The 40,851-nt window shown below is 30.1% G+C and carries 39 protein-coding genes and 1 pseudogene; 5 read left to right on the top strand and 35 right to left on the bottom strand.

The window, feature by feature from the left end; genetic code table 11:
• From Q5O29_RS01290 to Q5O29_RS01230, 13 genes and pseudogenes are all read right to left on the bottom strand, one after another.
• Positions 1-310 (bottom strand): helix-turn-helix domain-containing protein (locus tag Q5O29_RS01290; protein ID WP_302631551.1); only part of this gene is annotated, 310 nt, incomplete at its 3' end.
• Positions 243-707, bottom strand: a pseudogene (locus tag Q5O29_RS01285) (IS607 family transposase); the annotation flags it as partial. The gene Q5O29_RS01290 and the pseudogene Q5O29_RS01285, both read right to left, overlap by 68 nt.
• Positions 708-977: 270 nt before the next feature.
• The gene (locus tag Q5O29_RS01280) at positions 978-1,619 is read right to left on the bottom strand and encodes a V-type ATP synthase subunit D (protein ID WP_022211221.1); all 642 of its coding nucleotides are present in this window, start codon (positions 1,617-1,619) and stop codon (positions 978-980) included.
• Positions 1,620-1,622: 3 nt separating this feature from the next.
• On the bottom strand, positions 1,623-3,005 hold the full coding sequence (locus tag Q5O29_RS01275; RefSeq protein WP_022211220.1) for a V-type ATP synthase subunit B: 1,383 nt from the start codon (positions 3,003-3,005) through the stop codon (positions 1,623-1,625).
• Positions 2,998-4,773, bottom strand: coding sequence for a V-type ATP synthase subunit A (locus tag Q5O29_RS01270; protein ID WP_022211219.1), 1,776 nt, complete (start codon positions 4,771-4,773; stop codon positions 2,998-3,000). Before Q5O29_RS01270 ends, Q5O29_RS01275 begins: the two co-directional genes overlap by 8 nt.
• A gap of 17 nt (positions 4,774-4,790) precedes the next feature.
• The gene (locus Q5O29_RS01265) at positions 4,791-5,102 is read right to left on the bottom strand and encodes a V-type ATP synthase subunit F (RefSeq protein WP_186835193.1); all 312 of its coding nucleotides are present in this window, start codon (positions 5,100-5,102) and stop codon (positions 4,791-4,793) included.
• On the bottom strand, positions 5,095-6,096 hold the full coding sequence (locus tag Q5O29_RS01260; RefSeq protein ID WP_022211217.1) for a V-type ATP synthase subunit C: 1,002 nt from the start codon (positions 6,094-6,096) through the stop codon (positions 5,095-5,097). The genes Q5O29_RS01265 and Q5O29_RS01260 overlap by 8 nt, the downstream gene beginning before the upstream one ends.
• An 11-nt stretch (positions 6,097-6,107) precedes the next feature.
• Positions 6,108-6,704, bottom strand: a complete 597-nt coding sequence (locus tag Q5O29_RS01255; protein ID WP_022211216.1) for a V-type ATP synthase subunit E — start codon at positions 6,702-6,704, stop codon at positions 6,108-6,110.
• A gap of 17 nt (positions 6,705-6,721) precedes the next feature.
• Positions 6,722-7,210, bottom strand: coding sequence for a V-type ATP synthase subunit K (locus Q5O29_RS01250; protein ID WP_022211215.1), 489 nt, complete (start codon positions 7,208-7,210; stop codon positions 6,722-6,724).
• A 12-nt stretch (positions 7,211-7,222) separates the two neighbouring features.
• Entirely contained in the window at positions 7,223-9,175 is a 1,953-nt protein-coding gene (locus tag Q5O29_RS01245) for a V-type ATP synthase subunit I (protein ID WP_022211214.1), read from the bottom strand.
• Complete coding sequence (gene ahaH, locus Q5O29_RS01240; RefSeq protein ID WP_022211213.1) at positions 9,162-9,488, bottom strand: ATP synthase archaeal subunit H; 327 nt, start codon at positions 9,486-9,488, stop codon at positions 9,162-9,164. The genes Q5O29_RS01245 and ahaH overlap by 14 nt, the downstream gene beginning before the upstream one ends.
• Before the next feature lie 416 nt (positions 9,489-9,904).
• Entirely contained in the window at positions 9,905-10,420 is a 516-nt protein-coding gene (locus Q5O29_RS01235) for a class I SAM-dependent methyltransferase (RefSeq protein WP_022211212.1), read from the bottom strand.
• Between the two features lie 95 nt (positions 10,421-10,515).
• The gene (locus tag Q5O29_RS01230; protein WP_022211211.1) at positions 10,516-11,799 is read right to left on the bottom strand and encodes a hypothetical protein; all 1,284 of its coding nucleotides are present in this window, start codon (positions 11,797-11,799) and stop codon (positions 10,516-10,518) included.
• A 180-nt stretch (positions 11,800-11,979) separates the two neighbouring features.
• Between Q5O29_RS01230 and Q5O29_RS01225 the strand changes: the two genes are divergently transcribed.
• The 3 genes from Q5O29_RS01225 to Q5O29_RS01215 all read left to right on the top strand — a co-directional run bounded on the left by Q5O29_RS01225 (position 11,980) and on the right by Q5O29_RS01215 (position 14,789).
• Complete coding sequence (locus Q5O29_RS01225) at positions 11,980-12,801, top strand: undecaprenyl-diphosphate phosphatase (RefSeq protein ID WP_022211210.1); 822 nt, start codon at positions 11,980-11,982, stop codon at positions 12,799-12,801.
• A 178-nt stretch (positions 12,802-12,979) separates the two neighbouring features.
• Positions 12,980-14,479: a stage V sporulation protein B gene (gene spoVB, locus Q5O29_RS01220; protein WP_022211209.1), complete on the top strand. Its 1,500-nt coding sequence runs from the start codon at positions 12,980-12,982 to the stop codon at positions 14,477-14,479.
• A gap of 127 nt (positions 14,480-14,606) precedes the next feature.
• Positions 14,607-14,789 carry an alpha/beta-type small acid-soluble spore protein gene (locus Q5O29_RS01215; RefSeq protein WP_022211208.1) on the top strand — a complete coding sequence of 61 codons (183 nt, stop codon included), beginning with the start codon at positions 14,607-14,609 and terminating at the stop codon, positions 14,787-14,789.
• A 51-nt stretch (positions 14,790-14,840) separates the two neighbouring features.
• Here the strand turns inward: Q5O29_RS01215 and Q5O29_RS01210 are convergent, their stop codons facing one another.
• From Q5O29_RS01210 to Q5O29_RS01155, 12 genes are all read right to left on the bottom strand, one after another.
• Entirely contained in the window at positions 14,841-16,169 is a 1,329-nt protein-coding gene (locus tag Q5O29_RS01210; RefSeq protein ID WP_022211207.1) for an extracellular solute-binding protein, read from the bottom strand.
• 71 nt (positions 16,170-16,240) lie between these two features.
• Entirely contained in the window at positions 16,241-17,065 is an 825-nt protein-coding gene (locus Q5O29_RS01205; RefSeq protein WP_022211206.1) for a carbohydrate ABC transporter permease, read from the bottom strand.
• Positions 17,066-17,079: 14 nt separating this feature from the next.
• Complete coding sequence (locus tag Q5O29_RS01200; RefSeq protein ID WP_022211205.1) at positions 17,080-17,946, bottom strand: carbohydrate ABC transporter permease; 867 nt, start codon at positions 17,944-17,946, stop codon at positions 17,080-17,082.
• A complete protein-coding gene (locus Q5O29_RS01195) occupies positions 17,940-18,983 on the bottom strand; it encodes an ABC transporter ATP-binding protein (RefSeq protein ID WP_022211204.1) in 1,044 nt (347 codons plus the stop codon). Before Q5O29_RS01195 ends, Q5O29_RS01200 begins: the two co-directional genes overlap by 7 nt.
• Positions 18,984-19,095: 112 nt before the next feature.
• Positions 19,096-20,700 (bottom strand): polysaccharide biosynthesis protein, encoded by a 1,605-nt coding sequence (locus Q5O29_RS01190; RefSeq protein ID WP_302630744.1) that lies wholly within the window; start codon positions 20,698-20,700, stop codon positions 19,096-19,098.
• A 12-nt stretch (positions 20,701-20,712) separates the two neighbouring features.
• Positions 20,713-21,690: an RluA family pseudouridine synthase gene (locus Q5O29_RS01185; RefSeq protein ID WP_022211202.1), complete on the bottom strand. Its 978-nt coding sequence runs from the start codon at positions 21,688-21,690 to the stop codon at positions 20,713-20,715.
• A gap of 65 nt (positions 21,691-21,755) precedes the next feature.
• Positions 21,756-22,940 (bottom strand): M20 family metallopeptidase, encoded by a 1,185-nt coding sequence (locus tag Q5O29_RS01180; protein WP_022211201.1) that lies wholly within the window; start codon positions 22,938-22,940, stop codon positions 21,756-21,758.
• 18 nt (positions 22,941-22,958) lie between these two features.
• Positions 22,959-25,025: a cell division protein FtsA gene (locus Q5O29_RS01175; RefSeq protein WP_022211200.1), complete on the bottom strand. Its 2,067-nt coding sequence runs from the start codon at positions 25,023-25,025 to the stop codon at positions 22,959-22,961.
• 104 nt (positions 25,026-25,129) lie between these two features.
• The gene (locus Q5O29_RS01170; protein ID WP_022211199.1) at positions 25,130-25,519 is read right to left on the bottom strand and encodes a hypothetical protein; all 390 of its coding nucleotides are present in this window, start codon (positions 25,517-25,519) and stop codon (positions 25,130-25,132) included.
• Positions 25,520-25,573: 54 nt separating this feature from the next.
• Positions 25,574-27,565: an ATP-dependent helicase gene (locus Q5O29_RS01165; RefSeq protein ID WP_022211198.1), complete on the bottom strand. Its 1,992-nt coding sequence runs from the start codon at positions 27,563-27,565 to the stop codon at positions 25,574-25,576.
• Between the two features lie 173 nt (positions 27,566-27,738).
• Positions 27,739-27,963: a hypothetical protein gene (locus Q5O29_RS01160; protein WP_022211197.1), complete on the bottom strand. Its 225-nt coding sequence runs from the start codon at positions 27,961-27,963 to the stop codon at positions 27,739-27,741.
• A gap of 162 nt (positions 27,964-28,125) precedes the next feature.
• Positions 28,126-28,443: a hypothetical protein gene (locus tag Q5O29_RS01155; protein ID WP_022211196.1), complete on the bottom strand. Its 318-nt coding sequence runs from the start codon at positions 28,441-28,443 to the stop codon at positions 28,126-28,128.
• A 175-nt stretch (positions 28,444-28,618) separates the two neighbouring features.
• On the opposite strand from Q5O29_RS01155, the gene Q5O29_RS01150 reads away from it, so the two are divergent.
• Together Q5O29_RS01150 and Q5O29_RS01145 are read left to right on the top strand one after the other, a co-directional pair.
• The gene (locus Q5O29_RS01150; RefSeq protein WP_022211195.1) at positions 28,619-29,026 is read left to right on the top strand and encodes a Fur family transcriptional regulator; all 408 of its coding nucleotides are present in this window, start codon (positions 28,619-28,621) and stop codon (positions 29,024-29,026) included.
• A gap of 234 nt (positions 29,027-29,260) precedes the next feature.
• Positions 29,261-30,001 carry a hypothetical protein gene (locus tag Q5O29_RS01145; RefSeq protein ID WP_302631545.1) on the top strand — a complete coding sequence of 247 codons (741 nt, stop codon included), beginning with the start codon at positions 29,261-29,263 and terminating at the stop codon, positions 29,999-30,001.
• 146 nt (positions 30,002-30,147) lie between these two features.
• Here the strand turns inward: Q5O29_RS01145 and Q5O29_RS01140 are convergent, their stop codons facing one another.
• The 10 genes from Q5O29_RS01140 to Q5O29_RS01095 all read right to left on the bottom strand — a co-directional run bounded on the left by Q5O29_RS01140 (position 30,148) and on the right by Q5O29_RS01095 (position 40,811).
• Entirely contained in the window at positions 30,148-30,660 is a 513-nt protein-coding gene (locus Q5O29_RS01140) for a hypothetical protein (protein ID WP_022211193.1), read from the bottom strand.
• Between the two features lie 106 nt (positions 30,661-30,766).
• The gene (locus Q5O29_RS01135; protein WP_186835212.1) at positions 30,767-31,096 is read right to left on the bottom strand and encodes a hypothetical protein; all 330 of its coding nucleotides are present in this window, start codon (positions 31,094-31,096) and stop codon (positions 30,767-30,769) included.
• A gap of 26 nt (positions 31,097-31,122) precedes the next feature.
• A complete protein-coding gene (locus Q5O29_RS01130; protein ID WP_022211192.1) occupies positions 31,123-31,587 on the bottom strand; it encodes a hypothetical protein in 465 nt (154 codons plus the stop codon).
• A 145-nt stretch (positions 31,588-31,732) separates the two neighbouring features.
• Positions 31,733-32,320 (bottom strand): ribosome biogenesis GTP-binding protein YihA/YsxC, encoded by a 588-nt coding sequence (gene yihA, locus Q5O29_RS01125; protein WP_022211191.1) that lies wholly within the window; start codon positions 32,318-32,320, stop codon positions 31,733-31,735.
• A complete protein-coding gene (gene lon, locus Q5O29_RS01120; protein WP_022211190.1) occupies positions 32,310-34,637 on the bottom strand; it encodes an endopeptidase La in 2,328 nt (775 codons plus the stop codon). Before lon ends, yihA begins: the two co-directional genes overlap by 11 nt.
• Positions 34,638-34,750: 113 nt before the next feature.
• Positions 34,751-36,409, bottom strand: coding sequence for an ATP-dependent protease LonB (gene lonB, locus Q5O29_RS01115; RefSeq protein WP_022211189.1), 1,659 nt, complete (start codon positions 36,407-36,409; stop codon positions 34,751-34,753).
• Positions 36,410-36,548: 139 nt separating this feature from the next.
• Positions 36,549-37,844 carry an ATP-dependent protease ATP-binding subunit ClpX gene (clpX, locus tag Q5O29_RS01110; protein WP_022211188.1) on the bottom strand — a complete coding sequence of 432 codons (1,296 nt, stop codon included), beginning with the start codon at positions 37,842-37,844 and terminating at the stop codon, positions 36,549-36,551.
• A 41-nt stretch (positions 37,845-37,885) separates the two neighbouring features.
• Positions 37,886-38,473: an ATP-dependent Clp endopeptidase proteolytic subunit ClpP gene (gene clpP / locus Q5O29_RS01105; RefSeq protein ID WP_022211187.1), complete on the bottom strand. Its 588-nt coding sequence runs from the start codon at positions 38,471-38,473 to the stop codon at positions 37,886-37,888.
• 161 nt (positions 38,474-38,634) lie between these two features.
• Positions 38,635-39,909 (bottom strand): trigger factor, encoded by a 1,275-nt coding sequence (gene tig / locus Q5O29_RS01100; RefSeq protein ID WP_022211186.1) that lies wholly within the window; start codon positions 39,907-39,909, stop codon positions 38,635-38,637.
• A gap of 107 nt (positions 39,910-40,016) precedes the next feature.
• Positions 40,017-40,811, bottom strand: coding sequence for a hypothetical protein (locus Q5O29_RS01095; RefSeq protein WP_022211185.1), 795 nt, complete (start codon positions 40,809-40,811; stop codon positions 40,017-40,019).
• Between the last annotated feature and the right edge of the window lie 40 nt (positions 40,812-40,851).

Raw genomic sequence — 40,851 nt, 5'->3', positions numbered from 1 at the left:
AAAACCTTTTATAAGCGGTTTCGGCATTTTGTATAGCTTTTTTTCTAGCTTTAGAACCACAATTATTTATCCAAGAGTATTCATCTAAAACTTTGACTTCATTGTTTATATATTTATCAAAATCATTAGCACTCATAAACACCTGTTTCTTATCAATGAATCCATCTTTGTATTTAGTATATAGTTGATTGTTGGTTGATAAATATTCATTATAAAGCCATCTACAAACTCCAATACTTTGTTCAATCTTTTGTATTTGTTTTGTTGTTGGTTTTATTTCTACTTTGTAGGATTTTAGCAATTTCTTCATCCCCTTCTATCTTCTTTTTGTATTTTCTTAATCCGTAAATTCTACAACTAAAAACATGTAAGATTGAAATTATGTCTTGAACTAATTCTTCTTGTGGCGAAAGTAATTCGTTATTTACAACTATTATTTTTACATTATATTTACTCAAAAATCGCTCAAACCAATCATATCCAAAACGAATAAATCTATCTTTATGAGTTACTATAATAGAATCAACTTTGTTTTCCATACACTCTTCAATAAGTTTATTCCATTTTTTACGATTGTAATTCAATCCACTACCTATATCCTCAATTGTTTCATCTACTATTATCCCTTTTGAAGATGTAAAGTTTAAAAGAAATTCTATCTGATTTTTCAAATCATCTTTTTGCCCATTAGTAGAAACTCTAGTATAGTTCATTAATATCACTCCTTGAGTATATATTAGAACTTTTAAACACGTTTATCAACATTTTTATTAACTATAGTTTTCTCCTTATATGTATTGTATGTGAACTACTCCCACTTTAGAGTTTTGGAGCATTTTGCACACTTAAGTTAAGTTTCACTTTAAATATCTATTAGATTATACTATCTTTCGTGGCTTTTATCAAATATCAGTATTTTTTATTTAAATATGCAAAAAGGCAGAGCTTATAATAGCTCTACCTTTTCTTATTGAAAACTAGTTTTTAGCATCAATCATTGCTTTAACCTTCATAAGTCTTGTTAAAGCACCTCTTTCATTTTCATCAAGTTTCATTCTAATAAACTTAATAGTTTCTTGTAATTGAGGAATTGTCATATACTCAAGAGCATTAACTCTTCTTCTAGTTTTCTCTATTTCATCAGCCATTAGCTGAGTTGATTTTTCCACTTCTGCAAGCTCAAGCAATTTAGGGAATATTGAATATAGCTTCGTAATTGCATCATCAAGCTCTGAAGATGTATTTGCAAAACCATATGGGAATATACCGCCTTCATCATCTTGAAGCTGTCTGTGAAATTCCATTTTTGGAACATTAACGCTCATTACGTTTTTTACTCCTACTTCAACAGAAATGCTATCTTTAGGATAGGCAACTGCTTCCTCTAAAAATTCTGTACTCATTACAGCGCTTGCCATAACGAAATCTTTAAAAGAACCTTCTAATTCTGCTTCCACTTCTTTTCTAAGCTGATTGTTATATTTAACAAGACCTATAAATTGTCTCATTAATTCATCTTGCTTATCCTTTAAAAGCTTATGGCTTCTTGTAGATGTTGCTAATCTCTTTTTAAGCTTAGTCAGCTCCATTCTAGTAGGATTGACATTTAATTTTGCCATATTCTACTCTTCCTCTCCCTTAGGCATATACTTTTCAAGATATTCATCTCTAATTCTCTTAAGCTCTGTTCTTGGAAGTATCTTTAATAACTTCCATCCTAAGTTTAATGTTTCTTCAATAGATCTATTTGTATTAAATCCTTGAGAAACATATTCTTTTTCAAAGGCTTCAGCAAATTTAGCAAATTTCTTATCTGCATCTGATAAAGCTGATTCACCTAAGATTGCTGATAATTCTTTAGCTTGCTTACCTTGAGCATAAGCTGAGAATAATTGGTTCATTGTATCAGCATGATCTTCTCTTGTCTTACCTTTACCAATACCTTTATCTTTAAGTCTTGATAATGATGGTAAAACATCTATTGGAGGCATAACACCTTTCTTATATAATTCTTTAGAAAGGATTATTTGTCCTTCTGTAATGTATCCTGTTAAGTCAGGAATTGGGTGAGTCTTATCTTCTTCTGGCATTGTAAGTATTGGAATTTGAGTGATTGATCCACCTCTTCCAGTGATTCTTCCTGCTCTTTCATATAATGTAGAAAGGTCAGTATATAGGTATCCTGGATATCCTCTTCTACCTGGAACTTCTTTTCTTGCTGCAGATACTTCTCTTAATGCTTCTGCATAGTTAGTGATATCTGTCATAATAACAAGAACGTGCATATCTTTTTCATATGCTAAATATTCAGCAGCTGTTAATGCCATTCTTGGTGTAGAAATTCTTTCAATAGCTGGGTCAGATGCTAAGTTCATAAATAATACTGCATTATCTATAGCACCAGTCTTCTTGAATTCATCAACGAAGAATTGTGATTCTTCAAATGTTATACCGATAGCAGCAAATACAACGGCAAAGTTAGTATCTGAATTTAAAACTTTTGCTTGTCTTGCTATTTGTGCAGCTAATTCTGCATGTGGAAGACCTGATGCAGAGAATACAGGAAGCTTTTGTCCTCTAACTAAAGTGTTTAACCCATCGATAGCTGAAATTCCTGTTTGAATAAACTCAGCTGGGAAGTCTCTTGATACTGGATTAATAGCTTCACCATTGATATCTTTATATGCTTCTGGTATTATTTTTGGACCATTGTCTATTGGGTGACCCATACCATCGAATATTCTTCCTATCATATCTTCAGAAACACCAAGCTCTAATGATCTTCCTAAGAATTTGGCTTTTGTTCCTTTTAAGTTAATTCCTGATGATCCTTCATATAACTGAACTACTGCTCTAGTTCCGTTAACTTCTAGAACCTTACCTCTTCTTTTTTCACCAGTTTGTATTTCAACTTCAACTAGCTCATCGTATTTTACACCGCTAACTCCTTCAACAACCATTAAAGGACCTACAACTTCAGTTACAGTTCTATATTCCTTAAGCATTCAGAACTCCTCCTTTGCTTATTAATTCGTCTATAGCAGATTTAACTTCTACAGCTATTTCATCAGTTCTGCTTATATTTTTCTCTTCTATATATTTTGCTCTAGCAACTTTATCTCTAACTTCTAAGTTTAAGATATCATTTAAATATACACCTGCTTCAAGAGCTCTTTCTGCTTCTTTCTTGAAAAGAATTACTAACTTAAGCATTCTATATTGCTTTTCAAGTGAAGTATAAGTATCTACTTCGTGGAAACTGTTTTGTTGTAAGTAATCTTCTCTAATAGATTTAGCAACTTCAAGTTTTAATCTATCTTGAGCTGATAAAGCATCAATACCGATTAATCTTACGATTTCTTCTAAGCTTGCTTCTTCTTGTAATAAAGCCATAGCTTCCATTCTTAATTCTGACCAGTCTGGAGCAACTTCTCTGTTAAAGTAAGTATCAACTGTATCTGCATATAATGAATAAGAAGATAACCAGTTTATTGCTGGGAAGTGTCTCTTATATGCAAGTTGAGCATCTAATCCCCAGAATACTTTTACTATTCTTAATGTTGATTGAGTAACTGGCTCAGATATATCTCCACCTGGAGGAGAAACGGCACCGATAGCTGTAACAGCTCCTTCTCTACCATCTTTACCTAAACAGATAACTCTACCAGCTCTTTCATAGTATTCAGCAAGTCTTGATCCTAAGTATGCTGGATATCCTTCATCACCTGGCATTTCTTCAAGTCTACCAGACATTTCTCTAAGTGCTTCTGCCCATCTTGAAGTTGAGTCAGCCATGATTGATACTGAGTAACCCATATCTCTAAAGTATTCAGCAATTGTTATACCAGTATAAATTGATGCTTCTCTGGCAGCAACTGGCATGTTAGATGTATTTGCTATAAGAACTGTTCTCTTCATCAAACTTTGACCAGTTTTAGGGTCAATTAGTTCTGGGAATTCATTAAGAACGTCTGTCATTTCGTTTCCACGTTCTCCACATCCAACGTAAACAACTATTTCAGCATCTCCCCATTTAGCAATTTGGTGCTGAGTTACTGTTTTACCAGCTCCGAAAGGTCCTGGTACTGCAGCTGCTCCCCCTTTAGTTACAGGGAAGAATGTATCGATAACTCTTTGACCTGTAGTCATTGGAGCATCTGGTTTTAATTTACTTGCAAAAGGTCTACCTTTTCTTGCAGGCCATTTTTGCATTAACGATAACTCTCTATCACCTTTAGCAGTTTCAACAACACATACAGTACTGTCTACTGTGAAATCTCCGCCTTTTATTGATTTAACTTTACCACTTACTCCGTAAGGAACCATTATTTTATGTAATACTACAGCAGTTTCTTGAACTGTACCTATTACATCACCTGCTTCTACTTCATCGCCTTCTTTTACAGTTGGAACAAATGTCCAAACTTTTTCTCTATTTAATGCATTAACAGCTATCCCTCTAACTAGGAAAGGAGAATTAGCTGCTTTTTCAAAAGCATCTAATGGTCTTTGTATTCCATCGAACATTGATTCTATTAATCCAGGTCCAAGCTCTAAGCTTAATGGTTCTCCTGTTGTTATAACTGGATCTCCTGTTCCGATACCTGTTGTTTCTTCGTAAACTTGGATAGATGCCTTATCTCCTCTCATTTCGATGATTTCACCGATAAGCTTCTTTTCTCCAACCTTAACTACGTCATATATATTAGCTTCTTCCATTCCTTCAGCTACAACTAAAGGTCCAGAAACTTTAATAATTCTTCCGGTCTTCAATTCTCTAACCTGCCTTCCTATAAAATATTCATACCTACAGCTTTTTCCACACTCTCACTAATTCTCTTAGAACCTATATTTAAAGTTCCTTGATTACTTGGAATTAATATTACAGCAGGAAGCAATTGATTATTATAACGTTCAATAGTTTCTTCTATTGTTACAGCAACTTGTTCTGTAACAAATATAACTGCATAATCATTCATAGCCATCTTATCTACTGCTCTTCTTGCTTCGTCTGCTCCAACTACTGGTGCAACATCTACGCCAAGTGCTTTGAAAGCTAAAACTGAGTCTTTATCACCAACAACTCCAATCTTCTTATACATAACTATCACGCAGCCTTTCTCTAATTACTTCCTCAGCAACATTATTAAGCTTACCAACCATTATAATTCTAATTAATTTAATTTCTGTTTCCTTTGCATATATATAAGAAAGAATTCTTTCTGGTCCAAAGGTAACAAATTTTGAATCCTTCATTAGCGCCATTATATAATTATCGCTTAATTTTTCTAATAGGTTTGCTGAATTTGTAGCTATATACCCTTCTAATCCTTCTCTTACTATCTCTGAGTAAACAGAAAAACTTAACTTAGAAATAATATTCTCTGGTGATTCATTGATTATTGATACTAATGTATCTTTATCTATGTATCCACCTGGAACAATAACTTCTTGAGCAAATTCACGACCCTTACCTTGTTTCTTAATTCTTAGTAAAGTCTTGATATTTGTTGAATCAATCATTGCATTTATTATTTTATCAGTAAAACTGTAGTTTAATGATTTTCTTATTTGAACTAATTCTTCAAACATAAACTTATCTACAATTATATCGATTCTTTGTGGATCTTTTGTTGCCTCAAAATCTTCAACTGCTGCCATAACAGCCTTACCTATATTTCCTCTTAAATCACCAAAGCTATCTGAGTCAATTTTTCTTTTTATTTCATTAACATCATCTTTTCCTAAGTGAATTAGAAGATTAGAAAAATCTTTTCCTAAGAATTTACCTTTTAAAAGAACTTTTACATTATGGTAAATATATTTTGTGCTAAATAAATTTACAATATCTTTTACTGGACATAATTCATATACCAGACTATAAACTCTTTGTAATTCAGCACTTAACATTTCCTCATAATCACTTGCTCTTTTTACATTCCCCATAACATTTGCATACTCAGTTTCACCAAGTATTTTTATAACATCATCTGCATTGGGAGCTTCTATCATTCTTTGGATTTTGGCCTTATCAAGGAGTCTTGTTTCTAATACCCATATTCTTGAAAGAGCTTGGGTAAATTGCATTAAATCCATAGCTTACCTCCTTAATTAAATAACACCTTTGCAACTTCAAATTCTAATTGATCTTTTAATGAATCAACAAGAGATTCAAAGGTATTATTAATTTCTACGCCACCTTTTTCTAATATGAAACCACCTCTAAATGAGCCAATAGTTTCACTTATTTTAATTTCACCTTTAAGTCCTTTTGCTTTTAATTCTGCATTAATTTCTGCAACAACTTCTTTTGACACTATTTTGTTACCATCTTCATTTAAGATAAGTGTTTCATCACCATCTATATTTAATGATAAAATAGAATCTTTAATAAATTTAACAAATTCTCTATCATTTAATTTACATAACGTTTCTACACTCTTAGAGAATACTTCTTCAATTACTTCTTGCTTAGCAGCTAATTTTTCATTTCTTGCTTTAAGCTTAGCACCTGAAATTACTCTTTCTTTTTTAGATTTAGCCTCAATTTCAGCTTTTTCTAAAATTTCTTTTTCAAGTTCTTTTGCAGAAGCAACTTTTTTAGAAAGAATCTTATTTTTTTCTTCTTCAGCAGTAGCTAAAATACTTTCCTTTCTTCCTTCAGCATCTCTTAAGATTTTTGAAGTAATATTATTTACTGACATATCCTATATCTCCAATCTTATATCATGTTAACTAACATGAATGATATAACGAATCCTAATAATGCATATGTTTCAACCATTGCTGAAAGTATGATACCTTTTGTGTTGTGTTCTGGCTTCTTAGCTAATATTTGGATACCTGCAGCAGCAACTCTACCTTGAGCGATACCTGAGAATAAACCTGCTATAGCAACTGGTAAACATGCACCGATTAATACTAATCCAGTAGATAAATCCATTCCTGGAGCAAGCTTAGTGTAAGCAACGAAACCAATAACGAAACCATATAAACCTTGAGTACCTGGTAATAATTCTAATACTAACGCCTTACCGAACTTTTCTGGTTCTTCTGTAACTAATCCTGAAGCGGCTTCCCCAACTAAACCAACACCTTTAGCTGAACCTATACCTGCTAAACCAACTGCTAAAGCAACACCAATTGCTCCAAATATCATTCCACCGTTATTATTCATAAAAAATTCTATCCAAGTTTGTACAAATTCCATTTTAATTTCCTCCTAATTTTCCTTTAAATTCATATATTTTTCTGATACTGTAAATGGCTCAAATTGTTTTCCGCCACCTTCGTAGAATTTACCAAAGTATTCTACATATTGTAATCTTGCTGTATGAACATAAGCTCCAAGTAAACTTAATCCTAAGTTAAATATGTGTATTAAAACAAATAATAATGGTATAACTATTATAGCGTACCATCCACTCATTTGAGTAATAAGCATATTGAAAGCTGATGCTATACATCCACCTGATAATCCAAGTGCCATAAGTCTTGAATAAGAAACTAAGTCTCCTACATATCCTGTAATGTTATATAAGTTATATAACCCTTGACCTATTTGCGCACCTTTACTCTTTTCATTTCTACCACCAGAGTAAATTATTAAAAGTGCACCAATAACCATACCAGCTATTGCAATGTATTTAACTACTGTTGGCCACCCTAAAAGTATACAACCAGCAAAAATACCTATTGAAACAAGCTCTATTATCCAAGAACCTACATCAACAATGGCATCAAATGATTTACCCATTTTGCAAAGGTATGAGAACTTAATTATAAGTCCAGCAAATATTTGAACAACACCAAATACAATTGATATTGCTAATATTGTAACAACATCTCTTGTTGGAACTAAAAGTCCTGGTATTGGTAAAATATCACCAAAATATGAACCATAAATCATACCAAATATAATTGTAGGTATACTTACAAATAAACCAAATCTTAAGAAATCTGCTGTTTCTTTTTTTAGTTTTAATGATTTAAGTGCTAATAAACATATTAATAACATTGTTAATCCATATCCTGCATCAGCAACCATCATACCAAAGAATACAAGGTAGAATGGTGTTAAAAACGGAGTTGGATCCCACTCATCATATCTAGGTGTACTATACATTGATGTAACAGATTCAAAAGCAGATACTAGTTTACTATTTCTAAGCTTTACTGGTACCTCTTCAACTTCATCTTCCTTAACATCTTCAAATGTCATATAGTAATCTTCACCTGTAACTTCTTTACAAATTGCACTTAAGGCATTATTGTCTTCAACAGCGCACCATCCTTGAATAGTAACAGTGTTGTTTGTTCTTAAGAAGTTTGTTGATGCTTTTTCTCTAGATACCTTATTGAAGTAATAATCATAAACTAGTTGCATTACCTTAATATCTTCTTCATAAGAAGCTAGTTCTTCCTTCATTAAAAATATCTTTGTCTTTATGTCCTCAATCTTGGCAGATAAATCCATTATTGTTTTTTGAGGAACATCTTTGTAGTCAGTCTTAAATGCACTGAAACCATAATTTCTAATTAAACTTAAAGTTTCATCTGCTTTAGAGCCATCAACTAATATAAGTACATTAGTATCATTACTGTTTCTTGAAACAACTTCTACATAAGCATCTTTTAAAGCAGAGCTTAGCTCTTCTTCATATTGTTTTGCAATACTACCTATGAAATAAGCTGTTTTGTTTAACTCATCTAGATTTTCAAAGGAACAGTCTAGCAATTCCCAAGGTTTTAATATGTCAATTTCACCTTGAAGTTTAACTATTGAATTTTCAAAATCATGTAATTGTTCTTCTTTTTCTTTTACTTTTTCGTAAATAGCAGGCCAATTTGATTTTTCAACCAATTCTTCTAATTCCTCTACAGATAAGCTTTGCCTATCATCTTGTATTGATTGTAATAAAGACTTTTTAGGCATATAGCTATTCAGAAAATCTAGAGATGATTTAGCTTTTGATAAATTTTCTTCATACTCTGAACTATTTGAATCCACTTCATCTTTTGAAAGTTCTTTTAAAACTTCATTTTTTTCAAGTTTTTCTTCATCTTGAAGATTGATAAACTCAACCTTAGAAAATCCTTGTAACTTACGAAGAAGCTCTTTCTTGTGAGATTCAAAAGTAACCAAAGTGAATTTGTTCATCTTAACTATTGCCATGAATCTTCACTATCCTCTCAACAACTATATTAATAGCATTTTCTTTTAATGTAGGTGATAAATTTCTTATACTTTCTTTTTCTTTCTCACCATTTTCTAAAATAGGCTTTGCTTCAACATTTCCAGCTTCTACAGCTTCTTGTATTAACTTATCAGCCTTTGCTCTAGCATCTTTCACAATACTGTCATATTGTTTTTCAGCTTCACTATGAGCATTCAAAATTAACTCCTTAGACGCCTTATTAGCCTCTGATATCATGTCTTCAGCTTGTAACTCTGCTTTCTTTATCTCGTTAATTGCATCTAATGCCAAAATCTCACCACCTTTTCTCGTATTATATAATCAATATTAATACCTTATATAGTATTGATTACTGTTTTAATTATACACAATTTCATGCTTTTATCAACTTATTTTTATGATTTTTCTTTAAAAAGTTGAATTTATCACTTTAATTTTTGTAAATTAAAACTTAAATTAAGTCATTTCCCATCAATAACCAATGCATATTTATTCCCTCTACTTCTATATTATAATATTTATCGAACATATACTTAACTTTCTTAAGTAAATTTAATTTATTATTGAAAATATACTTTTTATATGTATTAGAAAAAGCCACAACTTGAAGCTTTTTCTTAATTATTTTTTATAATACCCTCTTATATCTATAATTAATAGAAAATACTTTAATTATACATTAATAATCTAATATTTCCATATTGCAATTAATTGTTATAAGTAAAATCTTCATTTTTTCTTGCTTTAATGTAATAAATATCTTCCCATACCTTTTCTTCTTCAATATCAAACTGTCCTGATAAAATCTTTCTAGTTTCTTCAATACTAGATGAACTCATAGGATTTAAATTTTTAAATTGAAACTCTTTAATTTTTTCTGACGGAAGAATAACTCTTATTTTATTATTAAATAACTTTCCTATTTCCTTATTAATATCCCATATATAAATGCTTCCTCCACTCTTTATGCTTCTACTTATCTTTTGAAGCAACTTTTCTCTTTGATAATCTCCCCAAATATTGCTTAGGGCAAAGAAAATAGTACAATTATCATAACTTCTTTCTTTAAGCAATTCTGAATTTTCCTCTTCGATATAATCAACTGAAACTTCATCATCGATATCTTTGGCTATATTGTATATAACTCCAAAGCTTTCACCTACATCTAGAACATCCCCCTTTATATTAATATGATTTAAATTTAATACTATAGTTTTTCCCATATTATCCCCTTTATTACACTTAACATTTTACTATTGATTTTTACTATTATTCTGCTCTTTTATAAATATATTATGTTTACCTACTATTAACTTTTTTATCCTATCTTTTTCCCCTTGAATTTTATCATCACAATTAAAACTATAGCTATGATAAATATTATCAGAAATACCCATATAATCTTTGGTAGATTAAAAACTGATAGATTATTTCCGTTTCTCAACTTATATATGCACCCTATACCGCTATCTAAAATATACATGCTGTCTTTATGATATCTTATACTTTTAACCTCACTTCCTTCCGAAAGTCTTATTATTGATTTTGCTACACCTTCACCATTCATGGCATACAATACCTTTTCTTTGTTATCTGCAAATACTATAGTATCTTTACTTAAGCACTTGCCATCTATATCAATAGCCAATCCTTCTAATGCATCAATGGATTTATGTTGATAAATAGGACCATACACCACTTCTGTAGGATGGTTTTTTATTATAAACGTATTAGCTTCCTTTCCTTTTATAAATCTTGGTGAAGTAACAGGATCGCCTCCACTGAAATCTGGCCACCCATACCAGCTCTTTTCTTTTATACTATAGATATAATCTTTATCACCTTCTAAAGGTCTATCTCCTGAATTTTCAATACCTCCTACTATAGCAATTATTTTACCATCACTGGTAACACTATACCCTTTAACATTCCTTATACCTGTAGCATATGTAGCTATTTCATCATCCATAAGGTTAAATGATATTATACTTGCATTGCTAAATTTCCCCTCATTTATGGTTGAATCCTCCTGCACCGACTCTGAATAGTTACAGAATCCTGAAGTTCCACTGTTACCATATTTCCTACCTGATAGAGTCCAATGAAATGATGGTATATCCACTTTCCCTTCTGGACTATCTACTACTCCACTATTGGTGTTGCTACCTATAGATGCGTATAAAACATCTTCTTTAACTAAAAGCTTAATTTCTTTATTAATTCCGTTATTAGGAATATTATTAACTATATCACTAAAAGTTCCATTATCTAAATCATATTTTATAATAGAATTTCCACTAGATATTATTAGATAATTTTTATATACAACAATATCATATATTTTTAATGCATCATTACTAAATAATCTTTCTACTTTATTATCCTCATTTATTCTTTCCACTGAATTATCATAGGCAACATATATATTGCCATCATTATCAAAATCAAAGGAAACGGCATTTAAACAATCCTTATTATTAATTGTCCACTGAATATCATCATATACTATATTAAGTTTGTATTTATCATCTAGATTATATATACCAAAGGATATGGCTACAATAAATGTACTAACTATGAAAAAACTTATAACCTTCTTCATTTCACTCCTCCCATTACTAAATTTATATTTTGTAATTTATAAAATATTCTCATTTAAAGTATATAAAAAGGATTAGTACATGTTCTATATTATATAAAGAAGTTTTTTTATATTTATCATAATCTTTTTAGATAAATATATATTTAACTTATAATATATCTATATATTAGGAGGTTTTTTATGTATTATATTGAAATACTTAAAGCTATATTTCTTGGGATAATCCAAGGAATAACAGAATGGCTACCCATTAGTAGTACAGGTCATATGATTTTAGTAGATCAATTTATCAAACTTAATTTTTCAACTGAATATATTAATACATTTTTAGTAGTTGTGCAGCTAGGCTCCATTTTAGCTGTGGTGATATTATATTTTAATAAGTTAAATCCTTTCTCCCATAGTAAAAATATGCAAGAAAAACAAGAAGCTTGGAATTTATGGATTAAAGTATTAATTGCCGTTATTCCCTCTGGTGTTGTAGGCATATTATTTGAAGATAAAATAGATGAGCTTTTTTTTAATCCTACCACTGTATCTATAACTTTAATTATTTATGGAGTTATCTTTATTTTTCTTGAAAATAGAGATAAAAGACCTACTATCAGTGCTTTTTCTGACTTAAGCTACAAAACAGCCTTTGGCATTGGTATTTTCCAAATACTAGCTTTGATACCTGGAACATCTCGTTCAGGAGCTACTATTATAGGTGCTACCCTTATTGGTGCCTCTCGTTTCATAGCTGCTGAATTTTCCTTTTTCCTAGCAATTCCCACCATGTTTGGTGCAAGTGCTTTGAAACTTATAAAAACCGGCTTTCAATTCAATACTTTTCAGTGGCTAATTTTGCTTATAGGCTCCTTTGTATCATTTATTGTTTCAATATTTGCCATAAAATTTCTTATGGACTATATTAAAAAACATAATTTTAAGTCATTTGGTTATTATAGAATAGTTTTAGGATTATTAGTTCTATTATACTTTTACGTAATAGTAATCTAATTTCTTTAAAAAGTGTAGTAAAACTGCACTTTTTTTATATAAATTCTTAAAAACAATATGTATTCATATTTCCTATATTTTTAGAATAGATATTATTAGTTACGTAAGCATTACTTAATTTTACAGTACTTTTACCATTAATTCTATCATTGTCATCTTTACTTAAAGGAGTGATAACATGGAAAAAGATAATTTTTTTAAAAATTCTTTCTTTTTAACTGCTTCAAATATAAGTACAGGTCTTCTTGGATTTATTTTTTCCATTTATCTTTCTAAGCTAATTGGTGCTGAAGGAATTGGTCTTTATGGAATAATAATGCCTATATATAATTTATTTATCTGTCTTATGACCGCTGGAATCATAGCTGCTATTTCAAAGCTTTCAGCCATATATACATCTAATGGAGAAACAAATAATCTTTTTAAAACTATTGATTCTGTTGCTATCTTTAATATCATATGGTCTTTATTCATTGGTGTCTTTGTATTTTTTCTGGCACCATACATAAGTAGATATGGAGTTAAAGATCTTAGAACACTTAACGCCATCAGAGTAACTTGCCCGGCTATGGTGTTTATATCTCTATCCAATATCCTAAAGGGCTATTTTTATGGGACTTCCAAAATAACTGCTCCTGCCCTTATAGATATTTTAGAAAAAGCTATGAGAATTATTACCATTTCTCTGTTAGTATATATGTTTAAGGCAAAAACATTATCTAGTTTAGTTACTTTAGCATTTGTTTCTTTAGCCATAGGAGAATTACAGAGCCTTATATTACTTTATGTTTATTATAGACATGTAATTAAATCTATTCCCATTTCCAATGCACCTACAGAAAGCAGAGGTCAATTATTATTTAATGTTTTTGTAATTTCTATTCCCTTATGTATTAATGGGTTTTTAACAAATATTTTCTCAACCATTGCAACCTTGATAATTCCTAGAAGACTGGTGGCTGCTGGATTTGAATACTCTATAGCCTTATCTATGATAGGCCGCTTTGTTGGAATGTCACTGACAATTGTCACTTTTCCTATAATTGTGGTGAATTCAATAAATATGTTACTTGTACCAGATTTATCAGAAAGTCTTAGCAGAGGGGAATATTATAACGCCTCAATGCGAATCAAAAAAGTGCTGAAGATAGCCTTCCTCTTAGGAATGGCTACAATGATAATTTGTCAACTTATTCCTAATGATTTAGGAATATTATTTTATAACCGCAATGACTTAGGTCTGTACATTAAAGCTTGTTCAATTGCTGCACCTATTCTTTTTCCTGCTAATACTATGTTCGGTATTCTCAATGGTTTAAATAAACAAGGTATAATACTTAGGAATTCTCTTATAACTTCTTCATTTGAATTAGTAATGCTTTTTTGCCTAACTAGCATTCCTAATATTAACATATTTTCCTATGCAATCACTGTATTCTTTTCATCTATCCTCAGCTTCACTATAAACATCATGGAAATAAGAAAACATATAGATTTAAATTTATCTAAAATGAACATATTAATTTTTTCACTTTTAGGAATTTTAATATTTTTATTTTTTAGAATAATACTAAGTATTATTCAAACTTATTCAGCTTTAATAAAAGTCTTAGTTACAGTTATTGGAGTCTTTGTAATCTTTGCTTACTTAAGTACTTTCGGCTTAGAAGACGATTAAAGTAGGCTCTATTTTTTTCCTTTATTGGTTACTATTTTATAGGTTATTAAATATCACTTTGCATATAATAATACTGCAAAGCAAATTAATGCTTTGACAAAACTTCACTGATAGAGGAGGATCATTTATGACACAAAAATTAGTACCTGAAGCAAAAAACGGTTTAGCTAAATTTAGAAATCAAGTTGCAACTGAAATGGGAGTTCCATTTTCAGATTACAATGGAAATTTAAGTTCAAAACAATGCGGTAGTGTTGGCGGAGAAATGGTTAAGAGAATGGTCCAACAATATGAAGAAGGAATAAAATAAAAACTGAATATTACACAAATTAGAGATAGGATTTAATTCCTATCTCTATTGTTATTGCCTTTGAATTGAAGTTTCAACTTGTGATGTAGTGTCCTTTATAAAGGTTTCTATATCTGATATACCGCCATTTACATATGATTCATATTTTTCCTGAATTATATTTCTTGCAGATTGAGCATTATTAATTGCTGGAGTATAATAAGCATAATTTAATTCTTCTTTAGCCACTGGATATACCTTTCCATATATACTTTCAGTATTATTTAACACATTTTTCATTGTAATGGTTTCTTCAGCTGAATATCTTACTGGAAGATAGCCAGTAGCTACAGCAAACTGTGCTGTATTTTCTGTGTTTGTAGCATATTTAATAAATTCATATGCTGCATATTTTTGTTGCGCTGTGGTATCATTAGTTACAAATAAAGATGCACCTTGCTGAATAACTGCTTTAGATTTAGCTTCAAACTTTGGCACCTCACTAATACCTAAAACAAATGCACCATTAGTCTGTATATGTGATGCTCCTGCTGTTGAGGCTTGATACATAAGTAATTTTTCATTGGAAAATGGCCCTGATAAATAAGTGTCTTCACCTGGTGTTCTAAAATATCCCTTTTCAGTATTATCTTTATAATACTGCATAAATTCTTTAACCCATTCATTATCAACATTAATAGTTCCATCTAATTCAATAAAGTCTTTTCCATCCATTTTTAATGTTGAAATAAAAGCATTAGACCCTGAATCAAAACCAAAACCAGGAATATCTAATTCTTCTTTACTCTTCTTGCATATCTCTGTAAGTTTTTCCATGGTTAAATTATTCAAATCATTCATTGTGTATCCTAAAGTACCTAACAATGTTTCATTGACATAAAGAACTTCTGTTGATTTAGTTAGTGGTATACCATAAATGCTTCCATCATTCCACTGTGATACTTCATCAATAAAAGTTTTAATAAAATCATTATTAATTTCATCTTTCATACCAATTTTATCATTATTGATGTATGGAGTTAAATCAATTATTTTCCCATCTTGAATTAATCCTGTTGCTAAATCTGGATATATATTGATAATTGCTGGCAAGGAATTAGATTGAGCTGCTGCTACAACCTTTTTATTTAAATCTGTTATATTTCCTTGATTTACAGCAGTAACAGTAATTCCTTTACCATTAGTACTATTGAAATCGTCAATAATACTCTGTAGTACTTCCCCTTGACTTCCTGTTAGATAATGCCACAGTTCAATAGAAACTGGTTCATTCACCTCTATAATAATTTCTTCTGTAGTACTGGTAGTATTTTTACAACCTACAAACAATGCCATTGTTGTCACCACTGTTAGCAATGACGCCAAAAATCTTTTTTTCATTTGCTTCACCTCTAATTTAATATATTTTCTCTATTTATTGTGTGTAACTTTAATTTAAAAATTCATCTAAATTATCCTTTTATTCCACCTATTGATATACCGCTCATAATTTTCTTATGTAAAAAAATATAAATAATCACTATTGGAAGAGTAATTATTGTGGATGCAGCCATTAATAACTCATAGTTATTTCCAGCATCAGATTGAAAAGCTGTAAGTCCATTGGCTACCAATCTCATATCAACACTATTTGTTACTAATAATGGCCATAAAAAAGCATTCCACGAATTTATTCCTACCAGTATACAAATGGTTATTATTGATGGCTTAGCAATTGGTACCAATATACTCCAAAGAAACTTCCAATCACTAGCACCATCAACCTTAGCTGCATAATATAGCTGCTTAGGTACTGTTAAGAAAAACTCTCTCAGCATATATATGTATAAAACATTTGCCATGTAAGGTATAAATAAAGCCCTATATGTATCAATCCAACCTAATTTAGATATTGTTTTAAAATTAGTTACTATAAGAACTTCTCCTGGAATCATCATTGATGCTAAAAAAATTGCAAATATCAAATCTCTACCTTTAAACTCCAAATTAGCAAAAGCAAAAGCTGAAAGAATAGCTATTATTACTGTAAAAATAATACTTAATGCTGTGACAATGATAGTATTAATAAAATATCTCACAAATGGAGCCATTTTAAATGCTATAGTATAATTTTCAAATTTAAGAGATTTAGGTATCAAGCTTGGCGGTATCTGGATTACTTCAAAACTTGTCTTTAAGGAAGAAGCAATCATCCAATAAAAGGGAAATAAAGTGATTATAGCAAATAGCACTAATGCCATATATTTTAAAAAATTCAAAAAATACTTTCTATTCATAAAATAAATCACCTCTAGTAATGAATTTTATTTCTTTGAGCATATTTCTGTATTCCTGTCACCAAAAGAATAATTACAAGTAATACTACTGCCGCTGCATAAGCAAGTGGAAAGTCTTGATCGCCATAAAATCTGTCAATAATATATCTAACTACTGTGGATACTGATCCATCTAAAGTTCTTCCTCCAAATAATACGTACACTTCTGTGTATACCTTAAAGGCTGCAATAAGACTTATCATATATGTATAAGCTATCATAGGTGAAATTAGCTTTATGGTAATTTGAGTAAATATTGTCCTACTTGATGCCTGATCTATTTTGGCAGCTTGATAATACTGAGGATTAATAGAAGCTATGCCTGTAGTCAAAATAAGTGTATTGAAAGCTAGGCTTTTCCATACTGCAAAAATAATTAATGCCAACATTCCATATTTAGAATCATTAAGCCAATTAATACCTTTGAAACCTATAACTTTAAGAACATAATTAATAACACCATATTCACTATTAAAAAGCCATGACCATACTATGCCTATGGCAACTAAAGATGTTACATATGGTAAAAAATATATACTCTGAAACATACTTTGTAACTTTTTATTTTTTAAATGTACTAAAGCATTTGCTAAAAGCAAAGAAATACTTACTGATAAAAATGGAACTATGGCTGCATATATCAGTGTATTTACCAGGGATTGTCTAAATCTCTTATCACTAAAAAGATATTTATATGATCCTATACCAAATTTAAATCCGCTGGCTTTTGTTTCATCAAAGCTAAATATTACAGTATTTATTATGGGATAGAATACAAAAACTAAAAGCACTATTAATGCTGGAAGTAGATATAAATAACCTTTATATTTTTTCTTTAACATTTTTTAATAAATTCCTCCGTTTTTTCATCAAATATATAACATTTTCCTTCTTTAGGTCTTATATATATTCCTTTACCTTCTTCAATATGAAAAGTATTTTCAACTAAAACCTTGAATATCCTATTATTATGACTTAATGTAAGAAGCTTTTCCCTCCCTAATATTTCTACAGTATCCACTTTAGCACCAATTCCTGCATTTGCTATTTCCACATCTTCAGCACGGAAGCCTAAAATAACATTTTTATTTTCTTTTGTAATATTCTTTATGGTATAATTATCAATTACTCCTATGCCATCTTTAACTTTTAAATTTACAAAATTCATCTCTGGACTTCCTATAAAAGATGCTACAAATTTATTGATAGGATTTAAATACATATCAGTAGGTGTTGATACCTGCTCAATAGCTCCATCCTTCATAAGCACTATCTGATCTGAAATACTCATGGCTTCTTCTTGATCATGAGTAACAAATATGGCAGTAACTCCTGTTTCCTTTTGTATTCTTCTTATTTCCTGTCTTGTTTCTACTCTTAGCTTAGTATCCAAATTAGATAATGGTTCATCTAACAAAAGAATATCTGGTCTTTTAGCCAAAGCTCTTGCTATAGCCACTCTCTGTTGTTGCCCTCCTGAAAGCTGCGATGGTTTCCTGTCTAAAAGTCCATCTATCTTTACAGTTTTGGCAACTTCCACTATCCTTTTTGCCGCTTCCTCCTTGTTCCACTTTAAATTCTTTAATGGAAATCCTATATTTTCCCTTATAGTCATATGAGGGTATAAGGCATAATTTTGAAATACCAAACCGATTCCTAACTCTTCTGGCTCCAAGCCAGTTACATCTCTATCACCAAATATTATTTTACCTGAATAAGGTTTGTGTATTCCGCATATAGTGAAAAGCGTAGTTGATTTACCAGAGCCTGATGGACCTAGTAAAGAAATTAGCTTTCCCTTTGGAATTTCCAACGTCACCTCATTTATAGCTGTAAAATCTCCAAATTTCACCACTAAATTTTGTAATTTTATTCCCACTCTTCTTCACCTCATCTTTATCTTTACCATAATGTTATAATGTTTATTTTTTATGCTTTATATACAAAAAAAAGATAACTCAATATAAATTAAGTTATCTTTAAAATAATAATTACATCATTTTTCTTAAAAATCTTGGCATAATTCTATATATCTTGGGAGAAATTAAATCTAAATCTGTTTTTCTTATTCCTCCAATTAAAATCATTATTATTAAATATACCATTCCGCCAATTGCTACCATAACTAATGTTGCTATACTAATCATAAGTCTTCCGCCTTCAAAAATATTAATTAATCTATCTATAGGCATCCTTATACCTACAATAGCCAGCCCCATAGCCAAAGAAGCAATAATTGATGTTATTGACAGCTTAATAATTGGAACTCTTACTCTAAATATCATTCTTAAGTTCCTATGATTTATAATAGCTGGAACAAGATACGATACTAAACTGGCAATTACAGCTCCAAAAATATTAACCTCTGGAATAGCTACAAGTATAAAATCTAATATCAGTTTCAATACTACACCAATAAATGCTGTAGATAAAACAAGATATAATTTATTTACACCTTGTAAAATAGTATTTTGTATAGTAGTTATAGACATAAATACCAGCACTATTGAACCATACATAAGAAGCTCATATCCTTCATTTAATCCAAAAAGCATAAGGAATACCTCTTTACTTAAAACTGATAATCCTACTAATGATGGTATAGTAATCATAAAAGTTATTCTATAAGAATAACTTATATTACTTCTAAGCTCCTTACGATTTTTACAAGTATAAGCTGAAATAACCTTAGGAAATATAGCTGTACTAAGTGCCGTTACCAATGCTAATGGTACATATAATAAAGTATTAAAATATGAAAGATAAGCATACGTAACTTCCAAACTTGCTTTAGGTATCCCTGAAGTTGCAAGCCTTCTTTTCACTATCATGGCATCCACAAGCGGACTTGAATTTTGTAATGCTGCCACTAATGTAATGGGTAATGCGTACATTAATATCTTTCTTACTATCTTCTTTTCACTATGTCTCTTTTCACTAGTATTGCTAGAATATGCTTCTTCTTCGTAGTCTCTCTTTTGATAAATATAAATTATATATATAATTGCAACTACTGCTCCTAAAGTAGTACCTACAGTCCCTCCTGCAATACCCATTTCTTCATTAATTTTTATTAATATACCTGCAAAAACAAGACTTAAAACAACATTTATTATCTGCTCAACTATTTGTGATATTCCGATAGTCTCCATATCCTCAATTCCTTGCATATACCCTCTATAAACAGATAATATACATGAAAACAAAATTGTAGGAGAAAGGAACATTATGGCAAGTATAGACTTATCCCATGTGCTAGCTAAAGCTATAGGCCTTGCCAGTACCAATAAAATAATTGTTCCAAATAGCCCTATAATAGTCATATATTTCCTAGATATTTTCATTGCCCTTAAGGCATCAATAGAATTTCCAACAGCTCTATATTCTGCCACAACCTTAGTTATAGCAGGCTGAGCCCCTAATGATGTTACGGCTAATATAAATGTGAACATTGTATAACTTATAGAGTAAGAAGCATATGCATCTGAACCTATTACAGCTGTCAGCAATGGTACATATGCCGCTGATAATATCTTAATGAATATCCCCGCAAAAGATAGTATCATAAAGCTCCTACCTAATGATTTCTTCTCCATAATTATCCCCTTTTATAATGTGAATTTAAATACATCTCTCTTTACTTTCTTAAACATTGGAGGAAGTGCTTCTGCTATTGTCTTATTCTTTAAATATGCAAGCTTTCCTTCTCCACCTTTAATAATAAGCTTGTAAGCATAAAGGAATTGATAATTTAGCCCAAATTTATTGTCAAAGAATGAATTTATATTTCTATCACCATATTTAGTATCACCAACAATCGGATGTCCTAAGTGACTTAAGTGAGTTCTTATTTGATGACTTCTTCCTGTAATTAAGTCTATTTCTAAGAATGAGAATGCTCCATTACTTTGAATAGTCTTAACTTCCATGGCAATTTTCTTTGTATTTGGCATTTCTTTATCATATACTTTTGATATATTTTCATTTTCATTTTTAGAAATATATCCTGTGTACATTCCATCTTTTATTCTTCCTGTTACTAATGCATTATAATACTTCTTAACCTGTCCTTCTCTAATCATTTCATTCATTTCTCTTAAGGCTTCGAAGTTTTTACCGAAAATAACAGCACCAGAAGTATTTCTATCTAATCTATTACATGGTGCTGGTGTAAAAGTAAGTTCCTTTTCTGGAAGATAATCACCTTTATCATTTAAGTATGATAATACATAATCAGTTAAAGATGGTTCTGCTCCTTTTTGGTCTGGATGAACTAAAACACCTGGCCACTTTTCAACAACTAGTATATTGTCATCTTCAAAAGTAATCTTCATAGAACCTGAATTTACTTTTATAAAGTTTACTTCTTTGCTTGTATTAGTTTCTTTCTTAGATTGTAAGTATCTTACTTCTATTTCATCACCTAATTCTAAAGCATAATTTTCTTTTTTCTTTGTTCCATTAACTCTGATATCACCTTTTCTTAAAGCTTTGAATATAGCACTTAATGGTACATCTTTAAAGTATTTTCTCAAAAATTTATCTAATCTCTGACCAGCTTCATTTGTTCCTATTTCTATTTTCACTTAAATCATCTCCTGTTTTCCGTACTCTTTTTTTCTTTTCCCCATTGTATTAGATTAATATTATTTTAGCAACTTGTCAAATAATCAACGATAAATTCACAACCAATGGCTATTCCTATTGGCAATGATTCTTCATCAATATCAAATAAACTGCTATGGGCTGGATGTATAATCCCTTTTTCAATATTTCTACATCCTAAGAAATAGAAAACCGAAGGAACTTCATTGGCAAAGTATGCAAAACTTTCAACTCCCATCTTAGGATTCTTTTGTTCTAATACATTTTCTATGCCAATTACCTTTGCAGCATTTTCTCTAAGCATTTCAACAAGGTTAGCATTATTTATCAGACAAGGATAAGACTCTTCTATTTCAATTTGACATTCTGTTCTTAATGTTCTAGCAATACCTTCAGCAATTTCCTTCACTCTTTTCACAGAATGTTCTCTATCCTCTTTAGTGATGGTTCTGATTATACCGCCAATTTCAACTTCATCAGGTATTATATTGCTAGCTGTACCACCATGAATGAAACCTACTGTAACCACTGCTGAATTACTTGGATTTATTTCTCTACTAACAATAGTTTGCAAGGCCATAATAATTTGACTGCTTGCCACTATTGGGTCAACAGCTGCTGCTGGATAAGCACCATGAGCTCCTTTTCCCTTAACCACTATCTTAAATGGATTGGATGCTGCATTGACAGTATCTCTTTTTACCATTATTGTTCCTGTATCAATAGTTTCCTCCATATGCAGACCATACACCATATCCACATCTGGATTTTTTAATATTCCTTCCTCAATCATCACTTTTGCTCCACCAGTAGTTTCTTCTGCTGGCTCAAAGATAAGTTTTACAGTTCCTCCAAAAATATCTCTATTCCTATTTATAAGCTTTGCTACCCCTAATAATATAGAAGTATGTCCATCATGTCCACATCCATGCATCCTGCCTTTTATCTTTGACGCATAACTACACTTTTTCTTATCCTCTAGCGGTAAAGCATCAATATCTGCCCTGACAGCAATAACCTTCCCATTATCAGCTTGTTTACCTTTTATCAATGCACATACTCCTGTTTTTGCATATTCTTCATAAACAATTCCCTCTTTAGTTAAAAACTCCTTAATAAGCCTAGAAGTGTTAAACTCCTCATATCCTATTTCAGGATTTTCATGCAATGTCCTTCTAATAGCTATAATTTCATCTTTAATGCTCTCTGCTTCATTTTTAAATCTACTCATACCCCTTTAGCCCCTTTTTTACTTTTCCCAATAAATATTAATAACATCTCCATCTTTAACCATATCTGTATATGATGCTACTTCTCCATTCAGCTTAAGAACTATATTTCCCTTTAGCTCTGATAAATCAAAGTTTATGTAGCTGAATATTTGTACAAACATCATGGAATACATGTCATTAATTTTAACTTCTTCATCATTAACTATTACCTTCATGGCATATATAGCTTCATCCTCTAATTCTTCACTGAATTCATTTGTCATATTATCTTTGTCACAATTTGTATTTTTTTCATCTTGCTCAATAATTAGTGATTCATTTATATTATTACAATGATTTTCTTCACTGTATCTACAATCTTCAAAGACCAATTTATCACCATTATTTATTATATATTCATCATTGGCTTTTACTTCATTGATAAAAACATCACTTGTAGTATTTATTATATACTTTTTCACATCTCCAATATTTTTTGGATATATTATTTCAATGATGTCCTGGTCAGATATATATGTGTCAAGTGAAACTTTATTATCATTTACTATAGCAATTGGTTTTATAATGGTACTAATGTTATTAATAAAAATTTCTTTTTCTTCATAATTAGTTAATAATTCTGTAACTGTAGCTGCTGCATTTTGTCCATTTTTTGCATAAATTATATTTACTTCATCACCATCATTAATTGTAGAATCAATAGATGCCTCTTGACCATTTACTTTAATAATAGCATTCTCCCCTTTGTTTCCAAAGGTTATCTTTTTAACTCCATTTAAAGTATATCTTAAATTTTTACCTCTTTTTGCCATAAGCATGGCAGGATCTATATCAGCATGTACTAATACATCTTTTACAGTATGAGCATGAGAATTAAATAAACTTATTGGAATATGATTAAGATATACATTAACAAAATCATTGCCTTCATTTTTCAAACCTACAAGGGCTATACCGATTACAGTAACACCTGCTGAGCCATAAGCATTTTCTGCTATACATGATTCTATTGAATCTCTATCCTTTATTGCTATTCTATCTTTAGGTATATTGGAATTTTTCGCTATTTCCTCAAGAATCCCTGGTGTATGCGCTCCTCCTCCTACAACAAAAATAGCACTGGGAGGTTTATTTCCATTAAGCTCTTTAATTTTTTCCCCAATGGTCTCCCCTACTTCTGCAACTATAGGACTAATAACTTCTTTAAGCTTTTCAGAACTTCTCGAACATTCAAATCCTAATATATCTATAAATTTTATTTCTTCCTCTGTATTTATTTGCCTTTTTATAATTTCTGCAGTGTTAAAATCTACTAAACATTCTTTTGCTATAACCTCTGTTACTTCATCACCTGCTATAGGAACCATTCCATATGCTACTATACTTTGATCAGCACTTATAGCTATATCTGATGTTCCTGCTCCAATGTCCACCAAAGCAATATTTAATAATCTTAACTTTTGTGGAACTACTGCTTCAATGGCTGCAATAGGCTCTAGCGTCAGGCTGCTTACTCTCAAACCACACTTATCCATAACTGAATATAGAGAATCAACTACTGATTTTGGTAAGAAAGTTGCTATTATTTCTACAGATATATTTTCACCTTTATGTCCTAAAAGATTTGAAATTATATAACCATTTAAATAATAGTTAACTACAGAATAGCCAACACAATATAGCTCTCCAACCACTTCTTTTGCTATACTTTCTTCTGCTTCCTTTATAGCTTTAAGCTCTAAAGTCTTTATCCATTCACTATTTATGGACTCATCTTTATTTAAATCTAGCTCTGCCTTACTATTAACAGTTTTTAGGAACCTTCCTGCAGCTGCAATATTAACTTTTTCAAGCTTTACATTTAGTTCATTTTCTAAATTTTGTATCACTGACTTAACAGTTTTTGTAACTAGAGAAATATCATGTATTTGACCATCAAGCATTGCCCTCTCATGGTGCTCAATGTAACATTCTTTAATAACATCAATCTTTGTTCCCTTTACAATCCCTGCTGATCCAATTACGGATCTTGTACCAATGTCCAAGGAAAATTTTATGTCTTCAACACTAAATTCTTTTTTCATTAGTTTTTACCTCATTAACATTATAAATAGGCATTATATAATGCTATATAAGCCTATTTAAATTATATTATATATATTGACTATATTCAATGTTTTACAGCCTATTAGTGACTTTCTCTGAGTTCCTTTTCTAGTTCATAAAGCCTGAATTTTTCTGACTGTGTAAACTCTACACTGCTACTTCTCTTTTCAATAAGTTTACAATACTCATTAAACTTTTCTTCCCCTAACTTGTTACGAATCATATTTAAATAACATTCTCGTAAATAATCTTTTTCTTCCTGATTCAGTATTTCATAATTTAATAATTTTTCTTTATAACCTTCCAACACTTTTTTATCTTCATCATGAACATATGCATCATTTTCTTTTAAAAGCATTTCTATACGTTCTATCTCTTCTGGAGATAAAATCAAAGCATTTGCTTCAAAAGTTAAAAAATTAATAAATAATATTATTGCCATTATACATAAAACTGTATTTTTACTTTTCATAAAGCTTCCTCCAACATCTATATGACAATATTATTATGCACTATGTTTAAAAAATTAATTTACTAATATAATTAAATTATTTTCCATCAGTACTTTTAAAGAAAAGCTTCTGCAAATGTCTTTGAATTTAATGGTAATTTTATCTTTGTCTATCTCTATTACACTACCTTCACCATAAGTCCTATGATAAAGCATATTACCTACTTCTATTCCATAATCAACCTTTTCAGATTCTTCTTCAAGATGAGACTCGGCAATAAATCTAGAAGTCTCTCTAAATTTTCCTCTCATTGTTTTAGGTGAAAATACATACAAATTATTTATTGCTCTAGTAATACCCACATAAAACAACCTTCTTTCCTCTTCTATATTTTCTTCCATAGATGATTTATGAGGTATTACTTCTTCATTGCAATTAATAATATAGACATTATTAAACTCCATTCCTTTTACTCCATGAATGGTACTTAAAATCACACCATCTTCAACAACTTTGCTACTTTCAATCTGTTCTTCCACATTATTAACGTGTACTAAGAATTCAGTAATAGTTTTAAAACCTTCAGCTGCCCCTTTAAACTCTTCTAATACATCTTCTAAATCATCAAGACTTTGACCATATTTATTAGCGTATTCCCTTAAATAATCAATATAACCCATGGTAGATATTATGTATTGTATGGCACTACCTAAAGACATTTTATTTAAATATAATATTTCTTTTCTTAAGTCATCAATCTTTTTGCACTGGAACGGCGGCATATCCTTTTTATTAATTAATATATCAAAAGGTGATTTATCTTCTTTATAATTATTAATATATGATAAATTTTCTTTACTCATATATCTAAAAGGCTTGTTTATTATCCATGCAAAGGCATTCTTATCATATTGGTCAATAGATAATTTCAAATAGTTAATTAAATCCCTACAAATAAAATGATTAAAAAAATTATATCCTTTATCTAATAACACAAATGGAATCTTTCTTTTTGTAAGCACATCTATCATACTTCTAGATTCCATATTGGTTCTGTATAAAATAGCATTATCCCCATATGTGCCTTGATAATTTTCTTTTATGTATTTAGCAATTTCTTCACCTTGCATATATTCATTATATGGAGTACTATAATGAACAATTCCACAATTATTGCAATAAGATATTATTTCCTTATCATTTCTATTTTCATTTTTATCAATTAATCGCTTTGATACCTCCACAATGTTATTCTTACTTCTATAATTAGTAAGAAGCTTAACCTTTACTCCACCTTTAAAAGTGTCATGAAAATTAACCATATATTCTGGCTTAGATCCCCTAAATGAATAAATACATTGATCTTCATCACCTACAGCAAAAAGTTCATTATCTTTATTCATAAGCATTAAAAAACTCACTTGTATATTATCGCAATCCTGAAATTCATCTACTAGTACATACTTAAACACCCTTCGGTACTTTTCTAAAATATTCTTCTTTTCTGTAAATAACTTTAATACTTTCACCGATAAATCATCAAAATCCCATAAACACTCTCTTTCTTTGTTACTTTCATAAACCTTTAAACATTCTAAAAATATATCCTTGCTCACAGTAGATTTAAATTCATCAACAGTACATAAAGAAGTCTTAAACATAGAAATATTATTCATCACTTCTCTAACTTTATCATCATTAACATCATCAAAATACCTAGACAATACATTCTTTATAATGGCATGCCCCTTTCCTCCATCCATTATTTTTATATCATAACCCTCTCTCAGTAATATCTTATAAAACAATCCATGAAAAGTACCAAAAAAAGGTGCTCTTTCTTTTTTAAATATATTTTTATATCTATTTCTCATATTATCAGCAGCTGCTCTTGTAAATGTTATCACTATTATATTACCTTCATTTATCTTCAAATCCTCAATAAGATGATTTACTCTATTAATTATTACTGTTGTCTTACCTGAACCAGGAGAAGCTACAACTAAAACATTTTTTTCTTTTATATATACTGCATTTCTTTGATTAATATCTAAATTTACTTTCATTTTTCCCCCTATGATTCAAAACATCTTTTTTACATATCTACTATGTTATCATAATTATTGCCCTTATTTTATAAAAATAACTACATTAATAATAATTTCTAGATGTTTGTATAGTAATTATTAAATTAATCCTAAAATAAAAAAACATCTTAAAAAATTAAGATGTCTTTTTATTAATAATCCTTTAATGCCCCAACTAATTGATAGATATCTTCTTCTATATCATCATTAGAATAATTAAATTTCTTATCAATATTATCTTTTATATTAATACTTTCGCTATCTAAATACTCTTTAAATGGACATATCTCATAACCTTTAGGATCAGGATACATTGGACATTCATTATAACAATTTACTCTCACTTTGCCTGTTGACCAAAATGGGCACTTACTCATAAACCTCTCCCCTTGCAAATAAAGATTATATTTTATCTAATTATACAGTTATTATACATCATAACTGTAAAAAAATAAATACTTTTACTTTATTTACCTGTATATTTATGAATATGTCCTTTATACTCACCTTTTTCTTGACTTAAACTATTAATACTTATATTATTTATTTTTAATTACAGTAATATTAATAATTTCATTTTGAAAAGCTTTTAATAAAGCTTTTTCCAGTACTTTTTCTCTATCAAAATTTTCTATATCTCTGCATTCAGCAAAAACTTTATTAATATCACCATTTGCATTTCTATAAGTAAGCGTAACATATGGCTTATCAAAAGTAACATCTACTATTTTTAGCCCCCAAGAAATTTGTGCAAAATCACCATCTATTTTCAGTCTAGTAAGCTCATTTAATTTTTCTGTTTCTTCATTTGGATCTGTTACAATAATTAATTCATCTCCAACTTTATACTTAGACATATCCTCATCCCCTTACCTTTTTATATTAATTTAACATATTTTAAATATTTTTTCAACAATTTTGTAAAAATTTATAAATTTTTTCTTTATATTCTATATTAATTAATATTTATTATTGACAAATAATTATACAGTTTCATATAATAATTACATAGAATTAAAGGCGGTGCTATTTATGGAGAACATATCTTTAATATTTAAAGAAAAAAAATTAAAACTTACGCCTCAAAGATTAGCTGTATATCAATATTTAAAATCTACAAATGAGCATCCTTCTGCTGAAACTATTTATAATGCTCTTCAAGCAACTTATCCTACTATGAGTCTTGCAACTGTATATAAGTCTCTTAAAACTCTTGTAGAAGTAAACTTAGTACAGGAACTTAATGTAGGAGAAGGTAATTTTAGATATGATGCTAACTGTTTTGAGCATTGTCATATTCAATGTGTAAAATGTGGTAAAGTTGAAGACTTAATGAATCTTCCTCTTCCAAATCTAAATTCTATAGTTGAAGAAAATTCAGACTATAAAGTTAATTGGAATAAAGTATTCTTTTATGGACTATGTAAAGAATGCCAGTAGGTTAAACTTACTGGCTTTTTTGTATTATCTCACCCTTAAAATCATATATATTATAGAGGTGATATAATGACAAAATTTATTATCATAAAGAAGAAAACCATCATTGCTATTATGCTCAGTATTTTAGCAATTTCCATCTTGTTTTTCTGCATAAATTATACTAAAAATATTTCCGTTTTTTTTACTCTTTCAAAACCTAATCATATTTATTATTACGACTTGGATGGAGATGGTATGAAAGATGAACTAACTATATCTGAGATTAACAACTATTATGAAATCAAAATTGAAACTTCAAATAAAGATTACATTCTTAATTGTTCAAATATAAACTTTTTAACCATCTGTCCATATTATGATTTAAAAGTAAATATTCTAGATTTATCTCGGGATAATATTCCTGAAATAATTCTTTCAAATTATTATAACAATACATCTCAATACTGCATATTTAAATGGAATGGTACTAGCTTTGAAAACATATTCTGCTGCAATAATAATATACTTGGAGTAATAGATTCAAAGAATTCCAGAACGCCAATCCTCTTAAAAAGCAATTTTTTAAATAACAACGATTTCTCATCATATTTCCTTGATAATGACACAGTTAAGGAAGTCACCATCAATACTGGTAATATATTCTCACTAGATGAAGTAGGAAAATTTATTGATTTAATTGAATACCCTTACGAACCAGAAGAACTACCTGATATATTTACTCCTAACATATCCAGTGATGAACTTAAAATTTTTTGGAACTTAAATAAGGATAATTATGAATATAAATTCCAAAGTGCTTATTTTTGTGATAATGATTGGAATAACTTAGGTAATCCTAGTTCTATTTTATGGACCTTATCTTTTCAAAAAATAAGTCGTAATGATATAACCAAACATTCTAAAGAAGTACTTATTCACCTTACTGTTAATATAGATTATTTAAATCATTATAAGATTTCATCAATTTCAACATAAAATAAAAGGCCGCTATATTGCGGCCTAAAAGGGGGATGGGGGGGTTTTTAGCTTAATGAAGAATTTATCTTCATTTGCTATAGGAGAATACTTCTCCGGTACACTATTATTATTTCCCTTTAATTTTCTTTTATACACTTTCTCCCTTAATCTTTAAATGCACCTTTAGCATATAATTCGATTATTTTATCTACAAATGGCACTCTTTCTATTGATACTATATTTCTAAGAGACCTTAATAGTTGCATGTTTTCATCATTTACATCTACTTGAAACTTTCTATTATTCTTTGGTAAATCTTCATTAAAAATATCCATTTCCTCATTTACTACAGATTCGCTATTATCATTATTTATATTATTAACGCTATTTACATTATCTGTTCTTCCTCCATTGTTACCCATTAAATTTTGAAGCATGCCTAGATTAAAATTATTAAAATCTATTCCGTCCCTATTCATATTTTGAAGCATATTATTAATCTGATTCATATCTATGTTTCCAAACATACTTAACAACTGGGCAGGATTAATTCCAAAAGGTCCGTTATATTGCGGCTGCTGCCTAGCCTGTTGCTGTGGTTGTCTTTGCTGCTGCATCTGTCTTCTTCTATTTTCAGTGGTATTATCCCTTTTGTTTTTATGTCTTCTCTTTGACATTTTCCCCCTCCTATTATCTTTCTATTAAATTATATGTATTTAGGTAAAAAAAGTAGCATATTTTTATAATATTTTTGGAGGGTTAAAAAACCCTCCACCCTCTACACTAGCAGCAGCAATTGCTTTCACAGCAACAATTTGAGTTGTTTGTGCAGCAACAGCTTCCGTTGTTTCCATTTCCACCAAAGAAACTTCCGCAACCTCCACATAGCAAGAATAATAAAATAATTAGATATGATGAACCACTACATAATAGTCCTGATCCACAAGCTATTAATAAGAATATAATAGGTGCTACACAACTATTAATTCCTGAAAATGGATTTCCGCAGCATCCACCATTGTTGTTATTATTGTTATTACAGCAACAATTTTGTGGACAACATGGCTGACAACAGCAGCAACATTCATCTTTGTGATAATGTTTTTTTGACATTTCAACATCTCCTCCTTATTTACTTTCTAGTAGCATCCGCCAACAAGGCCGTCTAGTCCATCACAAATTCCACAATTTCCTAGTCCGTAGTTTCCAAATCCACTGCCTAATCCGCAATTTCCGAATCCTCCACCAAATCCGTTATTACATCCGCTACATAAGAATAAAATAACTAATAAGAATAACCATCCACTGCAGCCTCCATTTCCATAACCATTATTTGAATTCCCTTGACAGCAGCAACAGTCATTTGATCCATTATTACAACAACAATTATTTCCTACATTATTTGTACTTTGATTAGTATAGAATAATATTAATAATATCCAAATCCACCAACCAAATCCGCAGTTTCCAATACCAGCATTGCCTAATCCACCAGCATTGCCTAATCCACCTAAATTGCCACATCCGCAGCCACAGCCACAGCTACTACCAACTGATGAATAATCTGATGGTTGCATTTCACCAATGATATCGTTCATTTGCATAATTGATTCCTCCTATTGATTTAAATTTATAATTAAATTTATACTATATACTATTCTCCCGCAAATAATTTGACACTATTTTATTCAATGCTTTATTTTTATACTATTTTTTCTTACAAAAAAAGAACTGCCATTTGGCAGCTCTCTACTGAGATAAATCACCGAATAAAATATCATTTAATTGTTCTGCACCCTTCTTATTTAAAGACGAGAAGAAACATAATGTATCATTTTCAGTTAATTTTAATGTTTCTTTTATTATTTTTTTACTTTTTACTAAATCATTGTTAGATAGTTTATCACTTTTAGTTGCAACCACTATTACATCATATCCATAATGTTTTATCCATTCATGCATAGTAATATCATCTGCTGTAGGCTTATGTCTTGAGTCAACTAATAAGATAACTCTCTTTAATTCTTCACGAGCTGTAAGATAAGTTTCAATTGTTTTTCCCCATGACTCCTGCTCTTTCTTTGATACCTTTGCATAACCATAACCTGGTAAATCAACTAAATAAAACCCATCATTTATTAAAAAGAAGTTTATTAGTCTTGTCTTTCCTGGGGTTTGTGATACTTTAGCTAATTTTCTTCTATTAGTTAAAGCATTTATTATTGAGCTCTTTCCAACATTAGATCTTCCAACGAAAGCTACTTCATTAAGTCCATCTTCTGGATACTGCTCTCTTCTAACCGCTGATGTTATAAATTCTGACTTGTTAATTATCAATATTTTCAACTCCAATTAAAGCATTTTTTAATACATCTTCCACATGAGCTGCAAAAATTAAATTTAATTTATTTTTTACAGTACTAGGAATCTCTATTATATCTTTTTCATTATCTTTAGGTAAAATTATTGTATCTATACCTATTCTATATGCTGCTAAACACTTTTCTTTAACGCCTCCAATAGGAAGTACTTTTCCAGTTAAAGTTACTTCACCTGTCATTGCCACAGTCCCTTTAACTTTCTTTTTGGATAGGGCTGATACTAAAGCTGTGACAATAGTTACCCCTGCTGAAGGTCCGTCTTTAGGAACTGCTCCTTCTGGCACATGTATATGAACATCTTTGCTCTTATAGAAGTCTTCATCAATGCCATATTTTTTACAGTTAGCTCTTACATAGCTATAAGCTGCTTTTGCTGATTCTTGCATAACATCTCCTAGCTTTCCAGTAAGTTCTAACTTCCCATTACCTTTCATCACTACAACTTCTACTGGCAGTGTATCTCCACCATATGCAGTCCATGCTAATCCATGAACAACACCTATTGTATCCTGTCTATCAGCTTTCTCAAACTCAAAATATTTATTTCCTAAATATTTTTTAAGATTATTTACAGTAATAGTAACCTTTTTCTTCTTTGTCTTAACCATTTCAGTTATCGATTTTCTAATAACCTTATTAATTTGACGTTCAAGACTTCTTACTCCTGATTCCCTAGTATAACTATTTATAATTTCTCTTATAGCACCTTCAGAAATCTTTATTGTTTCTGCATCTGTGTTATGCTCTTCTAAGGATTTAGGAATTAAATGCTCTTTTGCTATATGATATTTTTCTTCATAAGTATATCCTGATACTTCTATTATTTCCATTCTATCAAGAAGTGGTCTAGGAATAGTTTCTAAGGTGTTTGCTGTAGTAATAAATAAAGTATTAGATAAATCAAAATCTACTTCCATAAATGTATCCCTAAAAGTTTTATTTTGCTTAGGATCTAAAACTTCTAAAAGTGCATCTGCCGGATTACCTTTGTAATCGGAACTTAATTTATCAATTTCATCTAATAATATCAATGGATTATTTACTTTCGCTTCCTTTAAGGCATAGATAATTCTTCCTGGAATAGCTCCTACATAAGTTCTTCTATGACCTCTTATTTCTGCTTCATCTCTTAATCCACCAAGTGAAATTCTAGCAAACTTTCTATTTAATGAGTTAGCTACAGATTTTGCTATAGAACTCTTACCAACACCTGGTGGTCCTACTAAGCAAAGAATTGGTCCATTCAGTGATTTAGTATATTGTTTTACAGCTAAATATTCTAAAATTCTTTCCTTCACTTCTTCTAACCCATAATGTTCATCATCAAGAATTTTTTCTGCCTTTTCTATATTAAAAGAATCATTACTTGATTTGTTCCAAGGCAATTCTATAATCCAATCTAAGTAATTTCTAATATTATTTCCATCACCTGAGTATGATGTTTTTAATCTAGATAATTCACGTTCAGCTTTTTCACGAACTTCTTTTGGCATTTTTGCCTTACTTATTCTCTCTGCGTAATTATCTATCTCATTTTTTTCATCATCTTCGCCAAGTTCTTCTTGAATTACTTTTAATTGTTCTCTTAGGAAATATTCTTTATTGGACTTATCTAATTTATTTTTAACTTTTTTCCCTATACTATTTTCTATCTTAACAATTTCTACTTCTTCCTTAATAAATACTAGAAGCTTTTCAATTCTCTCACCAATATTTATTGTTTCAAGTATAGTTTGTTTTTTATCTTCATCTAATTGAATATATGCAGCTATTAAATCTGTGACTTTTCCTAGTTCTTCTTCTTTAGTTATAACTTCGATAACTTTACTTTCGTCACCTTCTGTAACCCTAATATATTCTTTAAAGGCTTTAGATAGTAAATTTCTTAAAGCTGAATCTTCATTTTCATCTTTTAAGTTAAGTTCATCATCAATTTTTTCAACTATAACTTCCTTAAACTTCTTATCATCTATTAAGTCAATTATAGCTGCTCTCTCAACGCCTTCTACCAATACTCTTGTAACGCCTTTTGGCAACTTTAAAATCTGCTTTATCTTACAGATAGTCCCTATTGAATAAATTTCGTTTCTCTTTGGATCCTCAATTTCTGGATCTATTTGAGACACTAAAAATATCTTGCTATCTTTTAACATTGATTCTTCTAATGCTGAAATCGACTTTTCCCTACCGACATCAAAATGTATAATCATATTGGGAAAAATAGTAATTCCTCTTAGAGGAATAGCTGGTAAATTAATTGAATCCTTATTCATTTTCCCCCTCCATTCAATCCTTTTACAAATTATTTTATCTAACCTACTTAGTATACACATAAAAGAACATTTTTTCAACTTTACTTAGGATTCATTTGGTAATTTAAGCTATTTTACTGGTATCTTTCTGCTGATAATACATCTACTGATTCAATTGTATCTTTTAAAGATATTATAGAATTTTCTATAACCTCATTTATACTAATTACAGGAATAACTTTTATTTTTTTGTCCTTTAATAAACCTTCACTATAGTTATCAATTGGAATTAATACTTTTTCTACTCCAGCCTTTGATGCTGCCATAATCTTAGCTACAATTCCTCCTACAGGCTTTACAGCTCCTAAAATGCTTATTTCCCCAGTCATAGCTACCTTATTATTTACAGGTCTTTTAGTAATTGCACTATATATAGCTACAGCTATAGTTATTCCTGCTGATGGACCATCTACAGGCACTCCCCCTGGTATGCTTATGTGAATATCATATTCATCACAATTTAAGTTATATAAATTATTTAATACAGTAATTACATTTTCTATTGACGAATATGCAGTGCTCTTACGAATCATTTTTCTATTGTTACTAGATATTTCTTCCTCTTCAATAATTCCTGAAATTTTTAAGCTCCCTTTTTTATTTTTATTTAAATTAGCTACTACTTCTACCTCTATTAAAATACCTATATTACTTCCATGCACTGCCAAACCGTTAGCTATACCTATTTCTGCCTTACTTCTAACTTTTTTTTCAACTATTTCATGATATTCTCCATTTTCAATAACCCATAATATATCCTCTTCACTTATATAATCACGCTTTTCATTTATAGCCACACCAGAGCAAAGTTGCACTAGATTTATTACTTCTCTACCATTGCTACAATGCCTACTAATGATATCTAGCCCTCTATTAGATATGTTTAAGTTTACCTTATTTATTGCATTTGATGCTATAGTTCTAATTTCAGGGCACTCTAAAGGTTTAAAAAATACCTCAACGCATCTGGATCTAATGGCTGGTGATATTTCCTCAGGTCCTCTTGTGGTAGCACCTATAAGCCTAAAATCAGCCGGAAGCCCTCTCTCAAATATTTCCTTTATATACGTAGGCATATTAGTATCTTCTGAACTATAGTATGAACTATCTAAAAATACTTTTCTATCTTCCAAAACTTTTAATAGCTTATTTAATTCTATTGGATGAAGTTCACCAATTTCATCAATAAAAAGTATTCCTCCATGAGCTTTAGTTACTGCTCCAGGTTTAGGTTGAGGAATGCCTGCAACCCCTAAAGATCCTGCTCCTTGGTAAATAGGATCATGCACTGATCCTATAAGTGGATCTGCTATTCCTCTTTCATCAAATCTTAATGTTGTAGCATCTATTTCTACGAATTTTGCTTCCTTCTTAAAAGGTGAATTTTCCATACTTTTAGCATATTCTAATACTAGACGTGCTGCTGCAGTTTTCCCTATACCAGGAGGACCATATATAATTACATGCTGTGGATTTGGCCCACAAATAGCAGCTTTTAGTGCCTTTACTCCTTCTTTCTGACCTATAATTTCATCAAAGGATGAAGGCCTACTCTTTTCAGTTAATGGCTCTGTCAATCTTACACTTCTTAACTTAAGTAACTTTTCCATTTCTTTTCTGTTTTCTTTATCAATAATATTTACTTTACTATAATTATTCTTATTACTATTAAAAAGATAAATTATAAATAAAATCATCATTACTATTTGTAAAAAAATCAAAAATTCACTCATATTTAATAATACCCTCCATTTGCATTTAATTATTAGTATTATTAACTTAAAAATATTCATCTATTCTTAGATTAAAATAATAAAAATATAAAAAAAGATATTACAAAATAAATAATTATTTTGTAATATCCTTGAAAAATTAAGCTGTTTCAACACCTTTTTTCTTTTTTGCTTTTTTAACTTTTATAGCTGGTCTTGTTTCATTCTCTGCTAATCTAAGTAATTCTGGTTGCTTTTTTTCTTTGATTGCTTCTTCAGTAATGATAACCTTATATACATTTTCATCTGAAGGTGCTTCAAACATTACATCAACCAATATATCTTCTAGAATAGCTCTTAATCCCCTAGCGCCAGTCTTTCTCTTAATAGCTTCATCAGCAACAGCCTTTAAAGCTTCTTCAGTAAACTCTAACTCAACATTATCAATTTCAAAAAGTTTAGAATATTGCTTTATTAAAGCATTCTTTGGCTTACTTAAAATATTTATTAATGCACTTTGATCTAAAGATTCAAGTGAAACTACCATTGGTACTCTTCCAACAAATTCTGGAATAAGTCCAAATTTTAATAAATCTTCTGGTAATAAATCTTTTAATAAAGCTCCAACATCTTTAGTTTCTTTAGAGTCTATATCTGCACCAAATCCCATTGAACTCTTTCTTGTTCTCTTTTCAATTATCTTATCTATACCATCAAAAGCTCCACCACAAATAAATAATATATTAGAAGTATTTATTTGAATAAACTCTTGATGTGGATGTTTTCTTCCACCTTGAGGAGGCACTGATGCAACTGTTCCTTCTAATATTTTAAGTAAGGCTTGTTGAACACCTTCTCCTGAAACATCTCTTGTAATTGAAGGATTTTCAGATTTTCTTGCAACCTTATCTATTTCATCAATGTAAATTATACCCTTTTCAGCTTTTTCAACATCATAATCAGCATTTTGTATAAGTTTTAAAAGAATATTTTCAACATCTTCTCCAACATATCCTGCTTCTGTTAATGTTGTAGCATCAGCTATAGCAAATGGTACATTTAAGAATTTAGCTAATGTTTGTGCTAAAAGTGTTTTACCCGAACCTGTAGGTCCTAATAGTAAAATATTACTCTTTTGTATTTCTACATCATCATCAATCACATTGCTTTTTATTCTCTTATAATGATTGTAAACCGCAACTGATAATGATTTTTTAGCTCTATCTTGACCAATAACGTATTGATCTAAATAATTTCTTATTTCAGATGGTTTTGGTAATGAAGTTGTATCTAACTCTACACTTTCCTCAAACTCATCTTGAATTATATCTGAACATAGGTCTATACACTCGTCACAGATATACACTCCCGGCCCTGCAATTAATCTTTTTACCTGGTCTTGACTTTTTCCACAAAAAGAACACTTTAATTGCTTTTTATCTTCATATTTAGCCATAACCTCACCTCACTTCAGCTTTTTCAATCTATAATAATTTTCTATTTACCATGTCTTACTATTACTTCATCAACTATACCGTACTCTTTAGCTTCGTCAGCTTCCATAAAGTAATCTCTTTCAACATCTCTCTTTAATTTTTCAAGATCTTGATTGGTATTTTCACTTAATATTAAATTAAGCTTTTCTTTAATTTTTAATATTCTCTTAGCATGAATATCAATATCTGTAGCCTGACCTTTAAATCCTCCTAAAGGTTGATGTATCATTATTTCTGCATTTGGAAGTGCAAATCTTTTACCTTTTGCACCACATGAAAGTAAAAATGCTCCCATTGATGCAGCCATTCCAATGCAAATAGTGCTTACATCTGGCTTAACATATTGCATTGTATCATAAATAGCCATGCCTGCAGTAATTGAACCACCTGGACTATTTATGTATAAATATATATCCTTATCTGGATCTTCGCTTTCTAAAAATAATAATTGAGCAACGACTAAGTTAGCAGTATCATCATTGACTTCACCGCTAAGCATTATAATTCTATCTTTTAACAGTCTTGAGAAAATATCATATGATCTTTCTCCTCTTCCTGTTTGCTCCACAACCATTGGAACTAAACTCATTTTGCTCCCTCCTTTTCTCTTTTAACCCTTCTCTTAATAATATATCCAAAATGATAAAAGTAATGATAATTAAATTATATATAATTTACATTAATTTGTTAATGATATATTTTAAGAATTGCCAAAATTTCTTCTGGCAATTCTTTATTTCTATCTAAATATTAGTTATTTTCTTTTAAGAAGTTTATAACTTTTGAAGTCATTACATCAGCTACTAATGCTTCTCTTTGGTTTTGTAATAATAACTCAACCATTTTTTCATCGTTAGCTCCGTAAAGTTTTGAAACTTCTGATGCTTTTTCTTTTAATTCTTCATCAAGAACTTCCATTTTTTCAGCTTTTTGAAGAGCTTCTAAAACTAATTCAGTTTTAACTTTAGTTTCAGCATTTTCTTTCATGTATTCTCTCATTTTTTCTGCATCTGTTCCTGTGAATTGGAAGTATTGTTCTAAAGTTAACCCTTGATATTGTAATCTTTGAGCTAAGTTTTGAACCATTCTATCGATTTCTTGTTCAACCATAACAGCTGGTATATCCATCTTAGCATTTTCAACTACAGAGCGTAATATAGCTTCTTCATACTCTCTTTCAGCTCTTGCAGTATTTGCTTCTTCTAATTTCTTAGTAGTATCTTCTTTTAAAGCTTCTAAAGTTTCGAATTCTGAAACTTCTTTAGCAAATTCATCATCAAGTACTGGTAATTCTTTTGCTTTAACTTCTTTAACTTCTACTTCAAATTTAGCTGGCTTTCCGTTTAATTCTTCTTTTCCATAGCTTTCTGGGAAAGTAACATTAACTTCTACTTTATCTCCAGCTTTAGCTCCTACTAATTGTTCTTCAAAGTTATCTATAAATGAACCTGAACCTATTTCTAATGAATAGTCATGTCCTTCTCCACCTTCAAATGCAACTCCATCAATGAATCCTTTGAAATCTATAACAGCTATATTTCCATTTTCTATAGCACCTTCTTTAACTTCAACTCTTGCATTCTTTTCTTGCATTTCTTTTAACTTAGCAGAAACTTCTTCCTCAGTTACTTCGTAAGTTTTCTTTTCAACATTTAACCCTTTGTATTCTCCAAGTTCTACTTCTGGGTAAACAATTACTTCAGCAGTATATATTAAATCTTTTCCCTCTTCAGCTTGAACTACTTCAACTTTTGGGAAATCTACAGGTCTTACATTATTTTCTTTTAGTGCCTCTGCATAGCTTCCTTCTATTGAAAAGTTAACTGCATCTTCTAAAAGAACTTCTACTCCATAGTATTTCTTTACAACGTTCATTGGCACTTTACCTTTTCTAAATCCTGGCACATTGAATTTCTTAATATTCTTCTTATATGCTCTTGTTAAAGCTTCTTTAAATTTATCTGCTTCAACCTTTACTTCAAATTTAACAACGTTAACGTCGATTTTTTCCATTTTAGCTTCCATTGTATATTCCTCCTACAATTAGTATCTCTTGTTACATAATACAACTTAGTCATTATAACATATCTAAGCTAATATTTTCAAATATTTGTTCAATAAAATTCCTGTATCTATTGTACTAACTCTCCGTTTGAAGTAATATATCGTACATTGCCGTCAATATTTACCTCTAAACCTTTTTCCTGCATCTGTCCAAAAGTAATTTCTGTAGATTTAGAAGCCCATATAGTAAAGTGTGTATTCATATTTATGTCTATTATGGATATATATTTATTTAAATTGTAGCCAAAATACGGAATATTAGTAATATATGCAATTTTATTTTCACTTATTTGTACAGGTGTACTATGCCATATATATCCTTGATATAAAGCTCTTATATTGTCTTTAATATATATTTCTCCATCAGGCCCAACATATTGTGCTAATGTTACATTCTTAATCTCTCCGTTAGCATATACTATGTTAATATTTTGATTTGGATCTAATACCACTGCATCTTTACCATTGTTGCCTATATAAATATAATAATTTTCTGGAACTTCCTTAACAGATTCAATTAGTGTTTCTGAATTTTCTTCCTTTAACTTAAAACTTATAGGGGTATCTGAAATAGTTACATCTAAATACTTTTCTACAGGTGTTTCTTCTACCATTGGTTCTTGTACTTCTGAACTTTCATTAGTTTCATCCGTCTGCACCAACTGTTCCTTATCATCCGTTTCCTTATCTTCGTCAACCCATGCCTGAAGTCTATCCTTTAATTTAGAAAAATCATAATTAGCAACTTCTGTTACCAATATGCCTATAATACATATAGAAAGAATTCCAATAATAATTTTCTTTCTCTTTCTTTTCCTCATTATTTTTTCATAATCCTTACTAAATATGCTAGGCTTCTTCATAATACCTCTCCTCTAAATGATTACTTCTTAATTTCTAGTT

This window comes from Clostridium sp. CAG:265 (assembly GCF_000436575.1).
In the GTDB taxonomy this organism is placed as follows: Bacteria; Bacillota; Clostridia; order Clostridiales; family Clostridiaceae; genus Clostridium; species Clostridium lentum.
Note: the sequence above shows the minus strand (reverse complement) of the source record. Positions and strands in the feature narration are given on the sequence as shown.

Excerpts from the sequence above, each read along its gene's own strand:
- Q5O29_RS01280 (WP_022211221.1), bottom strand. The coding sequence starts at position 1,619 with ATGGCAAAATTAAATGTCAATCCTACTAGAATGGAGCTGACTAAGCTT.
- Q5O29_RS01275 (WP_022211220.1), bottom strand. The coding sequence starts at position 3,005 with ATGCTTAAGGAATATAGAACTGTAACTGAAGTTGTAGGTCCTTTAATG.
- Q5O29_RS01265 (WP_186835193.1), bottom strand. The coding sequence starts at position 5,102 with ATGTATAAGAAGATTGGAGTTGTTGGTGATAAAGACTCAGTTTTAGCT.
- Q5O29_RS01260 (WP_022211217.1), bottom strand. The coding sequence starts at position 6,096 with ATGGATTTAATGCAATTTACCCAAGCTCTTTCAAGAATATGGGTATTA.
- Q5O29_RS01255 (WP_022211216.1), bottom strand. The coding sequence starts at position 6,704 with ATGTCAGTAAATAATATTACTTCAAAAATCTTAAGAGATGCTGAAGGA.
- Q5O29_RS01250 (WP_022211215.1), bottom strand. The coding sequence starts at position 7,210 with ATGGAATTTGTACAAACTTGGATAGAATTTTTTATGAATAATAACGGT.
- Q5O29_RS01245 (WP_022211214.1), bottom strand. The coding sequence starts at position 9,175 with ATGGCAATAGTTAAGATGAACAAATTCACTTTGGTTACTTTTGAATCT.
- Q5O29_RS01235 (WP_022211212.1), bottom strand. The coding sequence starts at position 10,420 with ATGGGAAAAACTATAGTATTAAATTTAAATCATATTAATATAAAGGGG.
- Q5O29_RS01230 (WP_022211211.1), bottom strand. The coding sequence starts at position 11,799 with ATGAAGAAGGTTATAAGTTTTTTCATAGTTAGTACATTTATTGTAGCC.
- Q5O29_RS01225 (WP_022211210.1), top strand. The coding sequence starts at position 11,980 with ATGTATTATATTGAAATACTTAAAGCTATATTTCTTGGGATAATCCAA.
- spoVB (WP_022211209.1), top strand. The coding sequence starts at position 12,980 with ATGGAAAAAGATAATTTTTTTAAAAATTCTTTCTTTTTAACTGCTTCA.
- Q5O29_RS01215 (WP_022211208.1), top strand. The coding sequence starts at position 14,607 with ATGACACAAAAATTAGTACCTGAAGCAAAAAACGGTTTAGCTAAATTT.
- Q5O29_RS01210 (WP_022211207.1), bottom strand. The coding sequence starts at position 16,169 with ATGAAAAAAAGATTTTTGGCGTCATTGCTAACAGTGGTGACAACAATG.
- Q5O29_RS01205 (WP_022211206.1), bottom strand. The coding sequence starts at position 17,065 with ATGAATAGAAAGTATTTTTTGAATTTTTTAAAATATATGGCATTAGTG.
- Q5O29_RS01200 (WP_022211205.1), bottom strand. The coding sequence starts at position 17,946 with ATGTTAAAGAAAAAATATAAAGGTTATTTATATCTACTTCCAGCATTA.
- Q5O29_RS01190 (WP_302630744.1), bottom strand. The coding sequence starts at position 20,700 with ATGGAGAAGAAATCATTAGGTAGGAGCTTTATGATACTATCTTTTGCG.
- Q5O29_RS01180 (WP_022211201.1), bottom strand. The coding sequence starts at position 22,940 with ATGAGTAGATTTAAAAATGAAGCAGAGAGCATTAAAGATGAAATTATA.
- Q5O29_RS01175 (WP_022211200.1), bottom strand. The coding sequence starts at position 25,025 with ATGAAAAAAGAATTTAGTGTTGAAGACATAAAATTTTCCTTGGACATT.
- Q5O29_RS01170 (WP_022211199.1), bottom strand. The coding sequence starts at position 25,519 with ATGAAAAGTAAAAATACAGTTTTATGTATAATGGCAATAATATTATTT.
- Q5O29_RS01165 (WP_022211198.1), bottom strand. The coding sequence starts at position 27,565 with ATGAAAGTAAATTTAGATATTAATCAAAGAAATGCAGTATATATAAAA.
- Q5O29_RS01160 (WP_022211197.1), bottom strand. The coding sequence starts at position 27,963 with ATGAGTAAGTGCCCATTTTGGTCAACAGGCAAAGTGAGAGTAAATTGT.
- Q5O29_RS01155 (WP_022211196.1), bottom strand. The coding sequence starts at position 28,443 with ATGTCTAAGTATAAAGTTGGAGATGAATTAATTATTGTAACAGATCCA.
- Q5O29_RS01150 (WP_022211195.1), top strand. The coding sequence starts at position 28,619 with ATGGAGAACATATCTTTAATATTTAAAGAAAAAAAATTAAAACTTACG.
- Q5O29_RS01145 (WP_302631545.1), top strand. The coding sequence starts at position 29,261 with ATGAAAGATGAACTAACTATATCTGAGATTAACAACTATTATGAAATC.
- Q5O29_RS01140 (WP_022211193.1), bottom strand. The coding sequence starts at position 30,660 with ATGTCAAAGAGAAGACATAAAAACAAAAGGGATAATACCACTGAAAAT.
- Q5O29_RS01135 (WP_186835212.1), bottom strand. The coding sequence starts at position 31,096 with ATGTCAAAAAAACATTATCACAAAGATGAATGTTGCTGCTGTTGTCAG.
- Q5O29_RS01130 (WP_022211192.1), bottom strand. The coding sequence starts at position 31,587 with ATGCAAATGAACGATATCATTGGTGAAATGCAACCATCAGATTATTCA.
- lon (WP_022211190.1), bottom strand. The coding sequence starts at position 34,637 with ATGAATAAGGATTCAATTAATTTACCAGCTATTCCTCTAAGAGGAATT.
- lonB (WP_022211189.1), bottom strand. The coding sequence starts at position 36,409 with ATGAGTGAATTTTTGATTTTTTTACAAATAGTAATGATGATTTTATTT.
- clpX (WP_022211188.1), bottom strand. The coding sequence starts at position 37,844 with ATGGCTAAATATGAAGATAAAAAGCAATTAAAGTGTTCTTTTTGTGGA.
- clpP (WP_022211187.1), bottom strand. The coding sequence starts at position 38,473 with ATGAGTTTAGTTCCAATGGTTGTGGAGCAAACAGGAAGAGGAGAAAGA.
- tig (WP_022211186.1), bottom strand. The coding sequence starts at position 39,909 with ATGGAAGCTAAAATGGAAAAAATCGACGTTAACGTTGTTAAATTTGAA.
- Q5O29_RS01095 (WP_022211185.1), bottom strand. The coding sequence starts at position 40,811 with ATGAAGAAGCCTAGCATATTTAGTAAGGATTATGAAAAAATAATGAGG.